The following is a 56,831-nucleotide window of genomic DNA, read 5'->3' on the forward strand; positions in this document are numbered from 1 at the left end:
GTGTCAGCACGAAGCCGCCGACGACGGCCGCCGAACGCGGCATGCCGGCAAAGTTGATGAATACGGCGAGGCCCAACAGACCGTAGACGATCGACGGAACGGCCGCGAGGTTGTTGATGTTGACCTCGATCAGGTCGGTGAGCCGGTTCTTCGGCGCGAACTCTTCGAGATAGATCGAGGCGGCAACGCCGATCGGCAGCGACAGCACGAGCACGATCAGCATCATGTAGAACGAGCCGAGGGCGGCAACGCCGACGCCCGCCGCTTCAGGACGGCTGGATGCGCCGAAGGTGAAGATGCCGGTGTTGAAGCTCTTTTTCAGGATGCCGGCCTCGGCAAGCTGGTTCATCCAGGTGACCTGCTGGTCCTTGACCTTGCGCTTGCTCTCTTCGACCCTGAGGTCGATCTGCCCCTTGTAGGCGGAGTCGATGTTGGCTTCCGCCAGCAGGGTCACCGGAACGGTCTTGCCGATGATGGACGGATCCGCCACGACCAGGTCGCGCAGCAGTGTACGGGAGCTTGCAGAGACCATGTCGGTCGCCTGCTTGACCAGCGGCCGCTTGCTCGCATCGATGCCGAGCTGCTTGACGAGCGCCTCGCGCACCAGCAGCGGATAGTTGGCGGTCATCAGCACCTTGCCGTCGGTCGAGCGTTCGCCTTTGGGGTCGATGACCTTTTCGGTGAATTCGATCGGCAGCGTGATCGTCGTCTGCTGGAACGCGGTGTAGCCGTTGGAAATGACGGTCCACAGCAGCAGCGCCAGGAAGAAGAGACCAATGCTGATGGCGACAATGCCGTAGGCGCGGAACCGGCGCTCGGCGGCATAACGGCGCTTGATGCCGATATCGCGCTTTGCGGATGCGGGACGGGCGGAGATCCGGACGGTCGGGGAAGCGATGTCGGTCATTCGTACTGTTCCCGGTATTTGCGCACGATGTAGAGCGCGTAAATGTTGAGGCCGAGCGTGATGACGAAGAGCGTGATGCCCAATGCGAAGGCGACCAGCGTCTGCGGCGAGGTGAACTCGAGGTCGCCCGTCAACTGGTTGACGATCTTCACGGTCACGGTCGTCATCGGCTCGAAGGGGTTGATCTGCATGCGGGCGGCGACACCGGCCGCCAGCACCACGATCATCGTTTCGCCGACGGCGCGAGACGCGGTCAGAAGCAGCGCGCCGACAATGCCCGGAAGGGCTGCCGGAAGGATGACCTTCTTCACCGTTTCCGAGCGGGTGGCGCCGAGACCCAGCGACCCGTCACGCAGTGCGCGCGGCACCTGGGTGATGATGTCGTCGGAGAGCGACGACACGAACGGGATCAGCATGATGCCCATGACGATGCCGGCGGTGACCACGCTCTGCGCCTGGATGAAGTTCTGGTAGTTGCCGGTGGCAAGACCGTTCAGCTGCGCCGAGATGTCACGCAGGAACGGACCGACGGTCACCAGCGCGAAGAAACCGTAGACGATGGTCGGGATGCCGGCGAGCACTTCGAGCAGCGGCTTTGCGGTCGAACGCAAGCGCGGGTTCGCATATTCCGCCATGTAGATGGCCGCGAAAAGGCCGATCGGCACCGCAAACAGCATGGCGACGAAGGCGATGTAGAGCGTGCCTGCGAGAAGCGGGAGAAGGCCGAACTGGCCGGAGGCGCCACCGCTGCCGGCAGCGGCGAAGCGCGGATCCCAAACGGTGCCGAAGAAGAACTCGAACGGCGAGACCATGGTGAAGAAGCGACCGGCTTCCGACAGCATCGAGGCAACGATACCGACCGTCGTCAGGATGGCGATCGAAGATGCGACGATCAGCGAGCCGAGAATGACCCGTTCGACCTGGTTGCGCGCGCGGAAGCGGGTGGCGACGTTGCGGATGGCGTAGATGCCGCCGGCGATTGCGACCAGCAGAACGGCGGCCGTCATGAGCCAGCGATTGGCAACGGTCATCGCGTTGAAATGCTGGGCGACGGTGACCATGTAGGGCTCGCCTTCGCCGGCAAGGGCAACGCCCTTGGATGCGAGCGTCGAGCGAAGATTGGCGCTACCGTTTTCGAGCGCCGAAAGCTCCTCGCCGCTCAAGCGCAGCAGGCCGCCGGCAACGGATTTGACCTGGCCGAGCGCGAGCTGAACCGCGGCCGCGCCCTGACTCTGGACGGTGTCCGGCAGGGCGGCGCGCGTGCTTCCGTCGATATAGATGGGTGCCGCAATCAGCCAGGTGCCGAGAACGAGCGCCGCTGGCAGCATCGCCCAGATGGCGACGTAGCTACCGTGGTAGCCCGGCAAGGAATGGAGGTTGGAGAGCTTGCCGCCAGACTGCGCCAGCGACCGTGCGCGACCGGCAAAATAGGCAATGAAACCAATAACAACAATTAGCAAAAGAAGGAGCGAAGTACTCATCGGCACGTCTCCCCGGCATCGCCCGTCCATGAGCCGCCGGCAAATCGAATGAAGGCATGCCCCGGCGCGAAAAAGGTCGCGCCGGGGCTTGTCGTTATCAGAGCATGTTGCCGGCTTCGAAGCCCTTGCGAATTTCTTCGCGCTCGGCGTCCGGAGCAGCAACCAGGCCGTACTCGGCGAGCGGGCCGTCCGGGCCGATCATCTGGTCGTCGATGAAGAACTCAACATATTCCTTGAGGCCCGGAATGACGCCGAGGTGAGCCTTCTTGACGTAGAAGAACAGCGGGCGGGAAACCGGATACTCGCCGGAAGCGATCGTTTCGGTCGAGGGTACGATGCCGTTGACGGTCGCGACCTTCAGCTTGTCGGCGTTGTTTTCGTAGAAGGACAGGCCGAAGACGCCGATGCCGTTCTTGTTGGCAGCGATACGGGCGAGCGTTTCGGTGTAGTCGCCGTCGATGTCGACGGCCATGCCGTCCTTACGGACTGCGACGCACTTGCTGTGCTGCTGCTTTTCATCGGCAACGGCAGCCTTGATGACGTCAACGGCGCCAGCATCCTTGCAACCGGCAGCCAGGATCTTCTCTTCGAAGACTTCGCGGGTGCCGTGCTTTTCGCCCGGGATGAAAGCGGCGATATCAACGTCCGGAAGCGCGGAGTTGACTTCCGACCACTTCTTGTAGGGGTTGGCAACGATCTTGCCGTCGATGACGACTTCAGCAGCGAGCGCCTTGTAGAGATCGACCGGCTTCAGGGCGAGGTCGGCATTGCCGGCGTCGGTTGCGAAGACGATGCCGTCATAACCGATCTTGACTTCCTGGATTTCGGTCACGCCGGCGGCCTTGCAGGCCTCGACTTCCTTGTCCTTGATCTTGCGCGAGGAGTTGGCGATGTCGATGGTGTCCGGGCCGACGCCCTTGCAGAATTCCTTCAGGCCGGCGGAGGAGCCGCCGGATTCAACGACCGGGGTCTTGAAATCGGGGAAGGTCTCGCCGAACGTCTCGGCGACGATCTTAGCGTAGGGAAGAACGGTCGAGGAACCAGCGACCTGAACCTGGTCACGGGCGGCGGCTGCGCCGGCAAATGCGGCAGACGCTACCAGCGCCGCGACAGTGAGTTTAAGAGCTTTCATAAAAGTTCTCCCAGAATGGGCTTGTGTTGGTGTGCGCCAAGCGTTGCAGCGCTCTTCGCCGTCTTATCGGCTGCCCCTAGTTAGCCGCCGATAGCCACACCTTTTATGTCAGTTTGACGAAACATTTATGACAGCTCATGTCATTGAAAACACTAAGATAAAATGAACGTACCCAGGCTTTCCCGCGCCAATATGTCAGAACCGGACCGTAAAAGTCGTACCTTTGCCGATCTCTGAATGGATCAGCAGCCGAGCACGGTGGCGGGTGAGGATGTGCTTGACAATGGCGAGGCCCAATCCGGTGCCCTTTTTCGATCGACTGGCCTCGACATTGACCCGGTAAAACCGCTCGGTAATGCGCGGTACATGCTCGGCGGGAATGCCCGGCCCGTAGTCCTTCACGATCACTTCCGCCTGGGCGTCCTCTTCGCCGCCGCGCAGGATTATGTCGACCTTCTTGCCCTCCTGGCCATACTTGCAGGCGTTTTCGATCAGGTTCTCGAAGACCTCGATGAGTTCGTCGCGGTCACCCTGCACGACGACGGGCCTGTCCGGCACCACGAGAGAGACCGTGACATCGAGGTCCTTCGCCAACGGCAGCAGGCTGTCGCGGACATGGCCAAGCAAGGGCGCGAGGTCCACCGGATCGTCGGGCGCGATATGCGAGCGCAGTTCCAGTCGCGAAAGCGACAGGAGATCATCGACGAGGCGGCTCATGCGCGTGACCTGCTCGTGCATGATGCCGAAGAATTTCTCCTGCGCCTTCAGGTCGTTGCGCGCCGGGCCCTGGAGGGTCTCGATGAAACCGCGCAGCGATGCCAGCGGCGTGCGCAACTCGTGGCTGGCATTGGCGACGAAGTCCGAACGCATGCGGTCTATGCGGCGTGCCTGCGAGATATCGCGGTAGGTCAGCAGGAATATCCGCCTGCCCGCCCCGTCGCCGGGAACCTCGGCCGGTGCAACGCGCACGATATAGACCGCATCCGACGGCAAGCGTTCGGTATGTTCGATCTGGTTGGCCTTTCCGGTCGCCATCGTCTCGCGAACCATGTCGAGAATGCCCGGCGAGCGCACCTTTGCGGCCAGATAGGTGTTTGGCGGTATGGTGCCGAAGGCCTTTTCCGCAGCGATGTTCTGGAAGACCACCGTCTCGTCGGCGGCCACCACCAGCACCGGCATGTCGAGCGCATTCAGCGCGGGCGCCAGCGGATCGCTGGTCGGGCCAGCCGCAACCACAGCCTTGGTGGGGCTCAAGATCACCGAGGCCGGCGCGCTACGATTCAGCAAAGCTGCAACCAGAACGATCCAAAACGGCAAAACGATGAGAAAGTGGATGCCGGCGATGGTCGCAAGGATTGCCAGCAGCAGAGTAAGGCTCAGCAGCCAGCGCTCTGCTTTCAGCCGCGGAACCAGGTCCCGCCAGAACGCTTTCGAACCGTCCACCGCGACATCCTCATGAATCACTTTCTCTACTCCCGGACCAAAATGGCCGAGGAATAGCGATCCTTCATGACATGATTTTCACGACCGGCTTGAATCCGCAATGCAATTGTGGCCTCCTCCAAGGAAATCGAGCCCCGGGCACCGCGTCTTTTCGGCGCTGTCCGGAGCTCCGAGAGTTTGAAAACGCGCATGATCCCGCCGATGATCGAAGCCGGTTTTCGGAGCCGTGCGCCAGGCCGAAGGGGCGAGCAGATGGCGTTAGCGGAGACGGAAAAGGCGGAAAGCCGCGCAGTGGAGTTGCAGATCGGCGGCAAGAGCCGCATCTTCGACATCGACAATCCCGAGTTGCCGAAGTGGATCGACGACGCGGCCTTCTCTTCCGACGACTATCCCTACAAGAAGAAACTCGACGAGGAAGAATATCTGGCGACGCTGGAGAAACTCCAGATCGAACTCGTCAAGGTTCAGCTCTGGCAGCAGAAGACCGGAAAACGCATCATGGCGCTGTTCGAGGGCCGCGACGCTGCCGGCAAGGGCGGCGCGATCCATGCGACGATGGATAACCTGAACCCGCGCTGGGCCCGTATCGTAGCGCTGACGAAGCCGACGGAGACCGAACACGGGCAATGGTATTTCCAGCGCTATGTCGCGACCATGCCGACGGCAGGCGAATTCGTGCTGTTCGACCGTTCCTGGTACAACCGCGCCGGCGTCGAGCCGGTCATGGGCTTCTGCACGCCCGAGCAGCACAAGCAGTTCCTGAAGCAGGTGCCCCGCTTCGAGAAGATGATCGTGCATGAGGATATCCAGTTCTTCAAATTCTGGATCAACATCGGCCGCGAGATGCAGCTCAAGCGCTTCCACGATCGCCGCCACGATCCGCTGAAGATCTGGAAGCTCTCACCGATGGACATCGCCGCCCTCAACAAATGGGACGACTACACGGCAAAGCGTGACGAGATGCTGAAGGCAACGCACACCGACCACGCACCCTGGACTGTGGTGCGCGGCAACGACAAGCGGCGCGCACGTCTCAATCTCATCCGCCATATCCTTTGCGCGCTCGACTATGACGGCAAGGACAAGGGCGCGATCGGCGAGGTCGACGACAAGATCGTCGGATCCGGCCCGGGCTTTCTGAAGTAGCGCTCAAACGTCGGTGACCGGACGCCATGCCCGGATGGGCGGCGAAAACGGTCGCCCGTCCGGCGCCCAGCGGTTCGTAGGCGCCCCAGGGCCCTCGACCGGGGAAGCTTATTGGCCCGGAAGAACGCGAATGGCGTAAAGGTTGAGGCTCTTGCCTTCGCCGCTGATATCGCTGTTGATCACGATCCGGCCGGCGGAATTCGGCGCAAGGCTGCGATCGAAGGTGATCTTGAACAGCATGTCGAGCCGCTCGTCATGCACCGTGAAGCGATGACGGCCGCATTCGCCGAGCGAAGAGAAATTGCACTCGACGGCGAACTCGGTCGTCTTGCCCGGCTGCGCCTGCACTGTCAGCGCCATAGTCGAGGTTTTACCGGAAAGCTGCGCCAGGACTGCCGCCGGGATCTCGATGGTGATGTCGCCTTCCGTTTCGGCGGAAGAAGAGGTGAGCTGGATACGCTTGCCGCCATCGTCATCCACCGGTTCGGCCTTGGCGCGTGAGCCGGCTGTGACCGCGCCGGCGTTTGTCGGCGCGAAAACCTCCACCCAATCGCCGGTGAAGCCCTGCTGAGCGCCGAGAGTTTGCAGACCCGCCGCCCCGTCGAAATCTTCCGATGCCACCGACGCCGGCGGATTGGCGACGTTGGTGTCGCGTTCGGCCGCGGATTTCAGGAGGTCATTGGTCTGCACCCACCAGGCGGCAGCACCCGCGGCGGCGGCGAGGGTGACGACGACCATGGTGAACGACAGGAAGCGGCTGCGCTTGCGGCGCCGCCTTCGATCGGTATCGCCGCGAACTTCCGGCGCGGCGGCGGTGACCTCCGCGCCCTTTGCCATTGTATCTGCAGCCGCATGCGTCGAAACGACCGGGCCGTCACGTTCGGCGCGAAGTCCACCGAGACCACCGTCTCCCGCCGTGGAACGGGGCGCATCGGCCGCAAAGCCAGGCTCGCGGCGATCCGCCTGAGGAGACTGTGGTTGGGTTTGAGGCCGGGATTGCGGCTCGACACGCGGCTGCTCCGGTCCGCGTGCGCGGACATTTTCGTCGACGCTGGTGACGGGCGGAGTGGCGGCGGGAGGCACCGGCGGCCGTGCCCGCAGGGCCGCCCGCTCCTCCGTTTCGATCGCATGGATCACCGCCTCCAGCCGATGGCGCTGCTGGGCGATGACGTTGACGTCGTCAATTCCCTGCTTCTGCAATCCGGCTTCCAGCGCCTGACGGGCCGACTGGTAGATGCGGGCACGTGTTTCCGCGCTGGCGCGGTCGGAGCGCTCCAGCGCGTTTCTGATTGCAGTCTCAAGTCCGCTCACATCAAGTCCTCTGTGTAGGCAGGGCTTTGGGCCTGCCGGCGCACTCCGGCCGATCGGCCCCTCGAACTGTCCCCAAGGGCCCCAACGGTTAAATCTGGAGGCACGCCGTTGGTTTTGTTAACAATTGCGTAACCGCTGCTTTCGGAATCCGCAAGTCCGGCGGCCAAGTCGACCGACCAAGCCCGGGGAAAACGCGACAACTTCGCGGGCGTTCGCAAGGATAGGCCCGCGCCGCCAGCGCGAAAACCACCTCTTTGCAAGCGACGAACTTGCTGCTATCTATTTTGACGTTTACGCAAACGTCAAAAATTTGATGCGCCAATCGAGGGATGGAGAAACCGATGCCGCTTCCGCCAATTCTTTCCGGAACGACGAGACTGCCTGTCGTTGGCGCCCCTCTGTTCATCATCTCGAATCCGCAGTTGACGATTGCGCAATGCAAGGCCGGCGTGATCGGCGCCTTCCCGGCGCTCAACGCGCGCCCGCAATCGCAACTCGACGAATGGCTCGCCGAGATCACCGAGACGCTCGCCGATCACGACGCCAGGAACCCGACGCGGCGCGCAGCACCCTTCGCCGTCAACCAGATCGTGCACAAGTCCAATGCGCGGCTCGAGCAGGACCTGATGCTCTGCATCAAGTACAAGGTTCCCGTCGTGATCTCCTCGCTCGGCGCCGTGCCCGAGGTCAACGCCGCTATCCATTCCTATGGCGGCATCGTGCTGCATGACGTCATCAACAACCGCCACGCCAATTCGGCGATCCGCAAGGGCGCCGACGGCCTGATCGCGGTTGCCGCCGGTGCCGGCGGGCATGCCGGCACGCTTTCCCCGTTTGCGCTCGTCCAGGAGATCCGCTCGTGGTTCGACGGGCCGCTGCTCCTCTCGGGCGCAATCGCCACCGGCGGCGCCATCCTGGCGGCGCAGGCGATGGGTGCCGACATGGCCTATATCGGCTCGCCGTTCATCGCGACGGAAGAGGCGCGCGCCACCGACGCCTACAAGCAGATGATCGTCGACAGCAACGCCACCGACATCGTCTATTCCAATTACTTCACAGGCATTCACGGCAACTACCTCAAGCCGTCGATCGCCGCTGCCGGCATGGATCCGGACAATCTGCCGGAGGCGGACCCGTCGAAGATGGACTTCGGCGCCGCGACCGAAGGGGCCAAGGCCTGGAAGGACATCTGGGGCTGCGGCCAGGGCATCGGCGCAGTCAAGGAAGTGACCTCCGTCGCCCGTCTCGTTGATCGGCTCGAGCGCGAATACGACGCGGCACGCACCCGCCTTGGCCTGAACGCCATGCCTGTCGCAGCCACCAACAAGGAATTTTCAAGTTCTCGAAACTGATGGCTTGAAATCTTGACGCTTTGCGTTTATCAGCGCCTCACATTCGTTCCGCGGTCTGCTGCGGAACCGCCTCCGGGCCGCTTTAGCTCAGTCGGTAGAGCACATCATTCGTAATGATGGGGTCACGTGTTCGAGTCACGTAAGCGGCACCATTCTTCTTCTGGAAAACACAACGATTTCAAATCGTTAGACCATTACCAGTTTTCTCAATCCACCTTTTTAGCCACCTTTCTCTTTTCGCTGCCAGCCTTCCTCGTCACGTCGTTTTACCCTCGCGGTCTTTCTCTTTGCCGGCTTGCGTCTGGGCGCCGGCTTTGCTCGTGCTGCCCTCAATTCGGCTTCCCGCTGCTTTCGTAGCACTTGATAGAGGTGTTCGAGATCCCGATAAGCCTCGAATATCTCGGATTCTCCCCGGTTTTCCTGGGTTCGTTGATCAAGAAGACGCGAGGCGGTCACCTGCAGCGGTCCCTTGACCATCTTACGCAGCGCGAGCTGGCGCTGCCCCTCGAAAGACTCGTAGTCGCGTATTTGTTCGGGCTTCAGGTGTAGAGCCATTGCCACCGACTGATCCGAGACGAATCGCTGGGTCTTATCGTGATACTCGATTGCGGCCTTCAGGACTTCGTTGCACTGGTCGATTATATCGTCTGGACGTCCGGCACCTCGAACAACGCGGATGATATTCGCAGCGAGTTCGCGCAGCCTATAGTCCAAAGCCTCCTGCAGCCAATTCTCGTCGATAGGCATGGCGTTGCCCGAGCGTTTTCCCGCTGTAGGGAGGCTTTCGAGTTGAAAGAGTTTGGCAATGAGAGATGGGAGGCGTATAATACTTTTTGCCGGTAGCGTCTGGCCCGCGTCAAGTGATGACAAAGCTTGATGCGCCCTAATGGGTTTGAAAAAGGCCCATCGGAGAAACCACCCGCTACCGGTTGTTGGAAGGTCGGATTCATCCGGCCTTTTTTGTTGCCTGCGGTCGCCCCACATAAGGGGCATGTCTAAAGGTGAAGCCGAACTCGAAGCCGCTCGTCGGCGTTAGAACGAACTCTATCCGGGTCGCCCGATCAAGCGGGTCGGCGATACGCTGGAGGCGTCGTATTACCTGGGCGCCATGAGGTTCGTCTGGGAGAACGGCCAACCGCTGACGGATCAGGAGATCGCGTCCGTTGAGGCGATGACGCCACCCGGGTGTTTTTCCTGAATCGCCCGCGGTCAATCGCGAACGAAACGCACCTTGTCCTGGCCGGCCAACAGGAAGCTTTTGAAAGCCGCTTCCCTTACGGCTTTTTTCACGCCTTGGATGTGCTTAGGGTTCTTTGGGTTCTCCCAAAATTGTGGGAGACGGGCGCTCTTCGGCAGCTGATCGCCTATGGCCACTTCGATCTCTCCGAAGGAGAGAATAATCTCTCTCAGCCGTTCTCTGGCAAGCTGCAACGTAAGCCCCTCGTATTTCGACATCTGCCCCTCCTTCGGTTTCCTCCAGGATCTCCCAGTCTCCGTTTCAGCCGCACCACGACTGCTTGAACCCAATCCAACGGTGCGCAAGCCCCTCGTCGACGAGCTGGGCGCCGAGCGATTGACCGCCGCGGTAGACTTCGCGCAGTTTCTGGCCGTATTTATCCTCGTCACGCATCCCCGCTTTGAGACCGAATGCGCCGGCATTGAGAAGCGCTTGTAGACGGATCGTGGCCTGCTCACCCAGCGCCTTCTCTTCGGCGCAACGTGGCTCGCTAATCTCAGGCGTGTCTATGTCAGAGATCCGGTACTTTATACCGTCGAGCCAGAACGTATCACCATTCACGACGCACGTTGTCCGCGCGCCCGATGCGCACAGGGGGAAGGATGCGGAAATGGTGTCTTCCGGCGGCACGGTCGCCCAGCCGTAGGCTCCACCTATCACGATGCCAGCGAGAGGCAATACAAGCACCCATGGCGATAAACCCCTTCTCGGCGACGCCGTGCGCTTGGTCGGATTGAATTTGGCGGACGTCCCCACGGCCTCATGCGACGCCCGCGGCGTGCCTGTCCCTTTTGAAGGCAGATCTTTGCGAAAGATGGATTTGGCGACAACTATCGCGCAAACTATCACGCCACTTATCAGCAGCGAGAAGGGCGAGCTACTTCCACCACCTCCCCATAGCCTGCCACGACGGCGCGCCTCGGCATCATTTGGAAGTAAAAGCAGAAGTGGGCCGAGCACCAAAGCTCGGCGACTTAACCGGTATGGCTCGCGCATATCTGGTCCCCTCAAACCAAAACTGCAGATCTGCGCCAGACGATAACACACGTTAAAATTTAGAGAAGACTAAATAAGGCTTGACGACAACTTGCGCTGTGAGAGCATCCCCCTCATGGTTGTGCAGCATGGGGGAAGCATGAACGTGCACGCTGCTGAACAAACAAAGCAATATGAAGTATTGGGCACCCAGCGTTTCACCTGGGTGGGTTGGACAGGCGTCTGACTCTTCATCTAGTTCCAGCATGTCGCGAAACCAGCCCAACGCCGTTCCTGTATCCGCACCGATTGAATCTGAGCGAAAGTTGAATTAGTCGGGGTTCATCCATCCTCAACGGAGAGGCGACGAACCGACATGAACTTTGTTGAGCAGCTCGCTCGGAACTTCCTGCGCAAGCGGGGCTACTCCGTCTCGCACGGTGGTGGCGAGGACTATCGAGGCGACTACCGCCTGATGCAGTATTCAAGCTACGAGCAGTATGTCTCGGTTCAAACGGAGGGAAACAAGCGCAAGATCGACCAGGTCTGGGCCGACGAGGCGACGATCGACGTGATCTGTGACTATGTTCGCAAGGCCATCCCAAATGCGAAGCGGGGCCTCTGCCACGGTTCCAGGAATGGCACCGAGGTCAAATGGTTCGCGGATCGCCTCGGAATCGACGTCATCGGCACGGATATCTCGGACACGGCGTCCCGGTTCGGGCTCACCCAGTGGGATTTCCATGACGAAAATCCGGATTGGAAGAAAGCCTTCGACTTCGTCTACACGAATTCCCACGATCACGCCCACGACCCGCAAAAGGCTTTCACGACCTGGGTGGGCCAACTGGCGGATGGAGGGAAGCTCCTCGTCGAGCACACGCTCGGACACGCACCGGCAAGCGTCAGCACGCTGGATCCCTTCGGCATCGACCCCAAGGTTCTTCCTTACGCCGTCCTGGAGTTCGGTGAGGGCAAGTATGCCGTGACGAAGGTGATCAGGCCGGCCCATCAAAAGGGCGGCGGCCCGATCTGGGTGTTCGTGATCGAGGCGATCCCGCTCGGCTGATCACCGCGATCCGATCTCCCGGTTCTGGACGAGCTCCGCCGCCGGGCAACCGGCAGCCGGCCGCTCGTCCGAACGCGCAGGCACCCTTTGCGCGTCGCGGCGCCAGTCGAGAAGCGCTACTTCAGATTGCCGTCGCCGCTTCGATCCGCCGTCTTGAAGTCCGCCATCACCCGGTCCAGAAATTCGTTGCGGGTGATCTTGCCGTCGCCGCTTGCGTCGGTGGCGGCAAACTGCTGGGCATTCAGCGCCTGCTTCGTCTCGTCGGAGGTGAGGTTGCCGTCCTTGTTCCTGTCCAGATTGACGAAGGCCGTCGTCATGAAGGCCTCGTATTCGGACCGGTCGACCGCACCGTCCTTGTTGCGATCGAGCGCATCCATCTGCCCCTGGCTCATTGTTGCAGCTTGCTGCGCCACAGCGAGACCAGCCGGACAGACCACAAGCACACCCAAAAGAACGAGTTTTCTCATCCCTCACCCTTCCGCGATCAATAGTAGCGGCACGTCAGAGCATTGCCGGCCGCAGCGCCCAACGTAGCACCGCCGCCAACAGCCCAGAGCTGGCCAGTACCTGAACCGATCGTCGAGCCGATCAGGCCGCCGACGATTGCGCCGCCGACCGTTCCGGCAATGCAGCCGAATTCGTTGCCAGTCGAACCGCTCTTCGACACGTAGGCAGATTGGCACCCCGACAAGGCTAGAGCGCCGGCGAGAATGATGGTTACGGTCTGCTTGCTCATTTTATCCTCCAATATGGCCGTCTTTCTGGAATAGAGATCGGGCGGAGGCGCCATTGAGTGGCGTCGAATGCAAATAGCTTCCGAGTATGCTCCCCGGATGGGAGAGACTCTTCTGTTCAATCAGAAGCAGCTCACGAATAAAACACACGGTCCGGAGACGAAGACCTCCAAACGGCGGGCGAATACTACCCCGAGCGGCCAGCAATGACAATGTTGCGCGTGGTATTAGCTTTGTGTCGCAAATAACCCCTGACGCGATCGGGGCACTGCACTCAACAAAGGAATGCCCCTTAGCCCTAGATTTATTTATATCTCCTGCGAGATATCGTCGTTTGTGGCGTGGCGATGCGCGGTCTAGGTCTGGCTTGCCCCTGGCTGAGGTTCAGTGCTTTCACCCGCATATCTCCGGACGAGCTTTGGTCGAAGGCCCAATCAGCAGGCTGGCTCGATGGACTTTCGCCCGATGGACCTGGGCCGGGCCAAGCATGGGCATCCCTGCCTCGCAAGAGAGAGTACACGCAATGGATAGAATGACGACAATCAAATTAGGGCTTACTACTACAATCCTCTTTTCGTTCGCCGCGACCGCCTTCGCCGGGAACGGCGAGCAGGCCCGGATTGCCGCCGCCGTGGACAAGGCGATCCGACCGATCATGCGCGAATACAATGTGCCGGGCATGGCGATTGCAGTGACCGTTGACGGCCAGCACACCTTCGTCAACTACGGCGTCGCGTCCAAGGAAACGAAGGCGCCGGTTACGGAGGACACGCTGTTCGAGCTCGGCTCGATCAGCAAGACCTTTGCCGGCACGCTCGCCTCCTATGCGCAGGCGCTCGGCAAGCTGTCCTTCGAAGACCATCCCGGCCAGTACATGCCCGAGCTCCGCGGCAGCGCCATCGACAAGGCGACCCTCCTCAATCTCGCCACCTATACGGCCGGCGGCCTGCCCTTGCAGTTCCCCGATCAGGTCAAGGGCGACGGCGACATGCTGACTTACTTCAGCAACTGGAAACCAGACGCCGAGCCAGGGAAGAAGCGTCGCTACTCCAACCCGAGCATCGGCCTCTTCGGCCATGCCACCGGCCTGGCGATGGGCGGCAGCTTCGCCAACGCTTTGGAGACAGAGCTATTTCCCAAACTCGACCTCAAGCACAGCTATGTCACCGTGCCGGCCAGCGCGATGGGCAGCTACGCCTGGGGCTACGGCAAGGCCGACAAGCCGATCCGGGTCAGCCCGGGCATGTTCGACGCCGAAGCCTACGGCGTGAAATCGTCCGCGGCAGACATGATCCGCTTTGTCGACGCCAATATCCGGCCGGAGAAATTCGACGGACCCGTTCGCCAGGCGATAGAGGGAACGCATATCGGCTACTTCGATACCGGCAAGATGATTCAAGGCCTCGGCTGGGAACAGTATCCCTACCCGGTTTCGCTCGAGCGGCTGCTCGACGGCAACTCCCGAACCATGGCCCTGGATGCCAAGCCGGTGACGGCGTTGGTTCCTCCGAAGCGTCCCGATGATGCGACGCTTTACAACAAGACCGGATCCACCAACGGCTTCGGCGGTTATGTCGCCTTCGTGCCGGAAAAGAAGATCGGCGTCGTCATGCTGGCGAACCGGAACTTCCCGAATCCGGAGCGCATCAAGGCGGTGCATGCGATTCTGAAGACGGTGGCCACTCTGGCGGAATAGGCGGCGAAGCATCCATCAAAGGCAGCCCCTTGTTGCGGCAACTTGCAACAACGAGTACCTGCATTCATCAACAACCCAGCGGCGAAACTTCAATCGCACCCGCTTGCATATTAGCGCCGGGTGTTGTCATCTGCGTTTCGCAAAAGCGCGATCAGATGCAGCGAAGTTCAGGCGTATTGGGGATGCTATGTTCGAGTGGGTGGGGTTTCAAGGTTCGCTGCAGCACGTGCGTGCACGGGGAGGACGGGCGATCTTCGTCGTGGCGGCCTTGGCATTGCTTGCCGGTTGCGGCGGTCATGCCAAAGGCGTGATGGCACCGGTGACGCTGACCGCGCCGGTACCCGGGACCTCGACCGTCGACATGCTCGTCGCGACCACGCGCCAGCCCTCCGGCGATCCGGCAACGCTGTTTTCCGGCGAGCGTGACGCAAACACCTTCCTGACCGACGTTGCGGTGTCGATCCCGCCGGACACGGCGCGCAAGGCCGGCACGGTGCAATGGCCACGCAAGCTGCCGCCGGATCCCAAGAAGGATTTCACGGTCACACGCGTTCGCGAACTCACGTCGCTTGATGAAGCCAAGTCCTGGTTCCAGCAGCACGATGTCGGCGGACAGGCCTTCGTCTTCGTGCACGGCTTCAACAACCGCTACGAGGATTCCGTCTACCGGCTTGCGCAGATCATCCACGACTCCGACGTCCAGGCGACGCCGGTGCTGTTTACCTGGCCGTCGCGAGCCAATGTGTTCGATTACAATTACGACAAGGAGAGCACGAACTATTCGCGCTCAGCCCTTGAAGACATCCTGAAAAAGCTCGCCGACGCGCCCAAAGTCAAAGGCATCACCATCCTCGCGCATTCGATGGGCACCTGGCTGACCATGGAAACGCTCAGGCAAATGGGCATCCGCGACGGCAATGTGCCCTCCAAGATCGAAAACGTCATCCTCGCTTCGCCCGACATCGATCTCGACGTCTTCGCCAAGCAGTTCGTCGAGATGGGCCAGAAGCGACCGAAATTCACGATCTTCGTTTCGCAGGACGATCGCGCGCTGGCGCTCTCCAGCTTCATTTCCGGCGACGTTTCCCGCCTCGGCGCGATCGATCCGTCTGCCGAGCCCTATCGCACCCAACTGGAACGGGCCGGCATCACCGCGATCGACCTGACCAAGGTCAAGACCGAGGACGGCCTGCACCACGGAAAGTTCGCGGAAAGCCCGCAGATCGTCCAACTCATCGGTACCCGGCTGGCAACCGGGCAGACACTCACCGATTCCGATATTTCCGTCGGAACCGGCATCGCAGCGGTCGTTGCCGGCACGGCCAGAAACGTCGGCAATGTCGCGGCAGTCACCGTATCGGCCCCGGTATCGATCCTCGAGAATCCGCAGCCGACGCCCAAGAAGAAGAAAGTCGTCGGCGAAACGCTCGCGACCGACATGCCGACGCCGGTAAAGATCAAGTGATGGTCGCGGCTGCCGCTTGCCGGCAGCCTGCTGTTAACCGTCGTCGCCGACGAAGCGATAGCCGACACCCGGCTCGGTGCGGATGATCTTCGGGTCGGCCGCGTCGCGCTCAATCTTGCCGCGCAACTGGCCGATGAAGACGCGCAGATAATGCAGGTCCTCCCCGTGCGCGACGCCCCAGACCGACGTTAGAAGCGTCCTGTGGGTGACGACGCGGCCGGCATGGTGCGCCAACATGACCAGCAGGTCATATTCCTTCGGCGTCAGGCGCACTGGCTCGCCATCCTTCGTCACCACGCGCTTGATCGTGTCGATCGACACGCCGTCGGCGGAGAGTTGTGTCTGGCCGCCGTCCATTTGCACCCGATGGCGGAGAGCCGCGCGGATGCGCGCGGTCAATTCGCCGATGCCGAAGGGCTTTTCGATGTAGTCATCGGCGCCGAGATCGAGCGCGGCGATCTTTTCACTCTCCCGGTCGCGTGCCGAGAGGATGATGATCGGCACCTGCGACCAGCCGCGCAAGTTCGCGATGACCTCCTTGCCGTCCATGTCCGGCAGGCCGAGATCGAGGATGACGACATCGGGTGCGCTCGTCGCCGCCGCCTTCAGCGCCTCGGCGCCAGTCATCGCTTCCAGAATGTCATAGCCGGCGGCGCTCAATGCGGGTTTCAGGAAACGCTGGATCTGGGGTTCGTCGTCGACGACGAGGATACGCTCCACGCTCATGCACGGTCCTTTTCGGAGATTTCAGGCTTGGCGGCGGGGAAGCGCATGGAAATGCGCGTGCCGCGGCGGCGCAGCGCCGGGCTTTCCGCCTTGATCTGGCCGCCCATGGCCTCGACGAAGCCCTTGGCGATCGAAAGCCCCAGCCCCGTCCCCGGCGTGCGGCCATCCACCTTGCCGCGGCGGAAGAATTTTTCGAAGACCTGCTCGAGATCCTTCGGCGCAATGCCCTTGCCGAGATCCGTCACCGACAGCACGATTTCGTCGCCGTCCGGGCGGGCATAGATGCTGACCGGTTCGTCGCCGCCATATTTGTTGGCGTTGTCGAGCAGGTTGAACAGCACCTGCCCGAGAAGCACGCTGTCGCCGCGCATCAAGGGAAGATCCGGTGCGATGCTGGTCTCGATATCGCGCTCGGGAAAATACTTGCGGGCACGATCGACGGCAGCGCGAACTGCGTCGGCGACATCGACCCAGTCGCGCTTGGCGTTGACCGTGCCGGCCTCGATGCGGGTCATGTCGAGCAGATTGGCGACGAACCGCGTCAGGCGTTCGCCCTCCTCCTCGATCGATTTCAGCAAATCGTCACGGCTTTCCGGCGACATGCGGTCGCCGAGTTGCCGCAGGCTGGTGACGGCTCCGGTGATGGTGGCAAGCGGCGTCCTGAGGTCATGCGAAATGGACGACAGGAGGGCCGCACGAAAGCGTTCGCCTTCGAGCTTCGCCGCCTGGTCCAGGCTTTCGCGCGACAGGCGTGCCCGGTCGACGGCGATCGCCGTCTGGTCGAGGATTGCCGCCAGTGCTCGCTCCTCGTTGATCTCCAGCGGCTTGTCCTCCTGGACGAAGCCGCAGACGCCGACAACGCCGTGCGGGCTCATCAGCGGGCGGAAGTGAAACGGGCTGTTCGGCAGCGTTCCGGTACCGTTGCCGGCCGGTTCCTGCTTATCCATCGCCCAGCGCGCGGCCATGATATCGGTGACGTCCAGCTCCGTGTCCGGTGGCCAGGCGGCCTTCAGCTGCAGGTCCCCCTCCTCTGGCAACAGTAGCGCAGCGCTGCGTCGCAGCGTCGTCTGCATCTGCGTCACCGCCGCCCAAAGCACATCGTCCACCTTGGCAGTGCCCGAAAGCTTGCGAGAAAAATCGTAAAGCGCCTGGGTCGCGGCGGCGCGCCGGCGCGCGGCCTTTGCTTGTTCGCGCACCCGAGAGGCGAGGCTCCCGGCAAGGGCGGCGGCCACCAGGAAGATGAACAGCGCGAAGACCTCGTGCGGCTCGGCAATGGTGAAGGTGCCGACCGGTTCGATAAAGAAGAAGTTGTAGGCCAGAACCGAAAACAGCGCCGCGGCGATCGCCGATATGTGACCGGCATAGGTTGCCGACGCCAGCACGGCGAGCAGATAGAGCAGCGAGATGTTCGGCAGGATGATGAAGCGTTCGATCAAGAGGCCGAGGGCCGTTGCAGCCGCCACCTCGCCGGCGGCAATGGCGATGGCGCGCCCGGTCCCGGGCGGCAGAGACTTCTTCGCGGCCGGCCGCGGCTTCGGCGCCGCCGGCTCGCGGTCGGTCACGAGGTGGATGCCGATGCCCGATACCCGCTCTGCCAAGGCGTCAGGGAGCGACCGGCGGAAGTACCGCATCGGAAAGGATTGGCGGCGCGCGCCGATGACGATCTGCGTCGCATGTTCGCGGCGCGCGAGTTTCAGGATTTCCTCGACGAAGTCGTTGCCGACGATGCGGCGCGTCTCGGCGCCGAGCTGTTCGGCAAGACGGAAGGTCTCGTCAAGCCGGCGCACGTCCTCGCCATCGCCGCTTTCACGATCGGCACGTTCGATGAAGACGACGATCCAGGGGGCGTTCAATCCCTCGGCGAGCCGGCTGGCGGTGCGGACCACTTTTTCCGACAGGGGATCGGGACCGATGCAGACAAGCAGGCGCTCGCCGCTCGCCCACACACCTTCGATCGCGTTCTGCTTGAGGTAGTCGACCATCTGGTCGTCGACCCGGTCGGCCGTACGCCGGAGCGCCAGTTCACGCAACGCCGTCAGATTGCCGAGGCGGAAAAAGCGATCGACCGCGCGCATGGCGCTCTCGGGCAGATAGACCTTGCCCTCTTTCAGCCGCTCGATCAGTTCGGCGGGCGGCAGATCGACCAGCAGCACCTCGTCGGCGCGCTTCAGCACCGTATCCGGCACCCGCTCGCGCACCGGCACGCCGGCGATCTGCGCGACGACATCGGAGAGGCTTTCGAGATGCTGGATGTTCAGTGCAGTCCAGACATCGATGCCCGCGGCAATCAGTTCCTCAATATCCTGATAGCGCTTCGGATGACGGCTTTCCGCGGGGTTGCTGTGGGCGAGTTCGTCGACGACGATGATCTTGGGACGTCGGGCAAGGGCCGCGTCCAGGTCGAATTCGGAAAGCACTCGGCCGCGATGGTTCACATCGCGGCGCGGCAGGGTTTCCAGTCCCTCGATCAGGGCGGCGGTCTCGCCGCGCCCGTGGGTTTCGACCAGCCCGATGACGATATCGACGCCGTCTTCCTTGAGACGCCGGGCCCGGGTCAGCATCGCATAGGTCTTGCCGACGCCGGGCGCGGCGCCAAGGAAAACCGTCAGTTTTCCCCGGCGATCCTGCGCGGCAAGGGCCAGAAGTGCGTCTGGGTCCGGGCGACTTTTGGCGTCACGTTGACTGTCGGGCATTCGTCATCTCGGGCATGCGTTCACAAGCCTTGGCCTCATGTTCGAGGCGCATCGAGGGCCAGGTTCAGTTCTAGCACATTGATGCGCGGCTCGCCTACGATCCCGAACAGACGACCTTCCGTCGCCCTTTCGACCAACGCGGTGACATCCGCCTCGCTGAGGCCGCGCGCATTGGCGACGCGGGCGATCTGCGCCCGGGCAAAGGCCGGCGTGACATGCGGGTCGAGGCCGGAACCCGATGTTGTCACCGCGTCTGCGGGGATCTCGCCGGCAAAGCCGGCGGTCTTCAGGCGTTCGACGTCGGTGGCAACGCGATCCCTCAGCTTGACCGAAGTCGTGCCGAGGTTGGAGCCGCTCGATGCGCCGGCATTATAGGCCTCCGGGCCGGTCGCAGACGGGCGCGGCCAGAAGTACCTGTCGGAGGTGAAGTTCTGGCCGATCAGCCTGGAACCGATCAGGGTACCGTCCTTCTCGATGAGGCTGCCGTTTGCCTGTAGCGGCATCAGCACCTGCGCGGCGCCGGTGATGGCGAAGGGGTAGGCAAGCCCGGTGATGGCGGTGAGCAGCACGATCATGACTATGGCGGGACGAACTTGGTTCAGCATGGTTACACCAGATTGAGTGCGTTGACGGCGAGATCGACGAGCTTGATGCCTGCGAAGGGCAGAAGGATGCCGCCGAGACCGTATACGAGCAGGTTCCGGCGCAAGAGCGCCGCGGCACCGACCGGACGATACGTGACGCCTTTCAGCGCCAGAGGGATCAGCGCCACGATGATCAGCGCATTGAAGATGACTGCCGACAGGATCGCCGATTGGGGCGAGCCGAGGCCCATGACGTTGAGCGCGGCCAGCGCCGGATAGGTGGTGATGAACAGCGCCGGGATGATGGCGAAGTACTTCGCCACGTCGTTGGCGATGGAGAAGGTCGTTAGCGAGCCGCGAGTCATCAAGAGCTGCTTGCCGATCTCGACGATCTCGATGAGCTTTGTGGGGCTCGAATCGAGGTCCACCATGTTGGCGGCCTCGCGCGCGGCCTGCGTGCCGGTCTGCATGGCGACGCCGACATCGGCCTGGGCAAGCGCCGGCGCGTCATTGGTGCCGTCGCCGCACATGGCGATCAGGCGGCCGCCCTGTTGCTCCTTGCGGATATAGGCGAGTTTGTCCTCGGGCGTCGCTTCGGCGAGGAAATCGTCAACGCCGGCTTCGGAGGCAATGGCGGCAGCCGTCACCGGGTTGTCGCCGGTCACCATCACGGTGCGGATGCCCATGGCACGAAGGGCTGCGAAGCGTTCCTTGATGCCGGGCTTCACCACGTCCTTCAGATGAATGACGCCGAGCAGGCGCGGACCGTCGGCAACGGCGAGCGGCGTACCGCCAGTGCGCGCCACCTGGTCGACCGCGCGACGAAACTCGCTCGGCACATTCTCGTCGCGGATGCCGGTAAACTTCAGGATCGAATCGACGGCGCCCTTGCGCAGCCGACGGCCACCGAAATCGACGCCCGAGAGCCTCGTTTCCGCGGCGAAGGGGATGACCGCATCGATCCGGGTTGCGCCCACCTGGCTTGCGCCACCGCCGACGGCAAGCGCCACGACCTCACCCTTGCCTGCATCGGGCAGCGAAACGGCCGGCGCCTGGCGACCGAACTCACCGGTCGCAAGCGCCGCGATCGAGCGGCCCTCCGGCGTCTCGTCGGCAAGGCTGGCGAGCAGCGCCGCATCGGCGAGTTCCGCCTCGCTGACGCCGGGAACCGGCATGAAGTCGGCGGCCATGCGGTTGCCGAAGGTGATCGTGCCCGTCTTGTCGAGCAGCAGCGTATCGACGTCGCCGGCAGCCTCCACCGCACGGCCGGAGGTGGCGATGACGTTGAAGCGAACCAGTCGGTCCATGCCGGCGATGCCGATCGCCGAAAGCAAGCCGCCGATGGTGGTCGGGATCAGCGTCACGAGCAGGGCCGCAAGCACGGTGACCGAGAGCACGGTGCCGGAGTAGCCGGCAAGGCCCCAAAGGGTGACGACGGCGACGAGGAAGATCAGCGTCAGGCCCGAAAGCAGGATCGACAGCGCAATCTCGTTCGGGGTCTTCTGGCGCTGTGCGCCTTCGATCAGCGCGATCATGCGGTCGACGAAAGTGTTGCCGGGCGCGACGCCGATGCGGACCTTGATCCAGTCGGACAGAACCTGCGTGCCGCCGGTGACGGCCGAACGGTCGCCGCCGGATTCGCGGATAACGGGCGCGGATTCACCGGTGATGGCGCTTTCATTGACGGAGGCGACGCCTTCGATGACCTCGCCATCGCCGGGGATCAGTTCGCCGGCCTCGACCAGTACGAGGTCGCCGACCTTCAGCGAGGTCGCCGGGATCGACTGGGTTTCGCGGCCCTCGGCCGATACGAGCTTGCGCGCCGTCAGCTCGGACTTGGTGCGCCGCAGACTGTCGGCCTGGGCCTTTCCGCGCCCTTCGGCGACGGCTTCGGCGAAGGTGGCGAAAAGCACGGTGAACCACAGCCAGGCGGCGATCTGCCCGGAGAAGGGCGGGCTGCCGGTGCCGGTCATAAGATCGCGGACAAAGAGGCCGGTGACCACGGCGGCAACCACCTCGGTGACGAAGATCACCGGATTGCGCACGAGCTGGCGCGGGTCGAGCTTGACGAAGGCCGCCTTGACCGCCGGCAGAAGGATCGCCGGATCCAGAAGACTAGGAGCGACTGGTTTGGAAGACATGTGTCGAATTCCTTTAGAAGGTCTGGCCGGCAAGCATTGAGAAATGCTCGACGATGGGACCGAGAGCGAGCGCCGGGAAGAACTGCAGCCCGCCGAGAATGAGGATGATGCCGACGAGCAGGCCGACGAATAGCGGCGTGTCGGTCGGGAAGGTGCCCTTGGAGGCCGGCACGCGCGTCTTGACGGCGATCGAGCCGGCAATCGCCATGACGGGAACCGCATAGGCAAAGCGGCCGAGCAGCATCGCGAACCCAAGCGTGGTGTTGTACCAGGGCGTGTTGCCGGTGAGCCCGCCGAAGGCCGAGCCGTTGTTACCGGCTGCCGATGTGAAGCCATAGAGGATTTCCGACAGGCCGTGCGGACCCGCAGTGCCGACGCTCGCCACGGCGAACGGCAACATTGCCGAGACGGCCGTGAAGCCGAGGATCGTCACCGGCAGGATGAGGACCGCGAACATCGCATATTTCATCTCGCGGGCTTCGATCTTCTTGCCGAGCAGCTCCGGCGTACGGCCGACCATCAGGCCGGCAACGAAGACGGCGAGGATCGCAAAGACGACCATACCGTAGAGACCGGAGCCGACGCCGCCGGGCAGGACTTCGCCGAGCTGCATCAGGAACATCGGCACGAGGCCGCCGAGGCCAGTCAGCGAACCGTGCATGCCGTTGACGCCGCCATCCGACAGGCCGGTCGTGACAGCCGCATAAAGCGCGGTCATCGCCTGGCCGAAGCGGACTTCCTTGCCTTCCATATTGCCTTGCGCGGCATCGAGACCGAGCGCGGTCAGGATTGGGTTGCCCTGGGCTTCCGCCCAGTAGACGACCGCTACGCCTGATATCAGCAGGACCGCGGTAACGGCGATGAAGGCCCAGCCTTGGCGGCGGTTACCGACCATCTGGCCGAAGGTGTAGACCAGCGCCGCCGAGATCGACAGCATCGAGAAGATGTTGAGGTAGTTGGAGAGCGCCGTCGGGTTCTCGAACGGATGCGCGGCATTGACGTTGAAGAAGCCGCCGCCGTTGGTGCCGAGCTGCTTGATCGCTTCCTGGCTTGCGACCGGGCCGAGCGAGATCGTCTGCTTGGCGCCCTCGAGCGTCGTTGCGCTGAGGTCGGCATGGAAGGTCTGCGGCAGACCGGTCCAGACCATGGCGAGGGCCATGACCACGGCGATCGGCAGCAGCACGTAGAGGGTCGAGCGAGTGAGATCGACCCAGAAATTGCCGACGGTCGCCGCGTTCGAGCGGGCAAAAGCGCGCGTGACGGCGAGCGCCATGGCGATGCCGGTCGCGGCGGAGACGAAGTTATGCACCGTGAGCCCGGCCATCTGGCTGAAGTGGCTGAGCGTGGTTTCGCCGCCATAGTTCTGCCAGTTGGTGTTGGTGACGAAGCTGACCGCCGTGTTGAAGGCGAGGTCGGACGGCATGCCGGCGAAGCCCTGCGGGTTCATCGGCAGGTAGGCCTGCAATCTTAGGACCGCAAAGAGCGATGCGAAGCCGGCAAGACTGAAGGCGAGCATCGACATCGTATAGGCGAGCCAGCCCTGCTCCTTGTTCGGGTCGACGCCGGCGGCGAGATAGAGACCGCGCTCGGCGGGGCCGAGGATGGGCGAAAAGACGTTGCGCTCGCCGGAGAAGACCCGCGCCATGTAAAGCCCCAGCGGCTTGATGACGATCAGGACGGCGATGAAGAGGAGGCTGATCTGCAGCCACCCGATGATAGACATGGGATTTCTCCGCTCAGGAAATGTGCGGTGCAAAGGGCGATCCGGGCCCTGAAAGGGTTGACCCGAACCAAACCTTCGACCGGAGTCAGAACCGTTCCGGGCGAACGAGGGTGACGACGAGGTAGGCCGCAAGCGCGACGGCGACGGCGAGACCGATCAGGGCTTCGAACATGGCGCCCTCCCTAGAGGCGGCTCAGCGCGCGCGCATAAAGCGCAAACACGACAAAGCCGCCGATGCCGGCGGCGAGGAAAAGAACATCGGACATGCAAATTCTCCGGACTGTTGAGGTCCGGATCTTGCATCCGCTGCAGGTCAATTATCGATTGCGATGGTCGGAAGGGCGCGTAAGGAAAAGATAAAGACGCCCGCTGAAGCCTGCCAAGAACCGTGTGAGGCGGCTTTCCGTGCGCGACCACGCTTTCGCGGGAGATCGGATCATCTCACGGCATCAATGAAACGACGGATCGCGCGATACGGCTGCGCGCGGCGGCCTCTGGCCATCCTCGGGGGCCTTAACCCTTGACGATGTGATTTACGGTCGCTTCGGGCGACGTGGTGACTTCGCGCATCCACTCGCGCCAGATCGCGACCAACAGCGCCATCAGCACCGGGCCGACGAAGAGGCCGAGGAAGCCCATGGTCTTCACGCCACCGACGAGACCGAAGAAGGTTGGCAGGAAGGGAAGCTTGATCGGCCCGCCGACGAGGCGCGGGCGCAGCGTCTTGTCGACGATGAAGAGCTCGGTCGTGCCCCAGGCAAGCAGCGCGACGCCGTGAATCGGCGAACCGCTGGCGACGAGGTAGACCGAAACCAGCGTGAAGCAGAGCGGCGCGCCGCCGGGGACCAGGGCCATCAGGCCGGTGATGATGCCAAGCGTGACCGGCGACGGAACGCCGGCCAGCCAGTAGGCGACGCCGAGCACGATGCCCTCGCCGATCGCGATGATGCCCATGCCTGTGACCGTCGAGCTAATCGTCAGCGGCACGACGCGCGACAGCCTCTCCCAGCGCATCGGGAAGATGCGCTCGCCAAGGCGGTCGAGCTGGCCGGAGAAGGACTGCCCGTCGCGGTAGACGAAGAACAGCGTGATCAGCATGAAGAGCAGCGTCAGGAAGGCGTGGAACGTCGAGGCACCGACGACCAGAACGCCCCGGTAGATGTTGCCGATGTTGGAGCCGCTGACGAGCTGAACGAGCTCGCCGAGGGCGCCGGGATGACCGATATGCTTCACCCACTGTTCACCGAGCCAGACGCCGGCAATCGGAATGCTGGTCAGCCAGGCGGGCACCAGTGCACCATTGGCATTGGTCTCGACCGCCCAGACAACCCAGTCGCGCACTTCATCGACCGCATAGACGGCGGCGATCGAGATCGGCACCACGATGAAGGAAATGACGCAGACGATGGCGATGGTTGCGGCCAGCGTGCGGTTACCGTTCACGGCGGCGAGCAGCCGGCGATAGATCGGCCAGCTGGCAAAACCGATGACGACGGCCGCCAGCACGGGCACCACGAAACCGTGGAAGAAATAGACGCCGGCAAGGAGGACGAAGACCAGCATCCAGCGGGCAGCGGTCATGGGGCCGACGAGGGCATGGCGCGAAATGGCTGTGTGCCCGAGGAGCCTCGGCTCGACAGGAAAATTCTCTCGTTCGCGATTGCCCAATTGCACCAATGATCCTCCGTCCTTCGACGAGCTTACAACAAACCCACGGCCTTGACAGCCTACCTTCAGCGCCGCCCGTCTTATGAAGACGCGCAAAGGTCGCTGCAGCACTTTGAGGGCTGCATGTTTCTCCCCTCTAATCGGCTAGGATTAAAGGAAACATGCAGTAACGCCCCGCGTCGCCGCTTTGCCCCTGCTTTACGGTAGTTTCAGGGCCACAAGCGACGCTACCGGCGGGACATGACAGAAAAATTTAGGAGGGTTCAAGCTCGATGACCTTCTTTCGCCAAAGCCGGTCATTCCGTCGCAGGCTGTGCCGCCATGCGAGCCGGCTGCGTGCGATCGACGAAGACGGATGCGAGGAAGATGGCGAAGCCGGCAACGCCGAGAACGGCGCCGACGAGGCCGGTCGACGTCCAGCCGTAGCCGGCGGCAATCGAGGCGCCGCCGAGCCAGGCGCCAAGCGCATTGGCGAGATTGAAGGCGGAATGGCTGAGGGCGGCGGCGAGCGTCTGTGCCTCGCCGGCGACATCCATCAGCCGCGTCTGCACACCGGGCACGACGGCGAAGCCGCCGCCGATGAAGAGCACGTTGACGATCGCGATCCACGGATTGCCCATGGTGAAATAGAAAAGCACATAGGCGAAGATATTGAAGGCGATGGCGATGCCGATCGCCGGCAGCAGCGCCCAATCGGCAAGCCGCGCGCCGACGATGTTGCCGAGGATCATGCCGGCCCCGAAGACCGAAAGCATGACCGGCACATTGGCAAGAGAAACGCCCGCGACTTCGGTGAGCGCCGGCGTGATGTAGCTGAAGACGGCGAACATGCCGCCGCAGCCGATGGCACAGATGCCGAGCATCAGCCAGACCTGCAGCTTGCCGAGCGCGCCCAGTTCGCGAAGCGGCGTCGCCTTCGGGTTGCCCTTGTCCCGCGGCACATGGACGAAGGTCAGCGCCACAGTCAGAAGGCTGATGCCGCCGACGATCGCGAAGGCGGAGCGCCAGCCGAGCGCCTGGCCGAACCACGCGGCAAGCGGCGTGCCGAAGAGGGTTGCGATCGTCAGCCCCATCATCACCCGTCCGACGGCGCGCGCCCGCTGGTTCGGCGCCGCGAGACCCGCAGCCACCAAGGCGGCAACGCCGAAATAGGCACCATGCGGAAGACCGGCGAAGAAGCGCGCCGCAATCAGCGTGTAGAAATCCGGCGCGACCGCGCTGGCAAAGTTGCCGACTGCGAAAATCAGCATCAGCGCCAGCAGCACCCGGAAGCGCGAGAAGCGGGCGGCGAGCACGGCAATCAACGGCGCACCGACGACGACGCCGAGCGCATAGGCGCTGATCACCGCCCCGGCCCGCGGCACCGAGACGGCGATGTCCCCGGCAACCTGCGGCAAGAGACCCATGATCGCGAATTCGCCGGTGCCGATGCCGAAACCGCCGACGGCGAGCGCCACTTCGGCGGCAGAAACGCCCGCGCGGCGCGGTTCGACGGCGGAAGAATAGGCTTCGTCACACATGGGAATGGCCTGCGTCGTCCGGCCCGAGCGGACCGGAGATAAAACTGGGGGATATGTCGGCGGGCGTTGGATCGGACCAACGGGGATATGCTGCAATGCAATACAGGGTTTTGCCTTGGCAGGCAAAGCTTTTGCGGCTCTCGTCATACTTTTTCGGGAGCGCCGGCAGTTCCTGTTAACCGCAAGTCAAGTTGACGTTTACGTCAAAGTCATATAATCCCGAATCTCAGCTTGAAGCGATGTCTCAAAAGCATCATCTTCATCGGCATGAGAAGATCGGGAGGGATTTTCTCAGGCCGCGAGCAGGCCAGCCTGTGGCGACCAGAGGGAGAGAGGTCATGGTGGAAGTCAGCGCACAACAATCGGGGACCAGCCCAGGCAAGATCTGGCTCAAATCCTATCCACCCGGCATTGCCGCCGAGATCGGCCCACTGCCCTATAAATCGATCGGCGAGTTCTTCGACCATGCCGTCGCCCGCTATTCGACCCGCCCGGCCTTCACCTGCATGGGCAAGACGCTGAGTTTTGCAGACCTCAATGCCGAATCCGCCAAGATCGGCGCCTGGCTGCAATCTCTCGGCCTCGCCAAGGGCGACCGTGTCGCGGTGATGATGCCGAACATCCTGCAGAACCCCGTCATCGTCTACGGCATTCTCCGAGCGGGCTTTACCGTCGTGAACGTCAACCCGCTCTATACGCCGCGTGAACTGCAGCACCAGCTCGTCGATTCCGGCGCCAAGGCGATCTTCGTTCTGGAAAACTTTGCGCACACGGTGCAGCAGGTGGCCGACAAGACCTCCGTCAAGCACGTCGTCGTCGCCACGATGGGCGACATGCTGGGCCTCAAGGGCGCGATCGTCAATCTCGTGGTCCGCCGCGTCAAGAAGCTGGTTCCTGCCTGGTCGATCCCCGGCCACCTCTCGTTCAAGGCCGTGCTTGCCAAGGGCGGCCGCAGCACGATGAAGAAGCCGAACGTCGCGCCCGATGACATCGCCTTCCTGCAATATACCGGCGGCACGACGGGGGTCTCGAAGGGCGCGACACTCACCCATTCGAACCTCTTGTCGAACATGGCGCAGATGGAAATCTGGTTCCAGACGGCGTTCCGCTCGCGGGCGCGGCCGGACAATCTCGTCTTCATGTGCGCGCTGCCGCTCTACCACATCTTCGCACTGACGGTGAATTCGCTGATGGGCCTTGCCACCGGCGGCAACAACATCCTGATCCCCAATCCGCGCGACATCCCGGGCTTCGTCAAGGAACTCGGCAAATACAAGACCAACATCTTCCCGGGCCTCAACACGCTGTTCAACGCGCTGATGAACAATGCGGAGTTCCAGAAGCTCGATTTCTCGTCGCTGATGCTGACCTTCGGCGGCGGCATGGCGATCCAGCGCCCGGTGGCGGAACGCTGGAAGCAGATGACCGGTTGCTCCATCGCCGAAGGTTACGGCCTGTCGGAGACGTCGCCGGTGGCAACGGCCAACATCCTCGACGCGACCGAGTTCACCGGCACGATCGGCATGCCGATCCCCTCCACCGACGTCGAGATCCGCGACGACCAAGGCAACACCTTGCCGATCGGCGAAGTCGGCGAAATCTGCATCCGCGGCCCGCAGGTGATGGCGGGCTACTGGCAGCGCCCGGACGAGACCGCCAAGGCGATCTCGCCGGATGGTTTCTTCCGCTCGGGCGACATCGGCTTCATGAATGCAGCCGGCCTCGTGAAGATCGTCGACCGCAAGAAGGACATGATCCTCGTCTCCGGCTTCAACGTCTTCCCGAACGAGATCGAGGAAGTGGCGATGACCCATCCGGGCGTTCTCGAATGCGCGGCGATCGGCATTCCGGACGAGCATTCCGGCGAGGCCGTCAAGCTCTTCGTGGTCAAGAAGGATCCGGCCCTGACGGAGGAGGAGGTCAAGCGCCACTGCGCCGCCAACCTCACCAACTACAAGCGCCCGCGCTACGTTGAATTCCGCACGGAACTGCCGAAGACCAATGTCGGCAAGATCCTGCGAAAAGACCTACGTGGCTGAGTTAGTCCAAAATTCAAACGATTTAAAAATTCCTGAAAACCGCCGTTTCGGCGGTTTTACGGGCTTGATTTGGGCGGCTTAAAGCGAATAGCTACGCAGGCGATTGTCCGACACCCCTGTCCGACCAAGGAGCCCCGCGATGAAAGCGCTTGTCGATCAACTCAAAGCAACCGCCGCTGAGACCAACGCAACCGATATCCGCGCCGCCTTCGCCAGCGACGCCGAACGCTTCCAGCGCTTCAGCACCACGCTCGGCGACCTGCTGTTCGATTATTCGAAATGCGCCGTCAACGACAGGGTGCTCGACGGCCTCGAGGCGCTCGCCAAGGCCGCCAAGGTCGAGGAGAAGCGGGACGCCATGTTCCGCGGCGACATCATCAACATCACCGAAGAGCGCGCCGTGCTGCACACGGCGCTGCGCAACCGCGGCAACCGCCCGATCCTCGTCGACGGCAAGAATGTGATGCCCGACGTCAACGGCGTGCTCGATGCCATGGGCGCCTTTGCCGACGGCATCCGCTCGGGCGCGCTCAAGGGCGCGACCGGCAAGAAGATCACCGACGTCATCAATATCGGCATCGGCGGCTCCGACCTCGGCCCGGTCATGGCGACGCTGGCGCTTGCCCCCTTCCATGACGGCCCCCGCCTTCACTTCGTTTCCAACATCGACGGCGCCCACATCGCCGACACGCTGAAGCTGATCGATCCGGAAACCTCGCTCTTCATCGTCGCCTCGAAGACCTTCACGACGATCGAGACGATGACCAATGCCCAGACGGCCCGCGCCTTCATCGCCGGCAAGCTTGGCGAAGCGGCCGTCGGCTACCACTTTGCCGCCGTCTCGACGGCACTCGACAAGGTCGCCGCCTTCGGCATCGACAAGGCCCGCGTCTTCGGCTTCTGGGACTGGGTCGGCGGGCGCTACTCGATCTGGTCGGCGATCGGCCTGCCGCTGATGATCGCCATCGGCAAGGAGAATTTCGGCCGCTTCCTCGATGGCGGACACGCGATCGACGAGCATTTCCGCACCGCGCCGATCCGTGAGAATATTCCGGTTCTGCTCGGCCTCCTCGGCTTCTATCACCGCAACGTGCTCGGTTATCCGTCGCGGGCGATCCTGCCCTATGACCAGCGCCTGTCGCGCTTCCCGGCCTACCTGCAGCAGCTCGACATGGAATCGAACGGCAAGGCGGTGACGCTCGACAGCACCCCGGTCGAATATTCGACCGGTCCGGTCGTCTGGGGCGAACCTGGCACCAATGGCCAGCATGCCTTCTATCAGCTCATCCATCAGGGCACGGACATCATTCCGGCGGAATTCATGATCGCCGCGAACGGCCATGAAAAGAACCTGCGGCATCAGCACGAGCTCCTGATCGCCAACTGCCTGGCGCAGTCCGAGGCGCTGATGAAGGGTCGCACGCTCGCCGAGGCCAAGGCGCAGCTCAACGCCAAGGGCATGGCCGACGCCAAGGCCGACAGGATTGCCCCGCACCGGGTCTTCACCGGCAACCGCCCGTCGCTGACGATCGTCTACGACCAGCTCGATCCCTTCGCGCTCGGTCGCCTGATCGCGCTCTATGAACACCGCGTCTTCGTCGAAGGCGCGCTCTTCAACATCAACTCCTTCGACCAATGGGGCGTCGAGCTCGGCAAGGAGCTGGCAACCGGCCTGCTGCCGGTCGTCGAAGGCAAGGAAAGTGCGGCCAGCCACGATTCTTCGACTGCGGGTCTGGTAGCAGCCCTGCTGAAGGCCGCTCGCTAAGGCGCAATTCCAAGCGATTCCACCCGGAACCGCACCGCTTCAAATAATGAGGCCCGAGGCGCAGATCGCGCCTCGGGCCTCATTCTTTAACGCAGGTCGGCACCAGCTCTTTTTCGCGTAATCGAACAGATATGGCACGACACAAAACTCACAATTGACGAGAATTACTTATTGTCTTACGATAAAAATACAAGCAAAACGATAAAGGAATTTTCATGACGGACTCTGCCGAGAGGCTGCGCAAGCTCAGCCGCTTCATGAAGCTCATGATCCTATTGGGTGGCGCGTTGTTTTGTTCGGCCGTCGTCTATATGCACTGGCAGATCTTTTTCGACCGACAGGGCTTCGAGCAGGGCATTCGCGATATCGTCCTCCCCCGCGTCGGGGCGATTACCCTTTCCTACCGCGCCATCGCCACGGTCATTTTCCTGACTGCCATCAACAATGCGCTCGTCATTGCCGGCCTCGCCTTTGCCTGGCAGCTGTTCGACAGTTTCCAGCGCGGCGAGATTCTCTCCGGCCGCAACGGCGTGCTGTTGCGGCGGGTGGGGCTGACTGCGCTTGCGGGAGCGTTATGCCTAACGGTCAGCAACGGGATCGGTATCCTGGCCGTCACCTACGACAACCCGGGCGCCACGGGACATGCGGTGATCTTCGACATCAATGGCGGCACGATGATCGTGCTGCTGATGGCCGGCCTGGTCGTCGGGCTTGGCCACGTCGTGGCCATCGCATCGGGTGTCGAAGCGGAGAACAGGAGCTTCGTCTAGCGCATGCCGATCGTGATCAATCTCGATGTCATGCTGGCGAAACGGAAAGTCCGCTCACGCGACCTCGCCGAGCAGGTAGGGATCACCGAGCAGAACATCTCGCTGTTGAAATCGGGCAAGGTGAAAGGCGTGCGCTTCGATACGCTGGAGAAGATCTGCGCCGCGCTCGACTGCCAGCCGGGCGATATCCTGGAATATCGCCCGGACCGGGAAGAATAAGAAAGCTCAGAGGCCGATTTCGTGCTTCCACGGCGGGTTTGCGCCGGCGCGCGAGACGGTGACCGCGGCCGCCTTGGCGCCGAGCGCCAGCGCATTGCGGACCGCGGTTTCGCTGAGATCGGTAACGTCGGCCTTGGTCAGGAGACCGCTGAGCTTCAGCGACGCCAGTACGCCGGCATCGAAGGTATCGCCGGCACCGACCGTATCGACCACCGTCACCTTTTCGCCGGCGACCTCGACCTTGTGGCGCGCCGTGTAGCCGACGGCGCCGTCGGCGCCCTTGGTAATCAGCACCAGCTTCGGTCCGCGTTTCAGCCATTCGGCAGCGAGGTCGTCGTGGCTCCCTTCCATGCCAAACCAGGCGAGGTCCTCGTCGGAGAACTTGACGATATCGGACATCGCCGCCATGCGGTTCATGCGCGCCAGATGGGCGTCTCTGTCCTTGATGAAACCGGGACGGATGTTCGGGTCGAAGGAGATCACCCGCTTCTCGTGCTCGCGCGTCATCAGCGCCTCGTAGGTCGAGCCGCAGGGCTCGGGGATCAGGCTGATCGCGCCGAAGTGCAGCGCCTCGCAGAAGTCACCCAGCGCCGGCAGGTGTTCGCGCGTGATCATGCGCCCGGCGGTGTTCTCGTCGAAGAAGGCGTAGCTGGCGTGGCCGTTGACCAGCTTGACGAAGGCGAGCGTCGTGTGCAGCGAGAGCGTTGCGCAGGGGCCGAAATCGACATTCGCCGCCTTCAAAGTCTCGCGCAGGATATCGCCGAACATGTCGTCGGAAAGGCCGGTGAAGAAACCGGTGGGAATGCCGAGGCGACCGAGCGCGATGGCGGTATTGAAGATCGCGCCGCCGGCATAGGGCGCAAAGGCGCTCTCGCCCGCGGTCGTGTCCCGCGGCAACATGTCGATCAGCGCTTCACCGCAACATACGATCATCGGCTTTTCCTCCTCAGACACTTCAATCGATTTAAAAAGACTAGCTCAGGCGTTGCGGGGCCCCGGCGACGCCGGGGCCGCGTCGAACTTTACGCCAGCGCGCTCACGCCGCCGTTGCGACCCGACCAGACGAGCGGCGCATTGAGGAAGGCCTCGACCTCACCAAGCGTCTTCTCGTCGAACAGCGCCTGCTCGCGGGCAACCGCAAGGACGTTGCGCCAGGTGGCGATCCAATGCAGGTCGACGCCCTTGCCCTTCATCTCGCCAACCGCCTCCGGGAAGATGTCGTAGTAGAACAGCGCAATGCCGTGGTCGACGATGCCGCCCGCCGCGCGAATGGCGTCGATAAACTTGAACATCGACCCGCCGGCCGTCGTCAGGTCCTCGATGACGAGCACGCGCGCGCCTTCCGGCATATGGCCTTCAATCTGGGCGTTGCGGCCGTGGCCCTTCGGCGCCTTGCGAACGTAGATCATCGGCAGGCCGAGGCGCTCGGCGAGCATGGCGGCAAAGGGAATGCCGGCGGTTTCGCCACCGGCGACCACGTCGAACTTCTCGAAACCGGCCTCACGCAAGATGGTCGCTGCGGCAAAATCCATCACCGCCGATCGGATGCGCGGATAGGAGATCAGCTTGCGGCAGTCGATATAGACGGGGCTCGCCATGCCGGACGAAAGCTTGTAGGGCTCATCGGCGCGGAAGTGTACAGCCTTGATCTCCCAGAGCATCTTGGCGACCAGCTCGGCCATCACGGCCTTGTCGGTGAACGCGTTGGAAAACATCAAACTCTCCTTCAAAACTAAAGCGATCAGACGACGGTCCAATGGAGCGGGAACATCGGATCGAACACGGTAACCAGACCGGCGCCGGTCTCGATCTTCTTCGGGTAGGTGACGGCGTCAGCCTGTTTGCGCAGCGTGATCGTTTCGTCGTTGACCGGCAGGCCATACCAGGCAGGACCGTTCAGCGAGGCAAAGGCTTCGAGCTTGTCGAGCGCGCCCTCCTCCTCGAACACATGCGCCAGGCAGCTCATGGTGTTGATCGAGGTGTAGATGCCGGCGCAGCCGCAGGCGCATTCCTTCAGCGGGTCGACATGCGGTGCGGAGTCGGTGCCGAGGAAGAAGCGCTTGTCGCCGGAGACCGCGGCGGCGCGCAGTGCCAGGCGGTGGTTTTCGCGCTTGGCGACCGGCAGGCAGTAGTAGTGCGGCTTGATCCCGCCGACGAGGATGGCGTTGCGGTTGATGATCAGGTGGTGGGTGGTGATCGAGCCGGCGAGGTTCGCCTTCGATGCCTTGATGTAATCGATGCCGTCCTTGGTGGTGACGTGCTCCATCGTCACCTTCAGTTCCGGCAGCCGCTTGCGCAGCGGATCAAGTACGGTCTCGATGAACACGGCCTCGCGGTCGAAGATATCGACATCGGATGTCGTGACCTCGCCGTGCACGCAGAGCGGCACGCCGATCTTCGCCATGCGCTCCAGCACCGGCATCGCCTTGTCGATGTTGCGAACGCCGCTGTGCGAGTTCGTCGTGGCACCGGCGGGGTAGAGCTTGACCGCCTTGACGAGGCCGCTCTTGTGGCCGGCCTCGACGTCGTCGGGATCCGTGCCTTCGGTGAGATAGAGCGTCATCAGCGGCTCGAACCGGTCGCCCGCGGGAAGCGCGGCCAGGATGCGCTCGCGATAGGCCGCGGCATCCGCGGCCGTCACGACTGGCGGCACCAGGTTGGGCATGATGATCGCGCGGGCGAAATGGCGGCTTGTATCGGCGATGACGCCCTTCAGCATGTCGCCATCTCGCAGGTGAAGGTGCCAATCATCCGGGCGGCGGATAACGAGGTCTTGCATGGTCAGCGTTCTCCTAGGTCAGAGCAGGCGCAGACGGAAAACCGCCGCTCCAGGCTCGCGCCCGATCCACGCGCGCAGCTTTGCAGCCGGCAGGTGCGGGTCGCGGGCGGTTACTCATGTGGTGGAACCGCGTCTCGATATCACCAATGCGCCCGGAAACACAATCCGCAATCCGACCATCGCTCAGAAATCCGTCAGCACCAGATCCGCAGGCCGCTGACGGTCGACCACGCGATGCGCGTTCGGGATGTCGTTGCCTAGGGCTTTGCGCTTCGCCGCCTCCTCATCATAGCCGTGATCGTACCAACGCTTCAAAAGCCGTCGCTCCAATTCCTCGATGCCGGGATTGATGAAGATCGAGAAATCGAAGGCATTTTCAAGCCGGTTCCACGGCGCCTCGTCGAGCAGCAGATAGTTGCCCTCCACCAGGATGATGCGCGTCGCCGGCGCAACGATCCGGGCGGAAGCGATCGCGATCTCGCGCGAGCGGTCGAAGACCGGAACCAGCACTTCGCCGTCATTGGCGCGGACCGCCGCAATCGTCGACAGGAAGGCCCTGACATCGAAGGTTTCCGGCGCGCCCTTGCGGGGGAGCAGGCCCTTTTCCTCCAGGACCGCATTGTCCATGTGGAAGCCGTCCATCGGCAGCACGGCCGCCTTCTCGCCGCCGGCAACCAGGGTCTCGGCGAGCGCGTCCGAAAGCGTCGACTTACCGGCCCCGGGCGGGCCGGCAATGGCGACGACGAAACGGGCGGCGCCGGCCGCCCGTTTCAGGATCTCGTTTGCGACCGGCTGGACGTTCATGCCGCCAGCGCCTCGCGCGGCGGCTCCTTCGCCCCGGTCATGAAGGCGACCGCATCCGACATCGTATGCTCCTTCGGATTGATGACGCAGAGCCGCTTGCCGAGGCGGTGGACATGGATGCGGTCTGCCACTTCGAACACATGCGGCATGTTGTGCGAAATCAGCACGATCGGCAGGCCGCGGGCGCGCACGTCGAGGATCAGTTCCAGCACCCGCCGGCTTTCCTTGACGCCGAGCGCTGCAGTCGGCTCGTCCATGATCACCACCTTGGATCCGAAGGCGGCGGCGCGGGCCACGGCAACGCCCTGGCGCTGGCCACCGGAGAGCGTTTCCACCGCCTGGTTGATGTTCTGGATGGTCATCAGCCCGAGCTCGGAAAGCTTTGCCCGCGCCATCTTTTCCATCGCCGAGCGGTCGAGCGTGCGGAACAGCTTGCCCATGATGCCGGGTTTGCGGATCTCGCGGCCGAGGAACATGTTGTCGGCGATCGACAACGCCGGCGACAGCGCCAGGTTCTGGTAGACGGTCTCGATGCCGGCGGCGCGCGCATCCATCGGCGAGCGGAAGTGCACCGTCTGTCCCTCGAGCTTGATTTCGCCTTCGTCGGGCGTGATCGCGCCGGAGATGGCCTTGATCATCGAGGACTTGCCGGCGCCGTTGTCGCCGATCACGGCGAGGATTTCGCCGGGGTAAAGATCGAAGTCGGCATGGTCGAGAGCGGTAACGCGACCGTAACGCTTGACGAGACCGCGGGCGGTGAGAATGGGTTCCTGTGTCATCACGCAGCTACCTTTCTGATCCACTGGTCGATGGCGACGGCGGAGATGATCAGCACGCCGGTGAGGAAGACCTTCCATTGCGGGTCCGCGCCCATCATGTTGAGGCCCATGGAGACGACGCCGACGATCATCGCGCCGATCAGCGTGCCGAGGATCGAGCCGCGGCCGCCGAAGAGCGAGATGCCGCCGATCACCGCAGCGGTGATGGCCTGGAGGTTGTAGTCGGTGACTGCGGCGGACGGCGAGATCGAGCCGTTGCGGCCGATCGAAACCCAGGCCGCGAGTGCGGCGATCAGGCCCGCCAGCGTATAGGCACTGAGCAGCACGCGGCCGGTGCGGATACCCGAGAGTTTCGCCGCTTCCGGATCGTCGCCGACGGCATAGAGGTGGCGGCCCCAGGCGGTATGGTTCAGGGCGTACCAGAGGCCGAAGACGAGGGCGACCATGGTGATGACGCCGAGCGTCAGCACCGCGGAACCAACCTTGAAGCTGACCCCGAAGACATGCAGCATCTGGGTGACGGCGGCGACGTCGGCCTCGCGGATCGTCTCGTTCGCCGAGTAGATGAAGTTCGTCGACATGATCACGTACCAGGTGCCGAGCGTGACGATGAAGGGCGGCAGCTTGAGACGCGAGACGAGGAGGCCGTTCAGGAAGCCACAGGCGCTGCCGACGCCGAGGCCGATCAGGATCGCGAGCGGTGCCGGAAGCCCGTAGGTCACCGCACAATTGCCCATGATGACGGCCGAAAGCACCATGATCACGCCGATCGAAAGATCGATGCCGGCCGTCAGGATCACCAGGGTCTGCGCCGCGCCGAGGATGCCGACGATGGCGATCTGCTGCAGGATGAGGGTCAGCGTGTAGGACGAGAAGAACTTCCCGCCGATGGCAATACCGAAGATCAGGATCGCAGCGACCAGCACGATGAACGGCACGGCGGCCGGGGTCGAATGCAGGAAATGCTGGATCTTCTGGATCGCGGTCTTGTCATGCGTGTCGAATGACGCGACCTGCGTCGAACTGTTGACCAGGACTTTTTCGAATTCCTGGGATGGCTGTGCGGCTGTGTTGGGCTCGCCCATGGACCTTCCTCCCGTGAACCCCGCTTCCCAAGGGGTTGAGATCAAAAGTATTACAGCGACTTTTCACACGTCCGAACCGGTGCGTGGCGCTGTGGCGCGTGGCCCGCCCATCAACGTCGCGGGCATTTGCACGCTCGCAAGAAGCTGCGCGGTTTTCATCGCCTTGTCAAAGACATCGGCGCTTACGCGAAGGGCGGCCGGGGCCGCCCTTCCGTTGCTGGCTCATGCGTCCGAAGAGCGGAGGCGATCAGCCCCAGCACTTCTCCGTGCCGACCTTGGTGTCGATCGATTCGACGCCGGCAGCCGGCTTGTCGGTAACGAGCGAAACGCCGGTGTCGAAGAAGTCCTTGCCTTCGGTCGGCTTCGGCTTCTCGCCGGTATCGGCGAACTTCTTGATCGCCTCGATGCCGAGTGCGGCCATCATCAGCGGGTACTGCTGCGAGGTGGCACCGATGACGCCTTCGGCGACCGACTTGACGCCCGGGCAACCGCCGTCGACCGAGACGATCAGCACGTCCTTTTCCTTGCCGACGGCCTTCAGCGCCTGATAGGCGCCGACGGCGGCCGGCTCGTTGATCGTGTGGATCACGTTGATGTCGGGATCCTTCTGCAGAAGGTTTTCCATCGCCTTGCGGCCACCTTCTTCGTTGCCGTTGGTGACGTCATGGCCGACGATGCGCGAATCGTCTTCATCGCCGATCTTGTTCGGATCCTTCGGGTCGATGCCGAAGCCCATCATGAAGCCCTGGTCGCGCAGAACGTCGACGGTCGGCTGCGAGGGCGTCAGGTCGAGGAAGCCGACTTTCGCGGACTTCGCACCATCACCCATGGTGGCGGCGGCCCACTGGCCGATCAGCTTGCCGGCGAGCAGGTTGTCGGTGGCAAAGGTTGCATCGGCGGCAGTCGCCGGATCCAAGGGCGTGTCGAGCGCGATCACCAGAAGACCGGCGTCCTGCGCCTTCTTCACCTGGTCGACGATCGCCTTAGTGTCGGAAGCAGCAATCAGGATACCCTTGGCGCCATCGGCGATGCAGGATTCGATCGCAGCCACCTGGCTGTCATGGTCGCCGTCGATCTTGCCGGCATAGGCCTTCAGCGTCACGCCAAGTTCCTTGGCCTTGGCGGTCGCGCCTTCCTTCATCTTGACGAAGAACGGGTTGGTGTCGGTCTTGGTAATCAGGCAGGCGCCGACATCGGCAGCCTCGGCCGGCGCGGCAAAGACGACTCCGAGCGACAGCGCGCCGAAGGCAGCAGAAAGAATGGTCTTCTTCATGAAATCCTCCCAAGGATTGAAAAATCGTGCCGGCGGACCGGCCCAGGCCACGCCGACGCAGCATTCTCCTCCGCTGCAATTGGCGCTTCCGAGACAAAAACAAACACTAATTTTCTGGGGTGTCAATAAATAAATCAAATTGAATTATTATTTCGATGTGTCATTCTTTGGAGTGACGACGCTCCGCTGGAGGATTGGAGCGACCATCAAATTGACAGAGCCGCGACAAGTGGAAACAACAGACCTGCGCCAAGCGGGCACCAGAGCGGGGATGAGGAAAAGTGTTTACGGTTTTCCGCTCGCACCTCGCTCTAACATATGAAAATCGATGCCAACGGGAGGAGACGGTGGCATGTCACTGACAGACGGTCCCGATCGTGGACCGACGCAACCTGAAGTCATCGACCCGAGCGGCGGCGCTAATCAAACGCGCGTTCGCGCTTACAACGAGCGCCTGGTGATGTCGCTGGTCAGGCGTCACGGCGGCCTCTCCAAAGCCGACATCGCCCGGCGTTCCGGTCTTTCGGCGCAGACCGTTTCGGTGATCATGCGCGCCCTTGAAAGCGATGGCCTGCTGATCAAGGGCGACCCGGTGCGCGGCAAGGTCGGACAACCCTCGACGCCGATGCGTCTCAATCCTGACGCGGTCTTTTCCTTCGGCGTAAAAATCGGCCGGCGCAGCGCCGATCTCGTGCTGATGGATTTCGTCGGCACCATCCGGTTGCATCTGCACCATGTGCATGCCTATCCATTGCCGGGCGATCTCGTCGACTTCATCGTTTCAGGCATGGCGAAGCTTGAACAGCAGCTCAACCCCGACCAGCGCAAGCGCATCGCCGGCATCGGAATCGCGACACCCTTCGAGCTCTGGAACTGGGCGGAAGAAGTTGGGGCACCGCCCGAAGAAATGGACAAGTGGCGTGACGTCGATTTGCAGGCAGCGGTCGCGGCGCGCACGACTTATCCGGTCTTCCTGCAGAACGACGGCACCAGCGCCTGCGGCGCCGAACTCGCCTTCGGCGTCGGCGCCAGCTATCCGGATTTCGTCTATTTCTACATCGGCTCGTTCATCGGCGGCGGCATCGTCCTCAACTCGGCGCTGTTTTCGGGCCGGACCGGCACCGCCGGCGCCGTGGGACCGCTACCGGTCTCGGGCAAGGACGGCAAGACCATTCAGCTCCTCAAGATCGCCTCGGTCTTCGTGCTCGAGAACCTGCTGCGCGAACGCGGCGTCGATCCGAGGCCGCTCTGGTACTCGGCCGACGACTGGATCGACTTCGGCGAGCCGCTCGACATCTGGATCGACGACTGCGGGGCGGCGCTCGCCCAGGCGGTCGTGTCCGCCGTCTCGATTATCGACTTCTCCGCCGTCGTAATCGACGGCGGCTTCCCGCCCTGGGTCCGGACCAGGTTGCTCGCCGCCACGCGCAAGGCACTCTACGAGCTCGACCTTCAGGGCGTGACCATTCCGGAGCTGGTGGAGGGCCTGGTCGGCAGCCATGCACGCGCCATCGGTGGCGCCAGCCTGCCGCTCTTCTCCCGTTACCTGCTCGACACCAACGTCCTCTTCAAGGAGCTCAGCTAATGCTGAAAGGAATAAACCCGATCCTCAGTCCCGAGTTGCTCGCAACGCTCCGGGCGATGGGACACGGCGATGAAATCGCCCTGGTCGACGGCAACTATCCGGGCCAGGAACATGCGCGCCGCCTGGTCCGCCTCGACGGGCACCCGCTGATCCCGGTGCTCGATGCCATCCTCAGCGTTTTGCCGATCGACGATTTCGTTCCGGAGGCAATCTTCCGCGCCACGGTCAAGCAGGACAAGGACGCGCTCGACCCGGTGCACCGCGAGATCATCGAATGCTGCAGCCGACACGAGCCGGACCGCCAAGTCGTTCCCTTGCTCGGCGCAGATTTCTATCCGCGGGTCAGGGCGGCCCATACGGTGGTCCAGACCAGCGAGCCCCGGCTTTACGGCAACGTCATCCTGCGCAAGGGCGTGATCTACCCCTGAAACGCGAAAAGCCCGCCGGCGACCGACGGGCTTTCTGTCATTGCAGTGATGCTCGCTATCAGGCGCCGCGCTTGTCGATCGACAGAGCGCCCGGGCCGAAGGCTGCGAGCACGAGGAAACCGCCGGCGATCGCGATGTTCTTCATCATCATCAGGCCGTTGAAGACGGTCAGCAGGCCGTTGGCTTCCGGCGGGAAAGTCGGGATGTTGATCGCGCCGCTGTGGAAGGCGAAGGCCGTGACCAGGCTGAAGGCCGCCAGCAGATAGGCGGCAATCTTCGTCTGGAAGCCGACGAGAACGGCGAGACCGGATACCAGCTCGAAGAGGCCAGCGAGGTAAGCGAGTGCGGTCGGTGCCGGCCAGCCGGCGCCGGTGATCATCTGGGCCGTACCCGACGGATCCATCAGCTTGCTGAAACCGGACATGATGAACATGATAGAGAGCAGGACGCGTCCAACGAGGACGACAACATTCTGAGGCATGCGAGGCTCCTGTGAGAAACGGGTGTTGGCAACAGAAGTATCAGCATTTTCAAATTCATCTAGCCGCTCCGCGGGCGACAGATCGTTCACGAAAATGAAACGACCAGCCGGCATCGTCAACCTTCGAGCCCGGCATTCTCTCGTTTATCCGCGGGCGAACTAGGAACTACATAGTCGGCGTATCGTTCTTTTCTATTGCAAGGACGAAGCGGCTGGGCGAAGAATTTCGGCGCGGCAGGGGACGCCGCGCGCGGGGTCATGTCATGAACGAAATCAACCGGAGCCCGACATTCTGGCGCTCGTTTCCGATCTTTGAAGAGTTCGACAAGAGTACCATTGCCGAACTCGCCGACATCGCGACCTACAGGAAGTGGCCGGCCGGCACGGTCATCTTCCAGCGTGGCGACGAAGGCAACTACATGATCGTCGTCATCTCCGGACGCATCAAGCTTTCGCTGATCACTCCACAGGGCCGCGAACTGATGCTGCGCCAACACGAAGCCGGCGCGATCTTCGGCGAGATGGCGGTGCTTGACGGTCAGGCCCGCTCCGCCGATGCCACGGCGATGACCGCCTCCGAGGGCTACGTGATCGGCAAGAAGGCCTTTCTCGATATCGTCACCAATCGGCCGGAGGCCGCCGAGGCCGTCATCCGCTTCCTCTGCGCGCAATTGCGCGACACGACGGAACGGCTGGAGACCATCGCGCTCTACGATCTCAACGCCCGCGTCGCGCGCTTCTTCCTCGCCACGCTCCGACAGATCCATGGCAACGAATTGCCGGAAAGCGCCAATCTCCGGCTGACCATGAGCCAGACGGACATCGCCGGTGTGCTCGGCGCGAGCCGGCCGAAGGTCAACCGCGCCATCCAATGGCTGGAGGAAAGCGGCGCGATCAAGCGGAGCGACGGCATCATCGCCTGCAAAGTCGGTCGCCTGCAGAGCATTGCCGATCCGGAGGAGGACTAGACCGCATGGCCGCCGAGCCGCGCCGGCAATTCCGCCTCACTCCGCTTGCCGGCGGGTTCCTGACGAGCTTGCTGGTTGCCGTCGCCCTCTATCTTTTTGCCGAACCGGTGTTCGAAACGCAGCGCGAGCTGTTCTTCGACAACCTGACACAATGGATTCCCGCGCCGCAGTCGCCTGACATCGTTGTCGTCGACATCGACCGCCAGGCCAACCAATCGCGCCCCTGGGACCGGACGGCAACCGCCGAGCTTCTGTCGCGGCTTGCGACGGCCGGCGCCAAGGCCGTGGCGGTCGACTTCGTCTTCAGCGCCAATTGCAACACGGCCGGCGATGGCAATGCGGACCTCGCTTCCGCGCTTGGAGGCGTCCCCGTCGTTCTCGGCTTTCTGATCGCCGATACGGTCCAGGAGCGGCCGCGGCCGGTACCGCCGCTGGCATTGAGCCGGCCCTTTACCCCGCCCGAGCTCTGGTTCCTCGACGGCGCCGAAACCTCCTGTGCCGCGTTCATGGACCGTGCGAAAGCGGCAGCGGTTTCGTTTCTCGTTGGTGACGAAGACGCGCGGATCCGCCGCGTGCAGGCCTATGCCATCCTCGGCAACGACGCCTTTCCGACATTGGCGATCGAAGCGACACGGCTGATGCGCGGAGCCGGCACGCCGATCCTCGGTGGCGAGCCCGCCTGGCTGCGCATCGACGGGCAGGTGATCGCGCTCGACGAAACCGGCAGCCTGCGCTTCGCCGCAAGCGCCGCGGACCGGCTCGCCGCCCGCACCGTTTCCGCCGCCGACGTGTTGTCCGGCAAGGCGGCACCGGACCGCTTCGCCGGCAAGCTCGTGCTCATCGGCAGCAGCCTGCCGAACCTCGGGGGCTTGCGACCGAGCGCCTCGATGCCGCTCGAACCCTCGGTGCAGATCCACGCGGATATCGCCAACGCGATCCTGACGGGCTTCATACCGAAGCGCGGTGATCGACTTCCGCCCGCCGAGGCCGGCGTCGCGTTTCTCGCCAGCCTCGCCGTTGCCTTCGCCGCCGCTCGCCTTCGGCCGCTGGTATCGGCAGCCCTTGGCCTCGGTGCGGTCGCCGCCGTCGTCGCGGCGGCGGCGGTCATCTATGGCGCCAGCGGCTGGCTAATCGATGCGGTCGGCATTTCGGTCGCCCTCGCCGTCGTTCTGGCGGTGACGAGCGTCCTGCAATTTGCTCGGGTGCGGCGAGCCGAAGCGGCGGCGCGGCAGAAATTCTCGCAATACCTGCCGCAATCGGTCGTCGCCCGCTACATCGACAATCCCGGGCTTGCACGGGTCGCCGGCGAGGAACGGCAGGTGACGGCGCTCTTCACCGATATCGAGAGCTTTTCCTCCCTGTCGCAGAGGCTGAAGCCGCGGGACCTCATTGCCTTGCTCGACATCTACTTTGCCGAGGTCAATGCGCTGGTGGCGGCGCATGGCGGCATGGTTGACAAGGTGGTGGGCGATGCGGTGCACGCGTTTTTCAATGCGCCCGAGGATCTCCCCGAACATGTCGACCGGGCCATCGATTGCGCCAAGGCGATCCACGCACTGACGGAAGAGATGCGCCGGCGTCCGCAGTTCGCGGCCAACTCTTTCGGCAGGACCCGGATCGGCGTCGAGACCGGACCGGCCGTTGTCGGCGAAGTCGGCGCCGGCGGCAAGCTCGACTACACGGCCCATGGCGATGCGATCAATCTGGCCGCGCGCCTGCAGGAGGCGAACAAATTCCTCGGCACCGCTATCTGCGTCGGGCCCGGTGCCGCAGCAGAAAGCAGGCGGCCGCTTCGTCCCCTCGGCAGCCACGAGATTCGCGGCTTTTCGACGATGGAATTGTTCACGGTCGCGGACTGAGGCGACCGCTGATCGCGCGTCTCAGAACGGCTCCGGGAATAGCGAACCGGTTTTCGGGATAGCGTCAACTCAACGTGTCAGGCCGACGCTGGCATAGGCTTCCTTGATACGCGGCTCGCCCCAGTTGACGGGCTCGCTCGGCGCTTCTCCGCGGCGATGAAACTCGACCCCCTGCCCCGCTGCGACGATCCGGGTCACGCCGCCACGCGCGACCGAAACGCTTCCGTGTTCGACGAAGACGGCAAATGCGGCTCGGCTCGGTCCGCAGAAGAATTTGGTGCCGCGCACACCGATCATGCCGAAGGCCGTGCGGACCGCAACATCGACCTTCGGCAGCCCCTCGGGCCGATCGAAGACCATGCGCCCTGTTCCGAGTTCGAGCGTACCACCCTGACCGGCGATGAAGCTATCGACGAGCAGCTCGGTCTCGGCGCCGAGCAGCACGCGCGTGTCTGTGCCGAGGTGCAAGGTCGCGTAGCTCTCGGCACCCGTGTGCACGCGGTCGTTCTCGTAAAGCTGGCTACCGACCGCCAGCGGGTCGTCCTTTTCCGCCTGCTTCCGTCGCACGTCGCCGCGAACCTCCGTTGCCTCGCCAAGTGACGGGCCTGCCCAGGAGGGGGCGACGCCGCCGCCGGCCGCCGTCAGCAACAGGCCACCAACGACAACGCGTCGGCTCACCAGCATCTTGCGCATCGGCGCTGCCCGGTTTTCCATTGCCCCTCTCCCGTTTGAGCGTTGCGATATTCGAGGATAGCCCCGGCATTTCCGGATGCAAGCCGGCTCGCGCGCGGTCTCTCGATGATCGTCCGGCAGTTCGCCAGAGCTTTCGTTGTCGGGCTGTTACCCCCGGAACAGCCCGACCCGACAGGCGCGGATAAGTTCGCCGTCAAGAGAAGGGAGAGCCCTCATGGAAAAGCGCAGCACATCGGGTACCGGCATCATCAACGCACTGCTGCTGGCGGTCGTCAGCCTGCTGGCTGTCGCCGCGATCGCGCTTCCGTCGGCGCGTGCTGGCGAGCTCTCCGCCGCCGACGTCTGCGACCGCGAGGCCGGCAGCATCTTCGACCTGCAGCGCAATCAGGCCTTCCCGGCCGTTGCCACCGAGGACATCAGGATCGGCGTAGCGCTTTCGGCCTGCCGCGAGGCCTATAACCAGAAGAGCGGCGCTCGCGCCGAATTCCAACTGGCCCGCGTACTTGACAAGGCCGGCCAGAAGGCCCAGTCACTACGTATTCTCCGCGAGGCCGCCGAACACGGCCACGCGCTGGCGATGACCAACTATGCCGTTCTCCTGGGCGAGCAGGGCGACACGACCGCCGAATTCGCGCTGAACCAGAAGGCCGCTGCCGCCGGCAATATTCTCGCCGCCTACAATCTCGGCGTTTCCTATCGTGACGGCATGGGCACGCCGGTCAACGGCAAGCTGGCGATCGAGTGGTTCGAACGGGCATCGCTCGCCGGCGATGACGTCGCCGCCTTCAACCTCGCGGTCATGCTGGACGAAGGCAAGCTGGTGCCGGAAGACAACGGCAAGGCCGCCAAATTCTACCGGTTGGCGGCCGACCGCGGCAATGTCGATGCCATGGTCAATCTCGGCCTGATGCTCGAGAACGGCGAAGGGATCGCCAAGGACATTCCGGCAGCCCGCAACATCTTCCGCAAGGCTGCCAACGAAGGCGACACGTTTGCCGAACGGAAGCTTGCGGAGCTCGACGGCAACGACGCCTTCCAGACCGCCATGCTCGGCAAGACCAGCCGCATCAAGTAATCCAACACGCCTCCCAAGGGCCACGTGGGCCGGAGACATCAAGGTCTTCGGCCCGCGTTTTCGTTTGGCATGACGCAATTCCTGACGGAAAACCGCTTCGCACTTTTCCTGGAATTGGCTTTCCAGTGCCCGCAATTCCGGACGGAAAACCGCTTCGCACTTTTCCTGGAAATTGCTTTAGCGGATCTCGCCGGCCTGCGGTCCCCAGGTATCGGTGAGCGCAAAGCCGTCGGCCAGCGGATCGAACGGATCGAGCGCCACCTGATGCAGGCCGAAGGTCCAGCCGCGGCCGGCAATCGTCGGGATGATCGCTTCGCGGCCGGCAACGGTCGTGACACCTTCGAGGCCCACCTCAAATTCCGAGCCGATGATCGAGCGCGACTTCAGGACGTCGCCGACCTTGACCTTGCCGCGCGCATGCAGCGTCGCGAGGTTGGCAGAGCTGCCCGTGCCGCAGGGCGAGCGGTCGACGCGGCCCGGCCACATGGTGGTGCAGGTGCGGATCGTGCCGTCGGGCTCGACATCGCGGAACATCACATAGGCGACGCCCTTGATCTCAGGGATTTCCGGATGGACGACGGGGATCGTGCGGTTGACGATATCCTTCAGGATCATGCCGGCCTCGACGATCTCGCGGGCGTTCGCCTTGTCGATCGTGGTGCCGATCTGGCCAACATCGACCAGCGCGTAGAAGATGCCGCCGTAGCAGAGATCGAGCTTGATCTTGCCCCATTTCGGCGTGTCGACCTCGACGTCGAGCTCATGCACGAAGGACGGAACCATCGTCAGCTTCACCTTCTCGCAGCGGCCGTCGCGGCAGGTCGCGGTTGCCTTGACGAGGCCGGAGGCCGTGTCGAGCATTACCACCGTCTCCGGCTCCTTCATCTCGATGATGCCGGATTCGAGCAGGGCGGTGGTGACGCAGATCGAATTCGAGCCGGACATGGCGTGCGCCTGGTCGGCCTGGAGAATGATGAAACCGGCATCGGCTTCCGGTCGCTTCGGCGGCACCAGCAGGTTGACCGAGCCGATCGAGCCGGAGCGCGGCTCGAGGCAGAGGAACCGGCGCAGGCTGTCGTCCACGGTGTTGATGTGGTTGAGCTGCTCGGCGATCGAGTTTCCGGGGATCTTCGGCACGCCGCCGATCGCGACCTTGCCGATCTCACCCTCGCAATGAACGTCCAGCAACTGGATCGTGCGCTTCCACCGCATGCCGTTTCTCCAACTCGCTTGTCATCACCTATTGGCGATCATGGCTGATATATCAGACGCGCTTGCATTAGCGCTTTCCGGGAGGCGCCGCAAGGAAAACCGCCGGCGCGCTTCAGAGTCGCCCCGAAGTTGCCGCTTGACGCGTGACACACCGCGCGACAGCTTGAGCCACCCGAGACGCAACCTTCTGGATCTCCATGACAAAGCTGATCATCTTTACCGACCTGCACATGGTGCCCGAAGGCACGACGATCATCGGTCTCGATCCCTACCAACGCCTTGCCGCCGGCATCGAACACGTCAACCGCTACCATGCGGATGCCGACCGGGTGATCTTCACCGGCGACCTCACCCACTACGCCGATCGCGCTTCCTATGAACGGCTGAAGCGGCTCATCGATCGGCTCGTGCCGCCGGTCGCCATCACCGTCGGCAACCATGACCGGCGCGAGGTTTTTCTCGAAGCCTTCCCCGATGCCGTGGCGGATGAGAACGGTTTCGTGCAGCAGGCGATCGATTTCCCGGACTGCCGCGCCATCCTGCTCGATACGCTCTTTGCTCCGCCCTATGATTATCCCACCAGCCATGCGGGGCTGCTCTGTGCCAGACGTCTTGCCTGGCTCGACCGGCAGCTTGCCGACGCCGGTGACAGGCCGGCGCTGCTGTTCATGCATCACCCGCCACACAGGACGGGCTTTACCGGCATGGACATGATCCGGCTCGCCAATGAGACCGAGTTCTACGATCTCGTCAAAAAGCATCCCAACGTCCGCCATATCTTCGCCGGTCACGTGCACCGCACGATCAGCGGCTCCTCCCGCGGCATTCCCTTCTCGATCTTCAAGAGCCCGGTGCACCAGCAGCCGATGCCCTTCGACGCACCCGACGCCTCCTTGTCCGTCGACGAACCGGCGGCCTACGGCATCGCCGTGGTGACCGACGATGGCGTGCTGGTCCATACCGAGGATTACGAGATTGCCCGCCGGGACGCTGCCATCGCGTGAGGCCATTTCGGACCGCCGGCCTTCATGCTAGTTTGGCGCATGACCCAAACCACCGACGATAGCTTCGACTGCCAAAGCTGCGGCGCCTGTTGCGCCTATTCGGCCGACTGGCCGCGCTTCTCGCTGGAGACGGACGAGGAGCTCGACCTGATCCCGGCGGAATATGTTTCTGCCGATCTCGGGGGCATGCGCTGCGAGGACGATCGTTGCTGCGCGCTCGGCGGTAAGCTCGGCGACCACGTATCGTGCAAGATCTACGCCATCCGCCCGATCGTCTGCCGCACCTGCATGCCCGGCGACGACGAGTGCCTGATGGCGCGCGAGAGGCATTTCGGCAAAGCGGCGTGATCTGCAGCGCCGCGCGTCCTATCAGACGCGCAACGGTCGCTGTAGCCCTTTGAATGGCTGCATGTTTTCTGTCCCTCAAATCGGCCAGGATTTGAGGAGCCATGTAGTAGGATCATCCGGCAGTTTTGCGAAGATTCCGTATTCTCTACGGCGCTACGTCAGCAGCATGGTGAAACATTCCGACAAAAACGAAATTTGCCGGATGGATGTACGGCGGAAGGAAGCGTATTTTCCGCCCATGATCAGGGGCGCAGCGCGCCCTTGGAAACTGCTTCCCGGAGGATAGCGCTCGATGAGCCAGACACCGCTTCAGAAGATCACGACCGAGACCAGCGCGCCGCAGGCTCCCTTCGCCGAGTTCGCTCCGCCGGTGCGACCGCAGAGCACGCTTCGCCAAGCAATCACCGCCGCCTACCGTCGCCCGGAAACCGAGGCGCTGCCAGCACTCGTCGAAGCGGCGACGCTGCCTGCCGCAACCCGCCAGGCAGCCGCCAAGACCGCGCGCAAGCTGATCGAGGCGCTGCGCGCCAAGCACAAGGGCTCCGGCGTCGAGGGTCTGGTGCAGGAATACTCGCTCTCGAGCCAGGAAGGCGTGGCGCTGATGTGCCTGGCCGAAGCGCTGCTGCGCATTCCGGACACCGCAACGCGTGACGCCCTGATTCGCGACAAGATCGCCGACGGCGACTGGAAGTCGCATATCGGCGGCGGCCGCTCGCTGTTCGTCAACGCCGCCACCTGGGGCCTCGTCGTCACCGGCAAGCTCACCTCGACCGTCAACGACCGCAGCCTTTCCGCCGCGCTGACGCGCCTGATCGCCCGTTGCGGCGAGCCGGTCATCCGCCGCGGCGTCGACATGGCGATGCGCATGATGGGCGAACAGTTCGTGACCGGCGAGACCATCGACGAGGCGCTGCGCCGCTCGCGCGCGCTCGAACAGAAGGGCTTCCGCTACTCCTACGACATGCTCGGCGAAGCGGCGACGACGGCGGCCGACGCGGAGCGCTACTACCGCGACTACGAGACGGCGATACACGCCATCGGCAAGGCATCCGCCGGCCGCGGCATCTATGAAGGTCCCGGCATCTCGATCAAGCTTTCGGCACTGCATCCGCGCTATTCCCGCGCCCAGGCCTCGCGCGTCATGAGCGAGCTGCTGCCGAAGGTGAAAGCGCTTGCCGTCATCGCCAAGAAATACGACATCGGCCTCAACATCGACGCCGAGGAAGCCGACCGCCTCGAACTCTCGCTCGACCTGCTCGAAGAACTGTGCCTCGACAAGGACCTCGCCGGCTGGAACGGCATGGGCTTCGTCGTCCAGGCCTACGGCAAGCGCTGCCCCTACGTGCTCGACTTCATCATCGACCTCGCGCGCCGCGCCGGCCGCCGCATCATGGTGCGTCTCGTCAAGGGCGCCTATTGGGACGCCGAGATCAAGCGCGCCCAGCTCGACGGTCTCGAAGACTTCCCGGTCTATACCCGCAAGATCTACACGGACGTCTCCTATATCGCCTGCGCCAAGAAGCTGCTGGCCGCGACCGACGTGATCTTCCCGCAGTTCGCGACCCACAATGCGCAATCGCTGGCGACGATCTACGAGATGGCCGGCAAGGACTTCAAGGTCGGCAAGTACGAGTTCCAGTGCCTGCACGGCATGGGCGAGCCGCTCTATGACGAGGTCGTCGGCAAGGACAATCTCGACCGTCCCTGCCGCATCTATGCGCCCGTCGGCACGCACGAGACCCTGCTTGCCTATCTCGTTCGCCGCCTGCTTGAAAACGGCGCGAACTCCTCCTTCGTCAATCGCATCGCCGACCCAAAGGTCTCGGTTGACGAGCTCATCGCCGATCCGGTCGAGATCGTGCGTGCCATGCCCGTCGTCGGCGCGCCGCATGACCAGATCGCGCTCCCCGACAATCTCTTCGGCGAAGCGCGCCGCAATTCCGCCGGTCTCGATCTCTCGAACGAAGCGGGCCTTGCCTCGCTGACCGCGGCGCTGCAGGCGAGTGCCGCCGTCGACTGGAAGGCCGTTCCGCAACTGGCAACGGGCGCCGCTTCCGGCGAAACGCGCGCCGTCGTCAACCCCGGCGACCACCGCGATGTGGTCGGTGCGGTCACGGAAGCTTCGGAGGCCGACGCCCGCCAGGCCGCGACCCTTGCCGCCAAGGCGGCCGCGAGCTGGGCTGCCGTCTCGCCGGCCGAGCGCGCCGCCTACCTCACGCGCGCTTCCAACCTGATGCAGGCGCGCATGCCGACCCTGCTCGGCCTCATCGCGCGCGAAGCCGGCAAGTCGCTGCCGAACGCCATTGCCGAAGTGCGCGAGGCGATCGACTTCCTGCGCTACTATGCCGAACAGACGCGCCGCACCCTTGGCCCGGCCCATAAGGCGCTTGGACCGATCGTCTGCATCAGCCCATGGAACTTCCCGCTCGCGATCTTCACCGGCCAGATTGCCGCAGCCCTCGTCGCCGGCAACCCGGTGCTGGCAAAACCCGCGGAGGAAACGCCGCTGATCGCCGCCGAAGGCGTGCGCATCCTGCACGAGGCCGGCATTCCCGCCGCCGCGCTGCAACTGCTCCCCGGCGACGGCCGCATCGGCGCCGCCCTGGTGGCCGCGCCGGAAATCGCCGGCGTGATGTTCACCGGCTCGACCGAGGTCGCGCGCCTGATCCAGGCGCAGCTTGCCGACCGGCTGTCGCCGGCCGGCCGACCGATCCCGCTGATTGCCGAGACAGGTGGCCAGAACGCCATGATCGTCGACAGCTCGGCGCTCGCCGAACAGGTGGTCGGCGACGTCATCGCCTCGGCCTTCGACAGCGCCGGCCAGCGCTGCTCGGCGCTGCGCGTTCTCTGCCTGCAGGAAGACGTGGCCGAGCGCACGCTTTCGATGCTGAAGGGCGCGCTGCATGAACTGAAGATCGGCCGCACCGACCGGCTCTCGGTCGATGTCGGCCCGGTCATCACCGCTGAGGCCAAGGGCATCATCGAGAAGCACATCGACGCCATGCGCGGCCTCGGCCGCAAGGTGGAGCAGATCGGCCTTGCTTCCGAAACCGGCCACGGCACTTTCGTTCCGCCGACGATCATCGAGCTCGACAAGCTCTCGGACCTGAAGCGCGAAGTCTTCGGTCCGGTGCTGCACGTCATCCGCTACCGCCGCGACGATCTCGACCAGCTGATCGACGACATCAATGCCACCGGCTATGGGCTGACCTTCGGCCTGCACACGCGCCTCGACGAGACGATCGCCCATGTCACGGCACGGGTGAAGGCGGGCAACCTTTACGTCAACCGCAACGTCATCGGCGCTGTCGTCGGCGTCCAGCCCTTCGGCGGCCGCGGCCTCTCCGGCACCGGCCCGAAGGCCGGCGGCCCACTCTATCTCGGCCGCCTCGTCGCAACCGCTCCGGTGCCGCCGCAGCACAGCTCGGTTCATACAGATCCGGCGCTGCTCGACTTCGCCAAGTGGCTCGACGGCAAGGGCGCAAAGGCCGAAGCCGAAGCCGCCCGCACCGCCGGCAGCAATTCGGCCCTTGGCCTCAACTCCGAGCTTCCGGGACCGGTCGGCGAGCGCAACCTCTATGCCCTGCATCCGCGCGGTCGCGTGCTCCTGGTTCCGGCGACGGAAACCGGCCTCTACCACCAGCTCGCCGCCGCCCTCGCCACCGGCAACACCGTCGTCGTCGATGCCGCTTCCGGTCTGCAGGCCTCGCTGAAGCACCTGCCGGCCAGTGTTTCCGTGCGGCTTTCCTGGTCGAAGGACTGGGCGGCGGACGGCCCCTTCGCCGGCGCCCTTGTCGAGGGTGACGGCGCGCGGGTGCGCGAAGTCTGCAAGGCGATCGCAGGCCTGCCGGGCCCGCTGGTTCTCGTCCAGGCGGCTTCGACCGAAGAGATCGGCAAGAACCCCGACGCCTATTGCCTGAACTGGCTGCTCGAGGAGGTCTCGACCTCGATCAACACCGCTGCCGCCGGCGGCAATGCCAGCCTGATGGCGATCGGCTGATCGGTTCCTGAGATTGTGAAGCGCCCTCTCCCCATCGTGGGAGAGGGAAAGATCTTACTGTCCGCTATGGGACCAGCCGTTGCCCGGATGAAGCCAAACCGTGGTGGCGCCCTTCCCCGCAATCCGTTATCAGCAATGACAAAACGGAAGCGGCCATGTTCACCCTCAAGCGCACAGAAACGGCAACCCAGGACGTCAAGAAGAGCCGCTTTCTGGCAATCGCAGCGCCGGTTGCCGACGAACAGGCAGCGAAGGACTTTCTCGCCTCCCACTCCGACCTAACTGCCAACCACAATTGCTGGGCTTGGCGCATCGGCCAGGCCTATCGCTTCAGCGACGACGGCGAGCCGAGCGGCACGGCCGGCAAGCCGATCCTCGCGGCGATCGACGGCCAGGAACTCGATCGCGTCGCGGTCGTGGTGACGCGCTGGTTCGGCGGCATCCTGCTCGGCAGCGGCGGCCTGGTGCGCGCCTATGGCGGCACAGCGGCGCTCTGCCTCAGGGCTGCGGAAAAGATCGAGATGATCGAAACCGTGCGCGCGACCGTCGCCGTCGATTTTTCCGACATGGCGCTGGTGAAGGCGCGGCTTCTTGCCCGCGACGTGACCATTGCCGGCGAGAGCTTCACGGACAAGGGCCCGGTGCTGACCATCGACCTGCGCAAGGATGAGGCGGAGGCGATCCTCGCGATGGTCGTCGATCTCAGCCGCGGCAAGGCCGTGGTCTCGCTGGACGACTGAGCCCTCGCCGCAGCGCCCTACATCGATACCGAGCCGTCAGCGAAAACTTTATGCGGTTTCCCGCTGCATCTGGCGCTCCAATTTACTCGATCAAGCTCGTCATACCAAAGCGCGTCGCGCTCTTTCGGATTCGCTCCTGGCGCCTTAAGCTTTTGATATTTCGCATGTCGTTATCGCAAATCTGCTGCGCACATTTGCGCGACATGCTTTAGAAGCGCTCCACCGAGCTATGATCGACGACGCACGACAGGAGACAGCACCATGAAGACTCGAGTTCTTGGCAAGACCGGCGCCACCATTTCCGAGATCGGCTTCGGCGCCTGGCAGATCGGCGGCTCCTGGGGCGATGTCAGCGAAGCGGACGGCAAGCGCGCGCTCCATGCCGCACTCGACGCGGGCGTCACCTTCATCGACACGGCCGATGTCTATGGCGACGGCCGATCCGAAAAGATCATCGCGGCCGTTTTGAACGAGCGCGGCGGCGACAAGCCCTTCGTTGCGACCAAGGCCGGCCGCCGGCTCAATCCACATGTCGCGGAAGCTTATACGGGCGAAAACATCGAGGCCTTCATCGATCGCAGCCTCGCCAATCTCGGCGTCGAGACGCTCGACCTCGTGCAGCTTCACTGCCCGCCGACCGAGGTCTATTATCGCCCGGAGCTGTTCGGAGCCTTGGATCGGCTCGTCACCAAGGGCAAGATCCGGCACTACGGCGTATCGGTCGAAAAGGTGGAGGAAGCGCTGAAGGCGATCGAATACCCTGGCGTGGCCACGGTGCAGATCATCTACAACATCTTCCGCCAACGACCGCATGAACTGTTCTTCGCTGAGGCGCAGAAGAAGAATGTCGGCGTCATCGTGCGCGTGCCGCTCGCCTCCGGGCTGCTTTCCGGCAAGATCAGTCGCGAAACCGCCTTTGCGGCCGACGACCATCGCAGCTTCAACCGGCACGGCGAGGCCTTCGATGTCGGCGAGACCTTTGCCGGCGTACCGTTCGAAGCGGCGCTGGAAGCCGTCGAGCAGCTCCGTCCACTGGTGCCCGAGGGCGTGCCGATGGCACAGTTCGCGCTCAACTGGATCCTCGAGCAGCAAGCAGTCTCGGTCGTCATCCCCGGCGCCCGCAACGAGGCGCAGGCGCAATCCAATGCCGCGGCCAGCGGGCTCGCCGCCATCAACGACGAGACCAAGGCTGCGATCGCCACGGTTTACGAACGGCTGGTGAAGGTTCATGTTCATCATCGCTGGTGATTGACACCGCACAAACGCCGGTGAGCCAGGGGGCTGCAATGCCTGATCCCTTCGATCTGCAACGGTTCATCGACGCCCAGCACCGCGTCTATGCCGCGGTTCTGGACGAGCTCACCCTCGGCCGCAAACGGACGCACTGGATGTGGTTCGTCTTCCCGCAACTTGCCGGTCTCGGCCATTCGCCGATGGCCGAGCGCTATGCGATATCGGGTCTCGAAGAAGCATCCGCCTATCTGGCACACCCGGTACTCGGCGCGAGGCTTCGGGAATGCACCGAATGCGTCAATGCGGTTGCGGGAAAATCGGCCCACGACATCTTCTCGAGCCCCGACGACGTGAAATTCCGGTCATCGATGACCTTGTTCGCCGAGGTGGACGAAGCAGGAAGTCTGTTCGAGCAGGCCCTTGAACATTATTTCGCGGGAGAGAAGGATCGGCGCACTTTGGACATCCTGGCGCACCAGCGTTGATATCCGGCGCTCAAGCCTTGGCGGGGCGCCGGTCGGCGGTCAGAGATTCGGTGTCGAGTTGACCAGGAAAAACAGGATCGTGAAGGCACATATCGAGAGGCCCGCGACGATCACCAGCAGTTCTTTCATCATGTAGCGATACATCCGGCACCTCCTTTCCTTCAGTGGCCGCGGTATCTCCTCGAATATAGGAAGTCATTGGGCCAATTCTCAGACACAGGCGTCAAAAGTTCGTGAAGGCGCTTTCCGCTTCTTGTGATCCGGAGTCACCATCCCCCGCAGGCTCCGAGACGGGTTCAACGCCTCCACGAAGTATGCAAATTAGGTTATACTAATATATACTGTTTGTCACCTAACCACTTCGGAGGATTGAACAATTGCTCCTCCCGCCGGTCCACTTGGTGATGGCAAGCATCTGAAACAGCGCGCCGGTTGGGTTGTCTTGCGCTTTCCAGATTTGCACTGGCTTATTTCGGCAGGGACGCTGGCGAGCAAACGTGCTTAGCGGTGGCAGACAACGGTCTACAACGCAAAAATCGACACAGCGAGCGTAGATTGGTGTAAACTATCGAGAAGAAGAATGGCGCACCCGAAGAGATTCGAACTCCTGACCCCCAGATTCGTAGTCTGGTGCTCTATCCAGCTGAGCTACGGGTGCTTTTGCCTGAAGCGGCGGAACCGCTTGCGTGAGCGGTTCTCTAAAGGGTCCTTTCGGGGATTGCAAGCGCCGTTTGGCAAAAAATTTCATTTTTACGACGATGGCCCGACTTGCTGTGGACAGTCACGGTAACGCCGATGCTGCAACGCCCTGAAAATCAGGGCATTGCGCCAGGGAAGCAGGCCCGGAAAAAATCGCGGGCGTCAGACTTTGCCGCGTCTCCGCTTCATTCTGTCTAAGCGCGTCGCAATCTTTCAGATCCGCTGCTTGCGCCTTAGGTTCTTGATGTTTCGCCTGTCGTTATCGCAAACAGCTGCGCACTTTGGCGCGACATGCTTCAGTGACGGAACTTCGAGCGGAAGGCGTCGAGCGGAACCGGCCGGTCGGGCAGCTCGATGCGGAAGAGCGTGCCGGGCGTCGGCTTTTCGACAAGCGCGATCGTGCCGCCATGGGCGAGCACCAGCTCGCGTGCAATCGCGAGACCAAGACCCGTGCCGCCGGAGCGTGCCGAGCCACGGAAGGCGGCGAACAGGTTTTCCCGCGCCTTGGGCGGCATGCCCGGGCCGGTATCGTCGACCGAAATGGTGACGACGCTGCCGACCCGCATGGCGGAAACCGTTACCAGCCGCGGGCGGCCGTCCTCCGGTTCGTGATTGGTCAATGCCTGCACGGCATTGCGGCAGATATTGTGCACCACCCGGAAGAGCTGCTCGCTGTCCGCATCGACCTCGATGTCGTCCTGCATCTGGATCTGGAAATCGATGCCCGCCTGGGGATCGATTGCCAGCAGTTCGGCGACATCGGAAACGAGCGGTTTCAATGCGACGAAGCGGCGATGCGGCTCTGCCTCGGTCGTCCTGCCGTAGGAGAGCACCTCGCGCGTATAACCGACGGCACGGTCGATGGTCCGCAGCAGGGTCGGGGCAAACCGCTTGACCACGGGATCGTCGACATCGGCGAGACGATCGGAGATCAGTTGCGCGGAGGACAGGATGTTGCGCATGTCGTGGTTGATCTTCGACACCGCAAGGCCAAGCTCTGCAAGGCTCTTCTGCTGCTTCAGGGTCTTTTGCAGTTCACGCTGCATGCTGGCGAGGTGCTGACCGGCGACGGCAAGTTCGTCGCGTCCCTCCGGCGGCACGAGCACCCGACCGGGATCGGCCGGATCGTTGGAAAATTCCTGCATGTTCGCCGTCATCCGCCGGATCGGCGTGATCAGCATGCGGTTGATGGCGAGGAAGATCAGCGCCGCGGTGATCAGCGAAATGATGAGCGATAGGACAAAGACGTTGCGCGAATAGACGAGCATCGCCTTGCGCAGGCTCGCATCCTTCATCAGCAGCTCGATCGTCGCGTCGCTTTCGCCGAGCGGCCCATAGACACGGATCACCCGATCGCCGCCGAAGAGCAGGGTATCGAAGGCATCGCGGATGGCGCCAAAAGCGGTCGAATTGGCGACGTCGTACTCGCCCTTGATCTCGAGAGGCATGTCGGTCAGCGCGATCATGCGCGACGCATCCTTGCGCCGAATGACGATCGCCTTCGT

The 56,831-nt window shown here is 63.2% G+C and carries 49 protein-coding genes, 2 tRNA genes and 1 pseudogene (1 of these 52 running past the window's edge); 22 read left to right on the forward strand and 30 right to left on the reverse strand.

Translation table 11 applies throughout. The annotated features are described in order from the left end of the window. From AC0C6X_RS02965 to phoR, 4 genes are all read right to left on the reverse strand, one after another. Positions 1 to 907, reverse strand: a 907-nt coding sequence (locus AC0C6X_RS02965) for a DUF3333 domain-containing protein (protein ID WP_472951869.1), incomplete at its 3' end; no start/stop codon positions are given. Continuing rightward, entirely contained in the window at positions 904 to 2,388 is a 1,485-nt protein-coding gene (gene pstC / locus AC0C6X_RS02970) for a phosphate ABC transporter permease subunit PstC (protein ID WP_472951872.1), read from the reverse strand. The genes pstC and AC0C6X_RS02965, both read right to left, overlap by 4 nt. Positions 2,389 to 2,485: 97 nt before the next feature. Further along, positions 2,486 to 3,520 (reverse strand): substrate-binding domain-containing protein, encoded by a 1,035-nt coding sequence (locus AC0C6X_RS02975; protein ID WP_472951874.1) that lies wholly within the window; start codon positions 3,518 to 3,520, stop codon positions 2,486 to 2,488. A 195-nt stretch (positions 3,521 to 3,715) separates the two neighbouring features. Then, positions 3,716 to 4,963 (reverse strand): phosphate regulon sensor histidine kinase PhoR, encoded by a 1,248-nt coding sequence (gene phoR, locus AC0C6X_RS02980; RefSeq protein WP_472951877.1) that lies wholly within the window; start codon positions 4,961 to 4,963, stop codon positions 3,716 to 3,718. A gap of 252 nt (positions 4,964 to 5,215) precedes the next feature. Between phoR and ppk2 the strand changes: the two genes are divergently transcribed. After that, positions 5,216 to 6,109 carry a polyphosphate kinase 2 gene (gene ppk2 / locus AC0C6X_RS02985; RefSeq protein ID WP_472951879.1) on the forward strand — a complete coding sequence of 298 codons (894 nt, stop codon included), beginning with the start codon at positions 5,216 to 5,218 and terminating at the stop codon, positions 6,107 to 6,109. A 108-nt stretch (positions 6,110 to 6,217) separates the two neighbouring features. On the opposite strand, the gene AC0C6X_RS02990 is transcribed toward ppk2, so the two are convergent. Then, a complete protein-coding gene (locus tag AC0C6X_RS02990; RefSeq protein WP_173515490.1) occupies positions 6,218 to 7,420 on the reverse strand; it encodes a biotin transporter BioY in 1,203 nt (400 codons plus the stop codon). A 341-nt stretch (positions 7,421 to 7,761) separates the two neighbouring features. Here AC0C6X_RS02990 and AC0C6X_RS02995 point away from each other — a divergent pair, with 341 nt between their 5' ends. Further along, on the forward strand, positions 7,762 to 8,772 hold the full coding sequence (locus tag AC0C6X_RS02995) for an NAD(P)H-dependent flavin oxidoreductase (RefSeq protein WP_173515489.1): 1,011 nt from the start codon (positions 7,762 to 7,764) through the stop codon (positions 8,770 to 8,772). A 76-nt stretch (positions 8,773 to 8,848) separates the two neighbouring features. After that, a tRNA-Thr gene (locus AC0C6X_RS03000) sits at positions 8,849 to 8,924 on the forward strand. Positions 8,925 to 8,991: 67 nt separating this feature from the next. Here AC0C6X_RS03000 and AC0C6X_RS03005 read toward each other — a convergent pair. From AC0C6X_RS03005 to AC0C6X_RS03015, 3 genes are all read right to left on the reverse strand, one after another. Next, entirely contained in the window at positions 8,992 to 9,519 is a 528-nt protein-coding gene (locus tag AC0C6X_RS03005; RefSeq protein ID WP_173515438.1) for a hypothetical protein, read from the reverse strand. Between the two features lie 462 nt (positions 9,520 to 9,981). Next, positions 9,982 to 10,227 (reverse strand): hypothetical protein, encoded by a 246-nt coding sequence (locus AC0C6X_RS03010; protein ID WP_173515437.1) that lies wholly within the window; start codon positions 10,225 to 10,227, stop codon positions 9,982 to 9,984. Positions 10,228 to 10,270: 43 nt separating this feature from the next. After that, the gene (locus tag AC0C6X_RS03015; protein WP_472951882.1) at positions 10,271 to 11,005 is read right to left on the reverse strand and encodes a thermonuclease family protein; all 735 of its coding nucleotides are present in this window, start codon (positions 11,003 to 11,005) and stop codon (positions 10,271 to 10,273) included. Positions 11,006 to 11,360: 355 nt separating this feature from the next. Between AC0C6X_RS03015 and AC0C6X_RS03020 the strand changes: the two genes are divergently transcribed. Further along, a complete protein-coding gene (locus AC0C6X_RS03020; RefSeq protein WP_173515436.1) occupies positions 11,361 to 12,053 on the forward strand; it encodes a methyltransferase domain-containing protein in 693 nt (230 codons plus the stop codon). Between the two features lie 116 nt (positions 12,054 to 12,169). On the opposite strand, the gene AC0C6X_RS03025 is transcribed toward AC0C6X_RS03020, so the two are convergent. Then, positions 12,170 to 12,520, reverse strand: a complete 351-nt coding sequence (locus tag AC0C6X_RS03025; protein WP_432704668.1) for an EF-hand domain-containing protein — start codon at positions 12,518 to 12,520, stop codon at positions 12,170 to 12,172. 17 nt (positions 12,521 to 12,537) lie between these two features. Beyond that, positions 12,538 to 12,789 carry a glycine zipper 2TM domain-containing protein gene (locus AC0C6X_RS03030; RefSeq protein ID WP_065372299.1) on the reverse strand — a complete coding sequence of 84 codons (252 nt, stop codon included), beginning with the start codon at positions 12,787 to 12,789 and terminating at the stop codon, positions 12,538 to 12,540. 530 nt (positions 12,790 to 13,319) lie between these two features. Here AC0C6X_RS03030 and ampC point away from each other — a divergent pair. Both ampC and AC0C6X_RS03040 read left to right on the forward strand, forming a co-directional pair. Then, entirely contained in the window at positions 13,320 to 14,483 is a 1,164-nt protein-coding gene (gene ampC / locus AC0C6X_RS03035; RefSeq protein ID WP_472951886.1) for a class C beta-lactamase, read from the forward strand. 187 nt (positions 14,484 to 14,670) lie between these two features. After that, complete coding sequence (locus AC0C6X_RS03040) at positions 14,671 to 15,948, forward strand: alpha/beta hydrolase (protein WP_173515433.1); 1,278 nt, start codon at positions 14,671 to 14,673, stop codon at positions 15,946 to 15,948. A 33-nt stretch (positions 15,949 to 15,981) separates the two neighbouring features. Here the strand turns inward: AC0C6X_RS03040 and AC0C6X_RS03045 are convergent, their stop codons facing one another. From AC0C6X_RS03045 to AC0C6X_RS03080, 8 genes are all read right to left on the reverse strand, one after another. After that, positions 15,982 to 16,674, reverse strand: coding sequence for a response regulator (locus tag AC0C6X_RS03045; RefSeq protein WP_247958170.1), 693 nt, complete (start codon positions 16,672 to 16,674; stop codon positions 15,982 to 15,984). Beyond that, a complete protein-coding gene (locus tag AC0C6X_RS03050) occupies positions 16,671 to 19,367 on the reverse strand; it encodes a DUF4118 domain-containing protein (protein ID WP_472951889.1) in 2,697 nt (898 codons plus the stop codon). The genes AC0C6X_RS03045 and AC0C6X_RS03050 overlap by 4 nt, the downstream gene beginning before the upstream one ends. A 35-nt stretch (positions 19,368 to 19,402) precedes the next feature. Then, positions 19,403 to 19,972 (reverse strand): potassium-transporting ATPase subunit KdpC, encoded by a 570-nt coding sequence (gene kdpC / locus AC0C6X_RS03055; protein ID WP_472951891.1) that lies wholly within the window; start codon positions 19,970 to 19,972, stop codon positions 19,403 to 19,405. Between the two features lie 2 nt (positions 19,973 to 19,974). After that, positions 19,975 to 22,092, reverse strand: coding sequence for a potassium-transporting ATPase subunit KdpB (gene kdpB / locus AC0C6X_RS03060; RefSeq protein WP_173515429.1), 2,118 nt, complete (start codon positions 22,090 to 22,092; stop codon positions 19,975 to 19,977). A 13-nt stretch (positions 22,093 to 22,105) separates the two neighbouring features. Then, complete coding sequence (gene kdpA, locus AC0C6X_RS03065; RefSeq protein WP_472951893.1) at positions 22,106 to 23,815, reverse strand: potassium-transporting ATPase subunit KdpA; 1,710 nt, start codon at positions 23,813 to 23,815, stop codon at positions 22,106 to 22,108. 85 nt (positions 23,816 to 23,900) lie between these two features. Continuing rightward, positions 23,901 to 23,987, reverse strand: coding sequence for a K(+)-transporting ATPase subunit F (kdpF, locus tag AC0C6X_RS03070; protein WP_057248082.1), 87 nt, complete (start codon positions 23,985 to 23,987; stop codon positions 23,901 to 23,903). A 341-nt stretch (positions 23,988 to 24,328) separates the two neighbouring features. After that, entirely contained in the window at positions 24,329 to 25,489 is a 1,161-nt protein-coding gene (locus AC0C6X_RS03075) for an AI-2E family transporter (RefSeq protein WP_173515427.1), read from the reverse strand. A gap of 290 nt (positions 25,490 to 25,779) precedes the next feature. Next, positions 25,780 to 27,003 carry an MFS transporter gene (locus AC0C6X_RS03080; RefSeq protein ID WP_472951894.1) on the reverse strand — a complete coding sequence of 408 codons (1,224 nt, stop codon included), beginning with the start codon at positions 27,001 to 27,003 and terminating at the stop codon, positions 25,780 to 25,782. Between the two features lie 338 nt (positions 27,004 to 27,341). Between AC0C6X_RS03080 and AC0C6X_RS03085 the strand changes: the two genes are divergently transcribed. The 4 genes from AC0C6X_RS03085 to AC0C6X_RS03100 all read left to right on the forward strand — a co-directional run bounded on the left by AC0C6X_RS03085 (position 27,342) and on the right by AC0C6X_RS03100 (position 31,796). After that, positions 27,342 to 29,042: a long-chain fatty acid--CoA ligase gene (locus tag AC0C6X_RS03085; protein ID WP_247958176.1), complete on the forward strand. Its 1,701-nt coding sequence runs from the start codon at positions 27,342 to 27,344 to the stop codon at positions 29,040 to 29,042. Between the two features lie 139 nt (positions 29,043 to 29,181). After that, positions 29,182 to 30,807, forward strand: a complete 1,626-nt coding sequence (gene pgi, locus AC0C6X_RS03090; protein ID WP_472951895.1) for a glucose-6-phosphate isomerase — start codon at positions 29,182 to 29,184, stop codon at positions 30,805 to 30,807. Positions 30,808 to 31,022: 215 nt separating this feature from the next. Further along, positions 31,023 to 31,577: a DUF2975 domain-containing protein gene (locus AC0C6X_RS03095; RefSeq protein ID WP_173515423.1), complete on the forward strand. Its 555-nt coding sequence runs from the start codon at positions 31,023 to 31,025 to the stop codon at positions 31,575 to 31,577. A gap of 3 nt (positions 31,578 to 31,580) precedes the next feature. Further along, positions 31,581 to 31,796 (forward strand): helix-turn-helix domain-containing protein, encoded by a 216-nt coding sequence (locus tag AC0C6X_RS03100; RefSeq protein WP_472951896.1) that lies wholly within the window; start codon positions 31,581 to 31,583, stop codon positions 31,794 to 31,796. Between the two features lie 6 nt (positions 31,797 to 31,802). Here AC0C6X_RS03100 and AC0C6X_RS03105 read toward each other — a convergent pair whose 3' ends face one another. The 7 genes from AC0C6X_RS03105 to AC0C6X_RS03135 form a co-directional block, all read right to left on the reverse strand. Next, positions 31,803 to 32,729: a carbohydrate kinase family protein gene (locus tag AC0C6X_RS03105; protein WP_173515421.1), complete on the reverse strand. Its 927-nt coding sequence runs from the start codon at positions 32,727 to 32,729 to the stop codon at positions 31,803 to 31,805. Between the two features lie 89 nt (positions 32,730 to 32,818). Then, the gene (locus AC0C6X_RS03110; RefSeq protein WP_472951898.1) at positions 32,819 to 33,511 is read right to left on the reverse strand and encodes an orotate phosphoribosyltransferase; all 693 of its coding nucleotides are present in this window, start codon (positions 33,509 to 33,511) and stop codon (positions 32,819 to 32,821) included. A 26-nt stretch (positions 33,512 to 33,537) separates the two neighbouring features. Beyond that, complete coding sequence (pyrC, locus tag AC0C6X_RS03115; RefSeq protein ID WP_173515419.1) at positions 33,538 to 34,575, reverse strand: dihydroorotase; 1,038 nt, start codon at positions 34,573 to 34,575, stop codon at positions 33,538 to 33,540. Positions 34,576 to 34,758: 183 nt separating this feature from the next. Continuing rightward, the gene (locus tag AC0C6X_RS03120; protein ID WP_472951899.1) at positions 34,759 to 35,379 is read right to left on the reverse strand and encodes a nucleoside triphosphate hydrolase; all 621 of its coding nucleotides are present in this window, start codon (positions 35,377 to 35,379) and stop codon (positions 34,759 to 34,761) included. Next, the gene (locus AC0C6X_RS03125; protein WP_173515417.1) at positions 35,376 to 36,158 is read right to left on the reverse strand and encodes an ATP-binding cassette domain-containing protein; all 783 of its coding nucleotides are present in this window, start codon (positions 36,156 to 36,158) and stop codon (positions 35,376 to 35,378) included. Before AC0C6X_RS03125 ends, AC0C6X_RS03120 begins: the two co-directional genes overlap by 4 nt. Then, positions 36,158 to 37,243, reverse strand: coding sequence for an ABC transporter permease (locus tag AC0C6X_RS03130; RefSeq protein WP_247958181.1), 1,086 nt, complete (start codon positions 37,241 to 37,243; stop codon positions 36,158 to 36,160). The genes AC0C6X_RS03125 and AC0C6X_RS03130 overlap by 1 nt, the downstream gene beginning before the upstream one ends. A gap of 247 nt (positions 37,244 to 37,490) precedes the next feature. Next, positions 37,491 to 38,516: a sugar ABC transporter substrate-binding protein gene (locus AC0C6X_RS03135; RefSeq protein WP_173515415.1), complete on the reverse strand. Its 1,026-nt coding sequence runs from the start codon at positions 38,514 to 38,516 to the stop codon at positions 37,491 to 37,493. A 352-nt stretch (positions 38,517 to 38,868) separates the two neighbouring features. On the opposite strand from AC0C6X_RS03135, the gene AC0C6X_RS03140 reads away from it, so the two are divergent. Then, positions 38,869 to 40,101, forward strand: coding sequence for an ROK family transcriptional regulator (locus AC0C6X_RS03140; protein ID WP_173515414.1), 1,233 nt, complete (start codon positions 38,869 to 38,871; stop codon positions 40,099 to 40,101). Further along, positions 40,101 to 40,529 (forward strand): RbsD/FucU family protein, encoded by a 429-nt coding sequence (locus tag AC0C6X_RS03145; protein ID WP_173515413.1) that lies wholly within the window; start codon positions 40,101 to 40,103, stop codon positions 40,527 to 40,529. The genes AC0C6X_RS03140 and AC0C6X_RS03145 overlap by 1 nt, the downstream gene beginning before the upstream one ends. A gap of 58 nt (positions 40,530 to 40,587) precedes the next feature. On the opposite strand, the gene AC0C6X_RS03150 is transcribed toward AC0C6X_RS03145, so the two are convergent. Continuing rightward, on the reverse strand, positions 40,588 to 41,010 hold the full coding sequence (locus AC0C6X_RS03150) for a DoxX family protein (protein WP_246304254.1): 423 nt from the start codon (positions 41,008 to 41,010) through the stop codon (positions 40,588 to 40,590). Positions 41,011 to 41,273: 263 nt separating this feature from the next. Between AC0C6X_RS03150 and AC0C6X_RS03155 the strand changes: the two genes are divergently transcribed. Together AC0C6X_RS03155 and AC0C6X_RS03160 are read left to right on the forward strand one after the other, a co-directional pair. Beyond that, positions 41,274 to 41,978 carry a Crp/Fnr family transcriptional regulator gene (locus tag AC0C6X_RS03155; protein WP_173515411.1) on the forward strand — a complete coding sequence of 235 codons (705 nt, stop codon included), beginning with the start codon at positions 41,274 to 41,276 and terminating at the stop codon, positions 41,976 to 41,978. A 5-nt stretch (positions 41,979 to 41,983) separates the two neighbouring features. Continuing rightward, complete coding sequence (locus AC0C6X_RS03160) at positions 41,984 to 43,837, forward strand: CHASE2 domain-containing protein (RefSeq protein WP_472951900.1); 1,854 nt, start codon at positions 41,984 to 41,986, stop codon at positions 43,835 to 43,837. A 69-nt stretch (positions 43,838 to 43,906) separates the two neighbouring features. Here AC0C6X_RS03160 and AC0C6X_RS03165 read toward each other — a convergent pair whose 3' ends face one another. Further along, positions 43,907 to 44,530 (reverse strand): FecR family protein, encoded by a 624-nt coding sequence (locus AC0C6X_RS03165; protein WP_349508008.1) that lies wholly within the window; start codon positions 44,528 to 44,530, stop codon positions 43,907 to 43,909. Between the two features lie 214 nt (positions 44,531 to 44,744). Here AC0C6X_RS03165 and AC0C6X_RS03170 point away from each other — a divergent pair. Then, a pseudogene (locus tag AC0C6X_RS03170) lies at positions 44,745 to 45,290 on the forward strand (SEL1-like repeat protein); the annotation flags it as partial. After that, entirely contained in the window at positions 45,267 to 45,605 is a 339-nt protein-coding gene (locus tag AC0C6X_RS03175) for a tetratricopeptide repeat protein (RefSeq protein WP_349508009.1), read from the forward strand. The pseudogene AC0C6X_RS03170 and the gene AC0C6X_RS03175, both read left to right, overlap by 24 nt. Positions 45,606 to 45,782: 177 nt before the next feature. Here AC0C6X_RS03175 and AC0C6X_RS03180 read toward each other — a convergent pair whose 3' ends face one another. Continuing rightward, positions 45,783 to 46,817, reverse strand: coding sequence for a proline racemase family protein (locus tag AC0C6X_RS03180; protein WP_223726310.1), 1,035 nt, complete (start codon positions 46,815 to 46,817; stop codon positions 45,783 to 45,785). A 197-nt stretch (positions 46,818 to 47,014) separates the two neighbouring features. On the opposite strand from AC0C6X_RS03180, the gene spdA reads away from it, so the two are divergent. The 6 genes from spdA to AC0C6X_RS03210 all read left to right on the forward strand — a co-directional run bounded on the left by spdA (position 47,015) and on the right by AC0C6X_RS03210 (position 54,627). Then, a complete protein-coding gene (gene spdA / locus AC0C6X_RS03185) occupies positions 47,015 to 47,821 on the forward strand; it encodes a 2', 3'cyclic nucleotide phosphodiesterase SpdA (protein WP_247958186.1) in 807 nt (268 codons plus the stop codon). 39 nt (positions 47,822 to 47,860) lie between these two features. Beyond that, the gene (locus tag AC0C6X_RS03190) at positions 47,861 to 48,169 is read left to right on the forward strand and encodes a YkgJ family cysteine cluster protein (RefSeq protein WP_173515406.1); all 309 of its coding nucleotides are present in this window, start codon (positions 47,861 to 47,863) and stop codon (positions 48,167 to 48,169) included. Between the two features lie 292 nt (positions 48,170 to 48,461). Continuing rightward, positions 48,462 to 52,169, forward strand: coding sequence for a trifunctional transcriptional regulator/proline dehydrogenase/L-glutamate gamma-semialdehyde dehydrogenase (gene putA, locus AC0C6X_RS03195; protein ID WP_472951902.1), 3,708 nt, complete (start codon positions 48,462 to 48,464; stop codon positions 52,167 to 52,169). 155 nt (positions 52,170 to 52,324) lie between these two features. Continuing rightward, entirely contained in the window at positions 52,325 to 52,909 is a 585-nt protein-coding gene (locus tag AC0C6X_RS03200; protein WP_173515404.1) for an IMPACT family protein, read from the forward strand. Positions 52,910 to 53,170: 261 nt separating this feature from the next. Next, positions 53,171 to 54,157 carry an aldo/keto reductase gene (locus AC0C6X_RS03205; RefSeq protein ID WP_472951903.1) on the forward strand — a complete coding sequence of 329 codons (987 nt, stop codon included), beginning with the start codon at positions 53,171 to 53,173 and terminating at the stop codon, positions 54,155 to 54,157. 38 nt (positions 54,158 to 54,195) lie between these two features. Then, complete coding sequence (locus AC0C6X_RS03210) at positions 54,196 to 54,627, forward strand: DUF1810 domain-containing protein (protein WP_247958190.1); 432 nt, start codon at positions 54,196 to 54,198, stop codon at positions 54,625 to 54,627. Between the two features lie 581 nt (positions 54,628 to 55,208). Here the strand turns inward: AC0C6X_RS03210 and AC0C6X_RS03215 are convergent. After that, positions 55,209 to 55,285: transfer RNA gene (locus tag AC0C6X_RS03215), tRNA-Arg, on the reverse strand. 337 nt (positions 55,286 to 55,622) lie between these two features. Then, a protein-coding gene (locus AC0C6X_RS03220; protein WP_173515401.1) for a sensor histidine kinase crosses the window boundary here: on the reverse strand, positions 55,623 to 56,831 show its 3' portion. It continues 273 nt past the right edge of the window; only the last 1,209 of its 1,482 coding nucleotides appear in the window; its start codon lies off the right edge, out of view — the gene reads right to left on this strand; it ends in the stop codon at positions 55,623 to 55,625.

This window comes from Ensifer sp. VA4, from assembly GCF_055710065.1.

What these genes read in the sequence shown, in the direction of transcription:
- pstC (WP_472951872.1), bottom strand. Translation starts at nt 2,388, where the DNA reads ATGAGTACTTCGCTCCTTCTTTTGCTAATTGTTGTTATTGGTTTCATT.
- AC0C6X_RS02975 (WP_472951874.1), bottom strand. Translation starts at nt 3,520, where the DNA reads ATGAAAGCTCTTAAACTCACTGTCGCGGCGCTGGTAGCGTCTGCCGCA.
- ppk2 (WP_472951879.1), top strand. Translation starts at nt 5,216, where the DNA reads ATGGCGTTAGCGGAGACGGAAAAGGCGGAAAGCCGCGCAGTGGAGTTG.
- AC0C6X_RS02995 (WP_173515489.1), top strand. Translation starts at nt 7,762, where the DNA reads ATGCCGCTTCCGCCAATTCTTTCCGGAACGACGAGACTGCCTGTCGTT.
- AC0C6X_RS03005 (WP_173515438.1), bottom strand. Translation starts at nt 9,519, where the DNA reads ATGCCTATCGACGAGAATTGGCTGCAGGAGGCTTTGGACTATAGGCTG.
- AC0C6X_RS03010 (WP_173515437.1), bottom strand. Translation starts at nt 10,227, where the DNA reads ATGTCGAAATACGAGGGGCTTACGTTGCAGCTTGCCAGAGAACGGCTG.
- AC0C6X_RS03015 (WP_472951882.1), bottom strand. Translation starts at nt 11,005, where the DNA reads ATGCGCGAGCCATACCGGTTAAGTCGCCGAGCTTTGGTGCTCGGCCCA.
- AC0C6X_RS03020 (WP_173515436.1), top strand. Translation starts at nt 11,361, where the DNA reads ATGAACTTTGTTGAGCAGCTCGCTCGGAACTTCCTGCGCAAGCGGGGC.
- AC0C6X_RS03025 (WP_432704668.1), bottom strand. Translation starts at nt 12,520, where the DNA reads ATGAGAAAACTCGTTCTTTTGGGTGTGCTTGTGGTCTGTCCGGCTGGT.
- AC0C6X_RS03030 (WP_065372299.1), bottom strand. Translation starts at nt 12,789, where the DNA reads ATGAGCAAGCAGACCGTAACCATCATTCTCGCCGGCGCTCTAGCCTTG.
- ampC (WP_472951886.1), top strand. Translation starts at nt 13,320, where the DNA reads ATGACGACAATCAAATTAGGGCTTACTACTACAATCCTCTTTTCGTTC.
- AC0C6X_RS03040 (WP_173515433.1), top strand. Translation starts at nt 14,671, where the DNA reads ATGTTCGAGTGGGTGGGGTTTCAAGGTTCGCTGCAGCACGTGCGTGCA.
- AC0C6X_RS03045 (WP_247958170.1), bottom strand. Translation starts at nt 16,674, where the DNA reads ATGAGCGTGGAGCGTATCCTCGTCGTCGACGACGAACCCCAGATCCAG.
- AC0C6X_RS03050 (WP_472951889.1), bottom strand. Translation starts at nt 19,367, where the DNA reads ATGCCCGACAGTCAACGTGACGCCAAAAGTCGCCCGGACCCAGACGCA.
- kdpC (WP_472951891.1), bottom strand. Translation starts at nt 19,972, where the DNA reads ATGCTGAACCAAGTTCGTCCCGCCATAGTCATGATCGTGCTGCTCACC.
- kdpB (WP_173515429.1), bottom strand. Translation starts at nt 22,092, where the DNA reads ATGTCTTCCAAACCAGTCGCTCCTAGTCTTCTGGATCCGGCGATCCTT.
- kdpA (WP_472951893.1), bottom strand. Translation starts at nt 23,815, where the DNA reads ATGTCTATCATCGGGTGGCTGCAGATCAGCCTCCTCTTCATCGCCGTC.
- kdpF (WP_057248082.1), bottom strand. Translation starts at nt 23,987, where the DNA reads ATGTTCGAAGCCCTGATCGGTCTCGCCGTCGCCGTCGCGCTTGCGGCC.
- AC0C6X_RS03080 (WP_472951894.1), bottom strand. Translation starts at nt 27,003, where the DNA reads ATGTGTGACGAAGCCTATTCTTCCGCCGTCGAACCGCGCCGCGCGGGC.
- AC0C6X_RS03085 (WP_247958176.1), top strand. Translation starts at nt 27,342, where the DNA reads ATGGTGGAAGTCAGCGCACAACAATCGGGGACCAGCCCAGGCAAGATC.
- pgi (WP_472951895.1), top strand. Translation starts at nt 29,182, where the DNA reads ATGAAAGCGCTTGTCGATCAACTCAAAGCAACCGCCGCTGAGACCAAC.
- AC0C6X_RS03095 (WP_173515423.1), top strand. Translation starts at nt 31,023, where the DNA reads ATGACGGACTCTGCCGAGAGGCTGCGCAAGCTCAGCCGCTTCATGAAG.
- AC0C6X_RS03100 (WP_472951896.1), top strand. Translation starts at nt 31,581, where the DNA reads ATGCCGATCGTGATCAATCTCGATGTCATGCTGGCGAAACGGAAAGTC.
- AC0C6X_RS03105 (WP_173515421.1), bottom strand. Translation starts at nt 32,729, where the DNA reads ATGATCGTATGTTGCGGTGAAGCGCTGATCGACATGTTGCCGCGGGAC.
- AC0C6X_RS03110 (WP_472951898.1), bottom strand. Translation starts at nt 33,511, where the DNA reads ATGTTTTCCAACGCGTTCACCGACAAGGCCGTGATGGCCGAGCTGGTC.
- pyrC (WP_173515419.1), bottom strand. Translation starts at nt 34,575, where the DNA reads ATGCAAGACCTCGTTATCCGCCGCCCGGATGATTGGCACCTTCACCTG.
- AC0C6X_RS03120 (WP_472951899.1), bottom strand. Translation starts at nt 35,379, where the DNA reads ATGAACGTCCAGCCGGTCGCAAACGAGATCCTGAAACGGGCGGCCGGC.
- AC0C6X_RS03125 (WP_173515417.1), bottom strand. Translation starts at nt 36,158, where the DNA reads ATGACACAGGAACCCATTCTCACCGCCCGCGGTCTCGTCAAGCGTTAC.
- AC0C6X_RS03130 (WP_247958181.1), bottom strand. Translation starts at nt 37,243, where the DNA reads ATGGGCGAGCCCAACACAGCCGCACAGCCATCCCAGGAATTCGAAAAA.
- AC0C6X_RS03135 (WP_173515415.1), bottom strand. Translation starts at nt 38,516, where the DNA reads ATGAAGAAGACCATTCTTTCTGCTGCCTTCGGCGCGCTGTCGCTCGGA.
- AC0C6X_RS03140 (WP_173515414.1), top strand. Translation starts at nt 38,869, where the DNA reads ATGTCACTGACAGACGGTCCCGATCGTGGACCGACGCAACCTGAAGTC.
- AC0C6X_RS03145 (WP_173515413.1), top strand. Translation starts at nt 40,101, where the DNA reads ATGCTGAAAGGAATAAACCCGATCCTCAGTCCCGAGTTGCTCGCAACG.
- AC0C6X_RS03150 (WP_246304254.1), bottom strand. Translation starts at nt 41,010, where the DNA reads ATGCCTCAGAATGTTGTCGTCCTCGTTGGACGCGTCCTGCTCTCTATC.
- AC0C6X_RS03155 (WP_173515411.1), top strand. Translation starts at nt 41,274, where the DNA reads ATGAACGAAATCAACCGGAGCCCGACATTCTGGCGCTCGTTTCCGATC.
- AC0C6X_RS03160 (WP_472951900.1), top strand. Translation starts at nt 41,984, where the DNA reads ATGGCCGCCGAGCCGCGCCGGCAATTCCGCCTCACTCCGCTTGCCGGC.
- AC0C6X_RS03165 (WP_349508008.1), bottom strand. Translation starts at nt 44,530, where the DNA reads ATGCGCAAGATGCTGGTGAGCCGACGCGTTGTCGTTGGTGGCCTGTTG.
- AC0C6X_RS03180 (WP_223726310.1), bottom strand. Translation starts at nt 46,817, where the DNA reads ATGCGGTGGAAGCGCACGATCCAGTTGCTGGACGTTCATTGCGAGGGT.
- spdA (WP_247958186.1), top strand. Translation starts at nt 47,015, where the DNA reads ATGACAAAGCTGATCATCTTTACCGACCTGCACATGGTGCCCGAAGGC.
- AC0C6X_RS03190 (WP_173515406.1), top strand. Translation starts at nt 47,861, where the DNA reads ATGACCCAAACCACCGACGATAGCTTCGACTGCCAAAGCTGCGGCGCC.
- putA (WP_472951902.1), top strand. Translation starts at nt 48,462, where the DNA reads ATGAGCCAGACACCGCTTCAGAAGATCACGACCGAGACCAGCGCGCCG.
- AC0C6X_RS03200 (WP_173515404.1), top strand. Translation starts at nt 52,325, where the DNA reads ATGTTCACCCTCAAGCGCACAGAAACGGCAACCCAGGACGTCAAGAAG.
- AC0C6X_RS03205 (WP_472951903.1), top strand. Translation starts at nt 53,171, where the DNA reads ATGAAGACTCGAGTTCTTGGCAAGACCGGCGCCACCATTTCCGAGATC.
- AC0C6X_RS03210 (WP_247958190.1), top strand. Translation starts at nt 54,196, where the DNA reads ATGCCTGATCCCTTCGATCTGCAACGGTTCATCGACGCCCAGCACCGC.